The sequence below is a fragment of the Nocardioides campestrisoli genome, from assembly GCF_013624435.2.
Classification (GTDB): domain Bacteria; phylum Actinomycetota; class Actinomycetes; order Propionibacteriales; family Nocardioidaceae; genus Nocardioides; species Nocardioides campestrisoli.
Genome location: NZ_CP061768.1, coordinates 2,912,970 through 2,970,640, shown reverse-complemented (window position 1 = coordinate 2,970,640; position 57,671 = coordinate 2,912,970). Strand labels below are relative to the sequence as shown.

The 57,671-nt window shown below is 72.6% G+C and carries 50 protein-coding genes (2 of these 50 cut by a window edge); 36 read left to right on the top strand and 14 right to left on the bottom strand.

Annotated elements, in window-relative coordinates:
* Positions 1–443, bottom strand: the beginning of a protein-coding gene (locus H8838_RS13900) for a crotonase/enoyl-CoA hydratase family protein (protein WP_224766139.1). Its footprint begins 448 nt before the window's first position; the window shows 443 of its 891 coding nt (coding positions 1–443); it begins with the start codon at positions 441–443; its stop codon lies beyond the left edge, outside the window.
* Positions 440–1,687, bottom strand: coding sequence for an LCP family protein (locus tag H8838_RS13895; RefSeq protein ID WP_185995715.1), 1,248 nt, complete (start codon positions 1,685–1,687; stop codon positions 440–442). Before H8838_RS13895 ends, H8838_RS13900 begins: the two co-directional genes overlap by 4 nt.
* A 165-nt stretch (positions 1,688–1,852) precedes the next feature.
* On the opposite strand from H8838_RS13895, the gene H8838_RS13890 reads away from it, so the two are divergent.
* The 8 genes from H8838_RS13890 (at position 1,853) to H8838_RS13855 (ending at position 13,353) form a co-directional block, all read left to right on the top strand.
* Positions 1,853–3,385, top strand: a complete 1,533-nt coding sequence (locus H8838_RS13890; protein ID WP_185995716.1) for an LCP family protein — start codon at positions 1,853–1,855, stop codon at positions 3,383–3,385.
* Positions 3,386–3,446: 61 nt separating this feature from the next.
* Positions 3,447–4,406: a glycosyltransferase gene (locus H8838_RS13885; RefSeq protein WP_185995717.1), complete on the top strand. Its 960-nt coding sequence runs from the start codon at positions 3,447–3,449 to the stop codon at positions 4,404–4,406.
* Positions 4,403–5,332: a glycosyltransferase family 2 protein gene (locus tag H8838_RS13880; RefSeq protein ID WP_224766138.1), complete on the top strand. Its 930-nt coding sequence runs from the start codon at positions 4,403–4,405 to the stop codon at positions 5,330–5,332. The genes H8838_RS13885 and H8838_RS13880 overlap by 4 nt, the downstream gene beginning before the upstream one ends.
* 38 nt (positions 5,333–5,370) lie before the next feature.
* On the top strand, positions 5,371–6,576 hold the full coding sequence (gene glf / locus H8838_RS13875; RefSeq protein ID WP_181312315.1) for a UDP-galactopyranose mutase: 1,206 nt from the start codon (positions 5,371–5,373) through the stop codon (positions 6,574–6,576).
* Entirely contained in the window at positions 6,573–8,594 is a 2,022-nt protein-coding gene (locus H8838_RS13870) for a glycosyltransferase (RefSeq protein ID WP_185995718.1), read from the top strand. The genes glf and H8838_RS13870 overlap by 4 nt, the downstream gene beginning before the upstream one ends.
* Positions 8,591–9,496 (top strand): ABC transporter permease, encoded by a 906-nt coding sequence (locus H8838_RS13865; protein ID WP_185995719.1) that lies wholly within the window; start codon positions 8,591–8,593, stop codon positions 9,494–9,496. The genes H8838_RS13870 and H8838_RS13865 overlap by 4 nt, the downstream gene beginning before the upstream one ends.
* Positions 9,496–10,272, top strand: coding sequence for an ABC transporter ATP-binding protein (locus H8838_RS13860; RefSeq protein ID WP_181312318.1), 777 nt, complete (start codon positions 9,496–9,498; stop codon positions 10,270–10,272). Before H8838_RS13865 ends, H8838_RS13860 begins: the two co-directional genes overlap by 1 nt.
* Positions 10,273–10,455: 183 nt before the next feature.
* Entirely contained in the window at positions 10,456–13,353 is a 2,898-nt protein-coding gene (locus H8838_RS13855) for an FG-GAP-like repeat-containing protein (RefSeq protein WP_185995720.1), read from the top strand.
* Here H8838_RS13855 and H8838_RS13850 read toward each other — a convergent pair whose 3' ends face one another.
* Positions 13,354–14,103 carry a TIGR03089 family protein gene (locus H8838_RS13850; RefSeq protein ID WP_224766137.1) on the bottom strand — a complete coding sequence of 250 codons (750 nt, stop codon included), beginning with the start codon at positions 14,101–14,103 and terminating at the stop codon, positions 13,354–13,356. It lies immediately after the preceding gene.
* Between the two features lie 39 nt (positions 14,104–14,142).
* Here H8838_RS13850 and H8838_RS13845 point away from each other — a divergent pair, with 39 nt between their 5' ends.
* Positions 14,143–15,270 carry a mannose-1-phosphate guanylyltransferase gene (locus H8838_RS13845; protein ID WP_185995721.1) on the top strand — a complete coding sequence of 376 codons (1,128 nt, stop codon included), beginning with the start codon at positions 14,143–14,145 and terminating at the stop codon, positions 15,268–15,270.
* A 49-nt stretch (positions 15,271–15,319) separates the two neighbouring features.
* On the opposite strand, the gene H8838_RS13840 is transcribed toward H8838_RS13845, so the two are convergent.
* The 3 genes from H8838_RS13840 to cofD are packed head-to-tail and all read right to left on the bottom strand — an operon-like array spanning position 15,320 to position 18,132.
* Positions 15,320–16,054, bottom strand: a complete 735-nt coding sequence (locus H8838_RS13840) for a DUF3105 domain-containing protein (protein WP_224766136.1) — start codon at positions 16,052–16,054, stop codon at positions 15,320–15,322.
* 57 nt (positions 16,055–16,111) lie between these two features.
* The gene (gene cofE, locus H8838_RS13835; RefSeq protein WP_185995722.1) at positions 16,112–17,134 is read right to left on the bottom strand and encodes a coenzyme F420-0:L-glutamate ligase; all 1,023 of its coding nucleotides are present in this window, start codon (positions 17,132–17,134) and stop codon (positions 16,112–16,114) included.
* A complete protein-coding gene (cofD, locus tag H8838_RS13830) occupies positions 17,134–18,132 on the bottom strand; it encodes a 2-phospho-L-lactate transferase (protein ID WP_185995723.1) in 999 nt (332 codons plus the stop codon). The genes cofE and cofD overlap by 1 nt, the downstream gene beginning before the upstream one ends.
* A 267-nt stretch (positions 18,133–18,399) precedes the next feature.
* Between cofD and H8838_RS13825 the strand changes: the two genes are divergently transcribed.
* Genes H8838_RS13825 through H8838_RS13815 form a run of 3 tightly spaced genes read left to right on the top strand, consistent with a single transcriptional unit; the run spans position 18,400 to position 23,042 of the window.
* Entirely contained in the window at positions 18,400–18,654 is a 255-nt protein-coding gene (locus H8838_RS13825) for a WhiB family transcriptional regulator (protein WP_181312323.1), read from the top strand.
* Positions 18,655–18,711: 57 nt separating this feature from the next.
* The gene (locus H8838_RS13820; protein ID WP_185995724.1) at positions 18,712–21,633 is read left to right on the top strand and encodes a glycosyltransferase family 2 protein; all 2,922 of its coding nucleotides are present in this window, start codon (positions 18,712–18,714) and stop codon (positions 21,631–21,633) included.
* Positions 21,630–23,042: a DUF5719 family protein gene (locus H8838_RS13815; RefSeq protein WP_185995725.1), complete on the top strand. Its 1,413-nt coding sequence runs from the start codon at positions 21,630–21,632 to the stop codon at positions 23,040–23,042. Before H8838_RS13820 ends, H8838_RS13815 begins: the two co-directional genes overlap by 4 nt.
* A gap of 35 nt (positions 23,043–23,077) precedes the next feature.
* On the opposite strand, the gene H8838_RS13810 is transcribed toward H8838_RS13815, so the two are convergent.
* Positions 23,078–23,536: a metallopeptidase family protein gene (locus tag H8838_RS13810; protein WP_224766135.1), complete on the bottom strand. Its 459-nt coding sequence runs from the start codon at positions 23,534–23,536 to the stop codon at positions 23,078–23,080.
* Between the two features lie 49 nt (positions 23,537–23,585).
* Here H8838_RS13810 and H8838_RS13805 point away from each other — a divergent pair, with 49 nt between their 5' ends.
* The 14 genes from H8838_RS13805 to secA all read left to right on the top strand — a co-directional run bounded on the left by H8838_RS13805 (position 23,586) and on the right by secA (position 40,281).
* Positions 23,586–23,945 (top strand): DUF3499 domain-containing protein, encoded by a 360-nt coding sequence (locus H8838_RS13805; protein ID WP_185995726.1) that lies wholly within the window; start codon positions 23,586–23,588, stop codon positions 23,943–23,945.
* A gap of 31 nt (positions 23,946–23,976) precedes the next feature.
* Positions 23,977–25,371, top strand: a complete 1,395-nt coding sequence (locus tag H8838_RS13800; RefSeq protein WP_181312327.1) for a phosphomannomutase/phosphoglucomutase — start codon at positions 23,977–23,979, stop codon at positions 25,369–25,371.
* Positions 25,371–25,535 carry a Trm112 family protein gene (locus H8838_RS13795; RefSeq protein WP_181312328.1) on the top strand — a complete coding sequence of 55 codons (165 nt, stop codon included), beginning with the start codon at positions 25,371–25,373 and terminating at the stop codon, positions 25,533–25,535. Before H8838_RS13800 ends, H8838_RS13795 begins: the two co-directional genes overlap by 1 nt.
* 14 nt (positions 25,536–25,549) lie before the next feature.
* Positions 25,550–26,587 carry an SIS domain-containing protein gene (locus H8838_RS13790; protein WP_185995727.1) on the top strand — a complete coding sequence of 346 codons (1,038 nt, stop codon included), beginning with the start codon at positions 25,550–25,552 and terminating at the stop codon, positions 26,585–26,587.
* Positions 26,588–26,803: 216 nt separating this feature from the next.
* The gene (locus tag H8838_RS13785) at positions 26,804–27,748 is read left to right on the top strand and encodes a DUF808 domain-containing protein (RefSeq protein ID WP_185995728.1); all 945 of its coding nucleotides are present in this window, start codon (positions 26,804–26,806) and stop codon (positions 27,746–27,748) included.
* A 124-nt stretch (positions 27,749–27,872) separates the two neighbouring features.
* Positions 27,873–29,318, top strand: a complete 1,446-nt coding sequence (gene ahcY / locus H8838_RS13780; RefSeq protein ID WP_181312331.1) for an adenosylhomocysteinase — start codon at positions 27,873–27,875, stop codon at positions 29,316–29,318.
* 77 nt (positions 29,319–29,395) lie between these two features.
* Complete coding sequence (gene mtrA / locus H8838_RS13775) at positions 29,396–30,100, top strand: MtrAB system response regulator MtrA (protein WP_181312332.1); 705 nt, start codon at positions 29,396–29,398, stop codon at positions 30,098–30,100.
* A gap of 10 nt (positions 30,101–30,110) precedes the next feature.
* On the top strand, positions 30,111–31,724 hold the full coding sequence (gene mtrB, locus H8838_RS13770) for an MtrAB system histidine kinase MtrB (protein WP_181312333.1): 1,614 nt from the start codon (positions 30,111–30,113) through the stop codon (positions 31,722–31,724).
* Positions 31,725–31,735: 11 nt separating this feature from the next.
* Positions 31,736–33,478 carry an LpqB family beta-propeller domain-containing protein gene (locus H8838_RS13765; RefSeq protein WP_181312334.1) on the top strand — a complete coding sequence of 581 codons (1,743 nt, stop codon included), beginning with the start codon at positions 31,736–31,738 and terminating at the stop codon, positions 33,476–33,478.
* Positions 33,479–33,584: 106 nt separating this feature from the next.
* Positions 33,585–34,382: a ComF family protein gene (locus H8838_RS13760; RefSeq protein ID WP_185995729.1), complete on the top strand. Its 798-nt coding sequence runs from the start codon at positions 33,585–33,587 to the stop codon at positions 34,380–34,382.
* Positions 34,383–34,737: 355 nt separating this feature from the next.
* Entirely contained in the window at positions 34,738–35,355 is a 618-nt protein-coding gene (gene hpf, locus H8838_RS13755) for a ribosome hibernation-promoting factor, HPF/YfiA family (RefSeq protein ID WP_185995730.1), read from the top strand.
* A gap of 73 nt (positions 35,356–35,428) precedes the next feature.
* Entirely contained in the window at positions 35,429–36,118 is a 690-nt protein-coding gene (locus tag H8838_RS13750; protein ID WP_258236729.1) for a response regulator, read from the top strand.
* Entirely contained in the window at positions 36,115–37,320 is a 1,206-nt protein-coding gene (locus tag H8838_RS13745) for a winged helix-turn-helix domain-containing protein (RefSeq protein WP_224766133.1), read from the top strand. The genes H8838_RS13750 and H8838_RS13745 overlap by 4 nt, the downstream gene beginning before the upstream one ends.
* Before the next feature lie 129 nt (positions 37,321–37,449).
* Positions 37,450–40,281 carry a preprotein translocase subunit SecA gene (gene secA / locus H8838_RS13740; protein ID WP_181312338.1) on the top strand — a complete coding sequence of 944 codons (2,832 nt, stop codon included), beginning with the start codon at positions 37,450–37,452 and terminating at the stop codon, positions 40,279–40,281.
* A gap of 12 nt (positions 40,282–40,293) precedes the next feature.
* Here the strand turns inward: secA and H8838_RS13735 are convergent, their stop codons facing one another.
* Together H8838_RS13735 and H8838_RS13730 are read right to left on the bottom strand one after the other, a co-directional pair.
* Positions 40,294–40,821 (bottom strand): Rv3235 family protein, encoded by a 528-nt coding sequence (locus H8838_RS13735; protein ID WP_185995731.1) that lies wholly within the window; start codon positions 40,819–40,821, stop codon positions 40,294–40,296.
* A complete protein-coding gene (locus tag H8838_RS13730; protein WP_185995732.1) occupies positions 40,818–41,459 on the bottom strand; it encodes a LysM peptidoglycan-binding domain-containing protein in 642 nt (213 codons plus the stop codon). The genes H8838_RS13735 and H8838_RS13730 overlap by 4 nt, the downstream gene beginning before the upstream one ends.
* 119 nt (positions 41,460–41,578) lie before the next feature.
* On the opposite strand from H8838_RS13730, the gene H8838_RS13725 reads away from it, so the two are divergent.
* Entirely contained in the window at positions 41,579–42,124 is a 546-nt protein-coding gene (locus tag H8838_RS13725; RefSeq protein WP_181312341.1) for a hypothetical protein, read from the top strand.
* An 80-nt stretch (positions 42,125–42,204) separates the two neighbouring features.
* Here the strand turns inward: H8838_RS13725 and H8838_RS13720 are convergent, their stop codons facing one another.
* The 4 genes from H8838_RS13720 to H8838_RS13705 are packed head-to-tail and all read right to left on the bottom strand — an operon-like array spanning position 42,205 to position 45,543.
* Entirely contained in the window at positions 42,205–42,522 is a 318-nt protein-coding gene (locus tag H8838_RS13720; protein WP_181312342.1) for a sec-independent translocase, read from the bottom strand.
* Positions 42,523–42,525: 3 nt separating this feature from the next.
* The gene (locus H8838_RS13715; RefSeq protein ID WP_181312343.1) at positions 42,526–43,689 is read right to left on the bottom strand and encodes an Mrp/NBP35 family ATP-binding protein; all 1,164 of its coding nucleotides are present in this window, start codon (positions 43,687–43,689) and stop codon (positions 42,526–42,528) included.
* 19 nt (positions 43,690–43,708) lie between these two features.
* Positions 43,709–44,302, bottom strand: a complete 594-nt coding sequence (locus H8838_RS13710; RefSeq protein ID WP_181312344.1) for a DUF1003 domain-containing protein — start codon at positions 44,300–44,302, stop codon at positions 43,709–43,711.
* Positions 44,299–45,543: a magnesium transporter MgtE N-terminal domain-containing protein gene (locus tag H8838_RS13705; protein ID WP_181312345.1), complete on the bottom strand. Its 1,245-nt coding sequence runs from the start codon at positions 45,541–45,543 to the stop codon at positions 44,299–44,301. The genes H8838_RS13710 and H8838_RS13705 overlap by 4 nt, the downstream gene beginning before the upstream one ends.
* Positions 45,544–45,669: 126 nt before the next feature.
* Between H8838_RS13705 and H8838_RS13700 the strand changes: the two genes are divergently transcribed.
* The 5 genes from H8838_RS13700 to H8838_RS13680 are packed head-to-tail and all read left to right on the top strand — an operon-like array spanning position 45,670 to position 50,473.
* Positions 45,670–46,047, top strand: a complete 378-nt coding sequence (locus H8838_RS13700) for a hypothetical protein (protein WP_185995733.1) — start codon at positions 45,670–45,672, stop codon at positions 46,045–46,047.
* Between the two features lie 49 nt (positions 46,048–46,096).
* Complete coding sequence (locus H8838_RS13695) at positions 46,097–47,557, top strand: phospholipase D-like domain-containing protein (protein WP_181312347.1); 1,461 nt, start codon at positions 46,097–46,099, stop codon at positions 47,555–47,557.
* An 8-nt stretch (positions 47,558–47,565) separates the two neighbouring features.
* Entirely contained in the window at positions 47,566–49,125 is a 1,560-nt protein-coding gene (locus H8838_RS13690) for a class I SAM-dependent methyltransferase (protein WP_181312348.1), read from the top strand.
* Between the two features lie 5 nt (positions 49,126–49,130).
* On the top strand, positions 49,131–49,331 hold the full coding sequence (locus H8838_RS13685; RefSeq protein WP_219924421.1) for a DUF6752 domain-containing protein: 201 nt from the start codon (positions 49,131–49,133) through the stop codon (positions 49,329–49,331).
* Complete coding sequence (locus tag H8838_RS13680; RefSeq protein ID WP_181312350.1) at positions 49,331–50,473, top strand: hypothetical protein; 1,143 nt, start codon at positions 49,331–49,333, stop codon at positions 50,471–50,473. Before H8838_RS13685 ends, H8838_RS13680 begins: the two co-directional genes overlap by 1 nt.
* Before the next feature lie 3 nt (positions 50,474–50,476).
* Here H8838_RS13680 and H8838_RS13675 read toward each other — a convergent pair whose 3' ends face one another.
* Positions 50,477–51,538, bottom strand: a complete 1,062-nt coding sequence (locus H8838_RS13675) for a glycosyltransferase family 2 protein (protein ID WP_185995734.1) — start codon at positions 51,536–51,538, stop codon at positions 50,477–50,479.
* Between the two features lie 50 nt (positions 51,539–51,588).
* Here H8838_RS13675 and H8838_RS13670 point away from each other — a divergent pair, with 50 nt between their 5' ends.
* From H8838_RS13670 to H8838_RS13655, 4 genes are all read left to right on the top strand, one after another.
* Positions 51,589–52,758, top strand: coding sequence for an endonuclease/exonuclease/phosphatase family protein (locus tag H8838_RS13670; protein ID WP_181312352.1), 1,170 nt, complete (start codon positions 51,589–51,591; stop codon positions 52,756–52,758).
* Positions 52,759–52,795: 37 nt separating this feature from the next.
* On the top strand, positions 52,796–54,913 hold the full coding sequence (locus tag H8838_RS13665) for an acyltransferase family protein (protein ID WP_185995735.1): 2,118 nt from the start codon (positions 52,796–52,798) through the stop codon (positions 54,911–54,913).
* 118 nt (positions 54,914–55,031) lie between these two features.
* Positions 55,032–56,537 carry an endonuclease/exonuclease/phosphatase family protein gene (locus H8838_RS13660; protein ID WP_185995891.1) on the top strand — a complete coding sequence of 502 codons (1,506 nt, stop codon included), beginning with the start codon at positions 55,032–55,034 and terminating at the stop codon, positions 56,535–56,537.
* A gap of 196 nt (positions 56,538–56,733) precedes the next feature.
* Positions 56,734–57,671, top strand: the 5' portion of a protein-coding gene (locus tag H8838_RS13655) for an acyl-CoA dehydrogenase family protein (protein ID WP_181312354.1). 256 nt of this gene lie beyond the right edge of the window; the window shows 938 of its 1,194 coding nt (coding positions 1–938); it begins with the start codon at positions 56,734–56,736; its stop codon lies off the right edge, out of view.

Sequence of the window (57,671 nt, the reverse complement as noted above, 5' to 3'; positions counted from 1 at the left end):
AGCCGCAGGTCCATCGCCAGCGTCATGGTGGCGCCGATGCCGACCGCTGCCCCGTTGATCGCGGCGATGACCGGCTTGGGGCAGGCGTGGATCGCCAGGGTCACCTTGCCGCCGGTGTCGCGGACGCCGTCGGCCCAGGCCGGCTCGTCGAACCGCTCGCGCAGCTCCTCCGGCGTGGGGTCCAGGGACTCGTCGAGCCCGAAGACGTTGCCCTCGGCGCTCAGGTCCATGCCGGCGCAGAACGCGCGCCCGGCCCCGGTGACCACCACGGCGCGCACCTCGTCGTCCAGGGCCGCGGTGGTGAAGAAGAGCTCCAGCTCGGAGGCCATGGTGACGGTGAAGGAGTTGAGCGCGTCGGGGCGGTCCAGGGTCAGCAGGGCCACGCCGTGCTCGTCGACGTCGACGCTCAGCGTCTCCAGCGCCAGCTCGGTGACGGCGCTCATCGCAGCAGCCCCGACGGGGTGCAGAGGTTGTCCGGGATCGAGGCCGTGTCGTCGGCGATGATCAGGTCGAAGAGCTGCTGGGAGCGCTCGGCGTCCCAGTTGACCGCGAGGTCGCGGATCGGGATCCCGCAGGTCAGCCCGTTCTCCCCGTCGACCCGGGTCATCGCCAGGCCGAACCGGCCGATGGACAGCGGGCTGCTGCCGTCGCTGACCGCGAAGGAGCGCGCGGTGGCGGTGGAGAGCTGGTAGTAGCGCAGCGGGTTGACGAAGGTCCACGGCGAGAGCGCCTCGTCACCGACCGCGGAGACCACCTCGCGCTGGTTCTCGGCGCGCTTGATGTCGCCGAGGTCGGCCGAGGTCTTCCGCGAGCGGGCGTAGCCCAGCGCGGTCGGCCCGTCGGCCTCCTGGCAGCCGGCGGGGATGTCGAGCTTGGCCTGCGGGTCCTTCATCGCGTTCTCCGGGCAGATCTCCACCCCGCCGACCGCGTCGACCATGTCGACGAAGCCGCCGAACCCGACCTCGACGTAGTGGTCGACCCGGATGCCGGTGTTCTGCTCGACCGTCTGGACCAGCAGCTCGGGGCCGCCCCACGCGTACGCGGCGTTGATCTTGGTGGTGCTGTGCCCGGGGATCGGCACGATCGAGTCGCGCGGGATCGACATCAGGAGGTTGGGACCGTCGCCGGTGTGCAGCAGCATGATCGTGTCGGTGCGCTGCCCGACGTCACCGCCGGTGCCGAGCCGCTCACGCTCCTCCTCGGTGAGGTCGCCGCGCGAGTCGCTGCCCACCAGCAGGTACGTCGTGCCCGGCTGCTCGGCGGGGCGGTCACCGCCCGGGTCGGCCTCGACCTTCGTCACCTTCGACCAGGCCCAGAACGGGACGGCGACCAGGAAGACGAGCCAGAGCAGCAGCACCCAGCGCACCACCCGGAAGACGCCGATCCGGGGCCGGGGGAGCCGCGGGCCGCGACCGCCCGGCTTGCGGGAGCGACCCGGAGGCGGGCCGGCCGGGGGAGGAGCCCCCGCACCGCGGCGGCCCGGCGCCGGTGTCGGAGCCGGGGAGGCCGGCATCACCCGGGTGTGGTCGGCGGGCGCCTGCGCGGAGCTCGAGGGACGCCCGCTGGCGGGCCGCTGGACGGCACGGGTGGCGTCGTCGGCAGGCCCGGAGCCCTGGGAGCCGTAGAGCCATTGGTACTCGGGGGTGCCCTCCTGCGGGCCCCCCTTTCCCCGGGGTCGGTCAGCCATGTGGCCGAAACTACCCGGTGACGGCCTCCGAGCCCGGCGCCGGGCCGCGGGCGTCGGACACGCCGTGTGAAGGCGTTGGCGCTCTGTGGCCCCTGTGACTGGTGATACTGAGCGTGGATCTGCCCCTCTTCCCCGCAGTCTCTTCCCCGCAGTGAGGTCCGCCGCATGCCCTCCGTTCCGCCGTCTCGACCCGCGCCCCGTTCCGGGACGCCGGGCGTGCCCGACCGCGCCGCCCGGGTCCGCTTCCGTCGCGCCATCTCGCTGATGGTGATGACCCTGCTGGTGCCCGGGTCCGCCCAGATGGTCGCCGGCAACCGCCGGCTGGGCCGGCTGGCGATGCGCACCTGGCTGGCCGTGCTGGTGCTGGCCGTGGGCGCGCTCGTGCTCTCCGTGGTCTGGCACGCGTTCGCGTTCTGGGCGGTCTCCAACCCGCTGCTGCTCGGCCTGCTGCGCCTGGTGCTGATGGCGCTGGCCGTCGGGTGGGCGCTGCTCTTCGTCGACGCCTGGCGTCTGGGCCAGCCGCTGACCCTGCTGCAGAACCACCGCCTGGCCGTGGTCGGGGTCAACGGCCTGCTCAGCTTCTCCGTCGCCGGGACGCTGCTCTTCGGCGCGCACCTGGTCGGCGTCCAGCGCGACTTCATCGTCACGATGTTCGGCGACGGGGAGGCCACCAGCGCCAACGACGGCCGCTACAACGTGCTGCTGCTCGGCGGTGACGCCGGCGCCGGGCGCTGGGGCATGCGGCCCGACTCGCTCAACGTGGCCAGCATCGACGCGAAGACCGGGCGCACGGTGCTGGTCGGGCTGCCCCGCAACATGGCCAACTTCCCGTTCAAGGAGGGGACGCCGATGGCCGAGGCGTTCCCCGAGGGCTTCGACTGCGAGGGGTGCTACCTCAACGGGGTCAGCACCTGGGCCCAGGACAACCCCGAGCTCTTCCCCGACCTGGACAAGGGGGAGGACCCCGGGATCGCGGCCACCGTCTCGGCGGTCGAGGGGATCACCGGCCTGGACGTCAACTACTGGGCGATGGTCAACCTCCAGGGGTTCAAGTCGTTGGTCGACGCCACCGGCGGGGTCACCCTCAACGTCCGCGACCGGATCCCGGTCGGGCTGCCGCACGAGTCCTACTTCCACTACATCGAGCCGGGCGTGAAGAAGCTCGACGGCGAGGACACCCTCTGGTTCGCCCGGGCCCGCCACGGCTCCGACGACTACTCCCGGATGGCCCGGCAGAAGTGCGTGATGGGCGCGATGCTCCAGCAGATCAGCCCCGAGCAGGCGCTGGTCAACTTCGAGAAGATCGCCAAGGCCGGCACGGACATGGTCTCCACCAACGTGCCCACCTCCGAGGTCGACCGGTTCCTGGCGCTGGCCCTCAAGGCGCGCTCGGAGAAGATCTCCTCCGTCTCCCTGGTGCCGCCGCTGATCAACACCGGAGCCCCCGACATCGACCTGGTGCGCCGCACGGTGGCCGACGCGATCGCCAAGGCCGAGGGCCGTGACCCGGAGCCCGCCCCGACGCCCGAGGAGGAGCCGGAGACCGCGCTGGCCGCCGGACCGGAGCAGCCCGAGCAGGAGACCGCGCCCGCCCCGGCCGCCCCTCCCGCGCCGGCCCCGGTCACCGGAGGGTCGGTCGGCTCGCTGAGCACCGGCTACGCCGCCAACCAGGCCGAGGACCTGGGCTCTGCCTGCTGAGCCGACACCCGCTGTCGGCCTGCTGCGGGTCCGGCGTCCGTCCCGGCCTAGGGTGTACGCCGTGACCCCTCAGGAGGCGGCCGTCCCGCGTCGCATCGTCGCCGTGGTGGTGACCTTCAACCGGCTCGCGCTGCTCCGGAACCTGGTGGCGCGGCTGCGCGAGGTCGACGGGCTGGCCGAGGTGCTGGTGCTCGACAACGCCTCCACCGACGGCACCGGGGCCTGGCTGGCCGAGGTCGCCCGTGCGGACGGCGCGCAGACGGCCCGGACCTCCGGGCCGGTCCTGCTGGCCCGCACCGCGAGCACCAACCGCGGGGGAGCCGGCGGCTTCCACGACGGCCTGGCCTGGGCGCTGGAGCGCGACGCAGACCTGGTCTGGCTGATGGACGACGACGGCCTGCCGGACCCCGACTGCCTGGACCGGCTGCTGGCCCACGAGGGCTCCCTGGACTTCTGGGGACCGGCCGTGGTCGCCGACGACGACCCGGGCCGCCTGGTCTTCCCGATCCGCCTGCCCGGTGGCAGCCGGGTGGTGCACACCGTGCGCGACGCCGAGGCGGCCGCGACCGACGGGGTGATCCGCGACGTGGTGATCCCCTTCAACGGGGTGCTGGTCACCGCCGACCTGGTCCGCCGGGTCGGGCTGCCGCGCGAGGAGTTCTTCATCTGGGGCGACGACGTGGAGTACCTCATGCGCGCGCGGGCCGCCGGCGCGCGGTGCGCGACCGTGGTCGACGCCCGCGTGGTCCACCCCGCGGTGGGAGACCTGGGCAGCCCGATGCTCGGCGGCCGGTCGACGTACAACCACTCGCCGAGCGACCTGAAGGCCTACTGCATGGCCCGCAACAACCTGGTCAACCTGCGCGACTACCGCGGCTGGCCGTTCGCGCTGGCGTTCGTGGCCAAGACGCTGTGGTTCTACCTGGTCACCCGCCGCGACCCGGCCCGGCTGCGGCTCAGCCTCGCGGCGATGCGCGACGGCGTACGCGACGACTTCACCGGCCACCGGAGGTTCCTGTGAGCACGTCCGACCCGTCCGCCGCCCGCTCCGGGGCCGCGGTGGTGGTGGTCACCTTCAACCGGGCCGACCTGCTGGCGCGGATGCTCGACGGGCTGGCCGCCCAGACGGTCGCCCCCGACGAGGTCATCGTGGTCGACAACGCCAGCACCGACCACACCGCCGAGGTGCTGGCCGGGCGCACCGACCTCCCGCTGACCGTCCTGTCGATGACCGAGAACCTCGGCGGTGCCGGCGGGTTCCACGCCGGCACCCGGGCCGCGCACCAGGCCGGCCACCAGCGGATCTGGCTGATGGACGACGACGTCGTCCCTGCCCCCGACTGCCTGGAGGTGCTGCTCGCGCGCCCGGAGCCGTGCCTGATGGCCGTGCGCGAGGACCTGGACGGCGCGCTGGTGGAGAAGGCCGCGATCCGGTTCGACCTGGACCGGCCCTGGTCGGTGCGGCCCAAGCGCTCCTCGGTCGACTCCGTCTACGCCTCCCGCGCCGCGATGCCGGCCACCGTCGAGGTGGAGAACGTCGCCTTCGAGGGGTTCATGGTCAGTCGCGAGGTGGTGGACGCGATCGGGCTGCCCGACCCGTCGTTCTTCATCTTCTACGACGACGTCGACTACGCGCTCCGGGCGCGGCGGGCCGGCTTCGGCATCGTCGCGGTCCGCGACGCGGTGCTGGTGCGCCAGCTCGACTTCAACCAGCAGCACGACCTCGCCGGCTGGAAGGGGTACTACATGTACCGCAACCTGTTCGTCGTGCACCTGCGCTACGGCAGCAACCTCGGGGTCCGGCTCAAGCCGCTGCTGGTGGCTCTGGCCGTGACCCTGCTGAGCCCGGTGCGCGGCGGCCGGGCCGAGGCACGCAACGTGATGCGTGCCATGCGAGACGCTTGGGGCATGCGCGCGGTGCCCGTCCGACCCGACGCCCGTGGATAGACTCATGGCCGCTTATCGAGAAGTGTGAGGAGCACCCCTTGACCGACTCCGTCCCGACGACCGGGCCGTCCGACCTGCCCGACCTGGTGGTCGTCGGCTCCGGCCTCTTCGGCCTCACGGTCGCCGAGCGCTGCGCCGAGGAGCTGGGCCTGAAGGTCCTGATCATCGAGCGCCGCCACCACCTGGGTGGCAACGCCTACAGCGAGGCCGAGCCGGAGACGGGGATCGAGGTGCACAAGTACGGCGCGCACCTGTTCCACACCTCCAACGAGCGGGTCTGGGAGTACGTCAACCGGTTCACCACGTTCACCGGCTACCAGCACCGGGTCTTCGCCAAGTTCCAGGGCCAGGTCTACTCCTTCCCGATGAACCTGGGGCTGATCAACCAGTTCTTCGGCAAGTCCCACACGCCCGACGAGGCGCGCGCGCTGATCGCCGAGCAGGCCAGCGAGATCGCCACCGAGGACGCGACCAACCTGGAGGAGAAGGCGATCTCCCTGATCGGCCGCCCCCTCTACGAGGCGTTCGTCAAGGGCTACACCGCCAAGCAGTGGCAGACCGACCCGACCGAGCTGAGCCCGGACATCATCACCCGGCTCCCGGTGCGCTACACCTTCGACAACCGGTACTTCAACGACAAGTACGAGGGTCTGCCCACCGACGGCTACACCGCGTGGCTGACCCGGATGGTCGAGCACCCGAACATCGAGGTCCGCCTCGACACCGACTTCTTCGAGGTCGCCGACGACTACCGCGGCAAGGTCCCGATCGTCTACACCGGGCCGGTCGACGAGTACTTCGGCAACTCCGCGGGCCGGCTCTCCTGGCGCACCGTCGACCTCGAGGCCGAGGTCAAGGACGTCGACGACTTCCAGGGCTGCTCGGTGATGAACTACAACGACGCCGAGGTGCCGTTCACCCGGATCCACGAGTTCAAGCACTTCCACCCCGAGCGCACCTACCTGCCCGGCAAGACCGTGATCGTGCACGAGTACTCGCGGTTCGCCGAGGAGGACGACGAGCCGTACTACCCGATCAACACCGCCGAGGACCGGGAGAAGCTGCTGAAGTACCGCGAGCTGGCCAAGGCCGAGCCGATGGTGCTCTTCGGCGGCCGGCTCGGCACCTACAAGTACCTCGACATGCACATGGCCATCGGGTCGGCGCTGTCGATGTACGACAACAAGCTCAAGCCGCACTTCGCCGACGGCGCCGAGCTCAAGAGCGGAGGAGTGGACGCGTGACCACCACCAGGCTGCTCCAGCGGCAGATCTTCCCGCTGGACAAGGACCCCGACGTCTTCCCCCTGTACGTCGACCTCGAGGAGGCCCGGCTCGACACCGACCGCTACTCGGTCGGCGGCAGCAAGGCGGCCAAGGACCTCAACAACGCCGCGATCCGGCAGTCCATCTCGACCGGCCGGGCGCTGCACCCCGAGCAGATCCTCTCCCGCACCGCGCTGCAGGTGCCCAGCGGTCAGTCGATCTCGTTCGGCACGTACTTCAACGCCTTCCCGGCCTCCTACTGGCGCCGGTGGACCGTGGTCGACCGGGTCACCCTCACCGTGCGGCTGCGCGGGCGCGGGGCGATGCTGACCGTGTACAAGTCGATGGCGCGGGGCCACTCCCAGCGCGTCGACTCGGTGACCGTGGACCAGTCCGAGGGCGTCGCGACGTACTCCTTCGACCTGACGCTCGCGCCGTTCGTGGACGGCGGCTGGTACTGGTACGACGTGATCGCCGGCGACGACGAGGCGGTCGTCGAGTCCGCCGAGTGGAGCGCCGAGGTCCCCGACGACCGCGCGCAGCACGGCACCACCGACATCTGCATCACCACGATGAACCGCCCCGACTTCTGCGCCAAGCTGATCGGCCAGCTGGCCGACGACGAGGTGCTGCGGCCCTACCTGGACAGCGTGCTGGTGATGGAGCAGGGCTCCAAGCCGGTCACCGACTCGGAGTTCTTCCCGGCCGCCGAGAAGGCGCTGGGGGAGAAGCTGCGGGTGATCGTGCAGGGCAACCTCGGCGGGTCCGGCGGCTACGCCCGCGGCCAGCTGGAGTCGGTGCGCAAGGGCACGGCCGACTACGCGCTGATGATGGACGACGACGTCGTCTGCGAGCCCGAGGGCATCATCCGCGCCGTCACCTTCGGCGACCTGGCCAAGCGGCCCACGCTGGTCGGCGGCCACATGTTCAACATCTACAGCCGCTCGCGCATGCACTCCTTCGGCGAGATCGTCCAGCCGTGGCGGTTCTGGTGGCAGACCCGGCTCGACGGCTACAGCGACTGGGACTTCGGGGCTCGCAACCTGAGGTCGTCACGCTGGCTGCACAAGCGCGCGGACGTCGACTTCAACGGCTGGTTCATGTGCCTGATCCCGCGCAAGGTGCTCGAGGAGATCGGGCTGTCGCTGCCGCTCTTCATCAAGTGGGACGACTCCGAGTACGGCCTGCGCGCGAAGCAGGCCGGCTACCCGACGGTGACCTTCCCGGGCGCCGCCGTGTGGCACGTGCCGTGGTCGGACAAGAACGACGGGGTCGACTGGCAGGCCTACTTCCACCAGCGCAACCGGTTCGTGGCGGCACTGCTGCACTCGCCGTACGAGCGGGGTGGCCGGATGGTGCGCGAGAGCTTCAACCACCAGGTCAAGCACCTGGCGTCCCTGCAGTACTCCACGGCCGAGCTGCGCCACCGCGCCCTGGAGGACGTGCTGGCCGGGCCGCACCGGCTGCACGAGGAGCTGGCGACGAAGCTGCCCGAGGTCAACGCCTTCCGCAAGCAGTTCACCGACGCCCAGCTGCACGCCGACCGGGACGAGCTCCCCGAGGTGCGCCGTCGCAAGCCCCCGAAGAAGGGCAAGAGCGACATCGAGATCCCCAGCCGGATCGGCAGCCTGATCGCCGCCGGGCTGGCGCCGCTGCGCCAGCTGCGTCCGCTGCGGGAGATGTCGCGCCAGCACCCGGAGGCCGAGCTGACCGCGCTCGACGCGGCCTGGTTCAACCTGGTCAAGTACGACTCCGCGGTGGTGTCGATGAACGACGGCTCCTCGGTCGCGCTCTACCAGCGTGACCCGGACCGCTACAAGGACCTGCTCAAGCGGACCGTCGACATCCACCTGCGGCTGCACCGCGAGTGGCCGCGACTGGCCGCCGAGTACCGCGCGGCCCTGGCCGAGGTGACCTCGCCCGAGCAGTGGGAGAAGACCTTCGAGCCCTGGACGTCCGGGGAGGGGCACGACGACGTGTCCCCGTCGGCACGATGACCCAGACCCGGGAGGACACCACGAGACCCGAGCGACCGGACCTGCCGCCGCTGGCCCCGCCGGCGGCCGGCTCGGGCCTGTTCGAGGTGTTCCGGCAGCGCTACCTGCTGGGCATGCTGGTGCGCAACACGATGCAGTCCCGCTACCAGGGCACGGTCCTGGGGTGGGCGTGGAGCTACCTGCAGCCGGCCGTGCGGTTCTGCATGTTCTACTTCATCTTCCAGGTCATGATCGGCCGCGGAAGCAACATGGAGAACTTCGCCATCCACCTGTTCGCGGGGATGGTGCTGGTCCACTTCTTCACCGAGACCTTCGCCGGCGGCACGCAGGCGCTGATCGGCAACCGCAGCCTGATCACCAAGCTCGCGATGCCCAAGGAGCTCTTCCCGGTGGCGCGGATGCTGGTCGCGCTGTGGCACACGGGACCGATGGTGGTCATCCTGCTGATCGCCTGCGTGCTCACCGGGTGGCGACCCGATCCGCTCGGCCTGCTGGCGGGGCTGCTGGGCTTCGCGCTGATCCTGGTCCTGGGCCTGGCGCTGGCGCTCTTCTTCAGCGTCTCCAACGTCTTCTTCCGGGACTTCGGCAAGGTCGTGCAGACGCTGACCCAGTTCGTCACCTTCAGCGTGCCGATGCTCTACCCGTTCACCCTGGTCCAGGAGCGGTTCGGCGAGACCGGCGCGCAGATCTACCTCTACAACCCGGTCGCCGAGGCCGTGCTGCTCATCCAGCGCTGCTTCTGGACCGGCACCACCGACGACCCGCGGGCCACCGCGGCCCTGCACATGCCCGACCACCTGTGGACCCGGGGGATCGTGATGCTGCTCGTCTCGGTCGTCCTGCTGGCCCTGGCCCAGATGTGGTTCTCCAAGTTCGAGAAGCGCGTCCCGGAGCGTCTGTGATGGTCAACTTCATCGAGGTGCACCACGCCACCAAGTCCTTCACGATGCAGTACCACCGCTCGCTGAAGCAGATCGTGATCGCCAAGGCGAAGGGGCAGCGCACGCACGACACGTTCAACGCCGTCGACGACGTCAGCTTCACCGTCTCCGAGGGGGAGTCCATCGGCCTGATGGGCCTCAACGGCTCGGGCAAGTCGACGCTGCTGAAGATGATCAGCGGCGTCATGCGGCCCGACGAGGGCACGGTGCTGACCCGGGGCCGGATCGCCGGACTGATCGCCACCGGGGCCGGCTTCGACATGCAGCTGACCGGCCGGGAGAACCTCTGGCTCAACGCCGCCATCCTCGGGATGTCCCGCGCCGAGACCCAGCGCAAGTTCGACGAGATCGTCGAGTTCGCCGAGCTGGGCAAGTTCCTCGACACCGCCGTGGCGTACTACAGCTCCGGCATGAAGGCGCGCCTGGGCTTCGCGGTGGCGATCCACGTCGACTCCGACATCTTCATCGCCGACGAGGCGCTGGCGGTGGGGGACCGGCCGTTCAAGCGCAAGTGCAAGGACAAGATGGACGAGGTCCGGCAGGCGGGGACGACGATCTTCTACGTCAGCCACGCTCCGGGCTCGGTGCGCAAGCTCTGCGACCGGGTGCTGGTGCTGGAGAAGGGCCGGCTGACCTTCGACGGGGACGTCGACGCGGGCATCAAGTTCCTGCACTACGACGACGACGACAGCACCGGCGGGGACTCCGACGACGACGGGCTCGGCGCCGACATCTGAGGCTCTTGTGACCCATGTTTCTGGTGGGTTCTGACCCCCGGAAGTTGACAAATCGCAAAGTGACCGGCGTGTCGACTGGAAATTACAACCGTGTAGTTACTCAGAAACGCTTGCGGTGGCCCCTGGGGCCAATGTGAAACTTGCTACTCGTGTGACCTTCCCCTTGCACTGGAGTAGCCAACGATGCGTTCGTCTCATGCCCGATTCGTCACCGCGTGCCAGCAGACCCTGGCGCTCGGCGTGGTGCTGGCCGTCCTGACCCCTGCGGCCGCCGTGATGAGCTTGGACGTCGTCTCCCAGACGCCGTCCAGCCAGGTCCCGGGCGGCGCCGTGCTCGCCTCGGCCGAGGTGCCCGAGGGCACCGTGGAGCCGGAGGTGACCGAGTACGCGATGGACACCGTCGCGCCCGCCGACTCCGAGGACCCGGCCCGCGACGGGCTGGAGGACCTGGAGAACCTGGGCGGCATGGCCGGCGACGGCCACGCCCACGGTCCCGACGAGGACGGCGAGGGGCACGCCCACGAGGGCCCCGAGGCGCCTGGGGTCGCCGAGAGCCCTGAGGCCGCCGAGGGCACCGTGCCCGAGGAGGTCGCCGTGGCAGCTGCCCCGGTCGACGGCTTCGGCGCGGTCGGGGTCACCTGGGCCGGCGACAGTGCGGAGGCTGGGGAAGGCCTCACCGTCGAGGTGCGCACCCGCGAGGGCGAGGGGTGGAGCGAGTGGACCGCCCTAGAGCACGACGACGCACACGCTCCCGACCCCGGCACGCCCGACGCCCTCACGGCCCGGCCGGGCACCGACCCGCTGATCGTGGGTGACGTCGACGAGGTGCAGGTGCGCGCCGCCGGCTCGGGCGACCTGCCCGAGGACCTCCAGCTCAGCGTGGTCGACCCGGGCCAGGCCGAGGCGAGCCGCGAGGAGGCTCCGGAGATCGTCGCGCAGGCCTCGGCCGACGCCGCCGCCCCGGCCGCTGCGCCCGAGGCGGTGGACGCGGCTCCCGTGGACGCGGCTCCCGTCGACGCGGACGCCTCCGCGGACGCCCCGGACGCGATCGCCCTCCAGGCGGCCCGTCGCGCTGCGGCGATGCCGACGATCTTCTCGCGGGCCCAGTGGGGCGCCGACGAGAAGATCCGGCACAAGTCCTCGCTGCGCTACGGCTCGATCAGCGCCGGCTTCGTGCACCACACGGTCAACGCCAACGACTACACCGCCGACCAGGTGCCGGGGATCATCCGCAGCATCTACGCCTACCACGTGAAGTCTCGCGGCTGGAGCGACATCGGCTACAACTTCCTGGTCGACCGGTTCGGCCGGATCTGGGAGGGCCGGTTCGGCGGCGTCGACAAGGCCGTCGTCGGCGCCCACACGCTCGGCTACAACGACTACGCGTTCGCGATGTCGGCGATCGGCAACTTCGAGACCGTCCAGCCCAGCGCCGAGATGATCGCCGCCTACGGCCAGCTCTTCGCCTGGAAGCTCGGGCTGCACGGGGTCAACCCCGCCTCGAAGTCCCAGCAGGTCGGCAAGAAGGTCTTCCCGGCGATCAACGGGCACCGCGACGCCGGCAGCACCGCCTGCCCGGGCCGCTACCTCTACGCCCAGCTCCCGGCCATCCGCGCGGCCGCCGCGGCGGCCCCGCCGGCCACGACACCGCCGCCCGCCCCGGAGTACAAGGAGGCGGCGCTGAGCTCGAACCTCGTGGGCACCCCGCACCCCGACCTGGTCGTGCGCCGGGCCTCCGACGGCCGCGGGTTCATCCTGCCCACGGGCGGACTGAGCGCCTTCACCCGGACCACCACCCTGTTCAAGAAGGGCTGGAAGGCACCGGACAGCGTGGTGGCCAGCCCCGACGTGACCGGCGACGGCATCGGGGACCTCGTGGTGACCGCGCGCGACGGGCTCGGCAAGGTCCGGCCCGGCAACGGCAAGGGCGGCTTCAAGCGCCCGGTGCGCACCGTCAAGGGCATGCGCGGCACCACGATGATGACCGCCGTCGGTGACATCAACGGGGACGGCCGCAACGACCTGGTGGCGCGGGTGAAGAAGTCGCGGGAGGCCGTCGCCTTCCTCGGTACACCGAAGGGTGGGTTCAAGCGGGCTCGCTTGGGGCGTTCATGGGGGCGCTACACCAAGCTCATCGGTGCCGGGGACATCAACGGCGACGGCCGCCCCGACCTGCTCGGTCGGGACGGCAAGGGCCAGGTGTGGACCCGGCTCGGGAACGGGCCGGCCAGCTTCGGCATCGCTCGCAAGACCCCCGGCGACTGGTCGTCGTACAACCAGCTGGCGGGTGGCACCGACTTCACCGGTGACGGTCGCCCCGACCTGGTCGCCCGGCAGCGCAACGGCAAGGTCTACGTGCTCACCGGGAACGGCGACGGCACGTTCGGCATGCCGCTCGGCCCGCTGGCCAACCTGCCCCGGCTCTCGGGGATCACCGCCATGCAGGTCACCGGCACGCCGGCTCCCGACCTGGTGGCCCGCAAGGGCGGCTCCTTGGTCGTGGTGCCCAACCGTGGCACCTTCGACCTCGGCGCCCCGATCGACACCGGCGCCGACCTCTCCGGCACCAACCTGCTGATCAACGTCGGCGACTGGGACCGCGACGGGCAGGGCGACGTGGCCGCCCGGCACGCCGACGGCCGGATGCTGCTCTTCCGCGGCAACGGTCAGGGACAGCTCGCCGCTCCGGTCGTGATCGGCACCGGCTGGCCCGCGGGCGAGTCGGTGGAGGCGGTCGGCGACGTGAACGGCGACGGCTACCCGGACGTGATGCGCACGCCGGCCAACGGCCCGGCGCTGCTCTACCGGGGCAAGGGGCTCGACGGCTTCCACGGCCCCGTGGCGGCGACCGGCCTGAGCCGGGCCGCGGTCCGGCTGGCCTCGCGCAGCAACCCGGCGTACGACCTGCGGGCCTACGACTGGCAGGTCCCGATCGCCGACGCCCAGCTCGGGCCGCGCACCGACCTGGTGGTCCGCGAGGCCGCCACCGGACGGCTCTACCTGGTCAACGGGAGCGCCAAGGGGCTCAAGGGCCGCCGGCTCCTGGGTGAGGGGCTGGGCGGCTACGACCTGGCCGGCTGATCAGTCCGCCGGGCCGGCGAGCAGTCCCGCGGGACAGGTCGCGGTGACCCGCTCGTCGCGGGCGGTCGCGGCCAGCCGGTCCTGGTCCGGCTGGGCCACGAGCACCATCGAGCCGTGGCGGACCAGCGGCTCGGTGAAGGTGGCGACACCCGAAGGGGAAGTCGGGTTCGACACCGTGAGGAGGCGGCCGCCGTCGGAGAGGAGACTCCCGGCGGCGGCCGTCGCCATGAGGTCGCCCTGCGAGGTGCCGGGCAGCGCGTCGTCCTGCGCGGTGGGCGGGTCGTAGGGGGAGAAGGCGTCCGGCTGGCTCCACACCTCCACTCCCACGTCGAGCACACCCGCCGGCAGCGGGTCGCGGAAGCGCACCCCGAGGGGGAGCAGGCTGCACGCCAGCACCGGGCGGGTGGCGGCCGAGTCGGCCCAGCGCTCCACCGAGTCGGGCCCGCAGACCACCGCGTCCGCCGGCTCGTCGTGCACCACGCTCAGCCCGACCCGCCAGGCGGCGCCCAGGAAGACCGGTCCCAGCCAGTGCGGCGGGAGGTCGACCAGCAGTCGTTGCCCGCGCTCGAGGTCGCACTCCTCGACCAGCAGTCCGGCGACCTTGGCCACCCAGTTGGCGTACGTCGTCACCGAGAGCTCGACACGCTCCCCGGTCGCGTGGTCGTAGAAGGTGACCAGCGGGCGGCCGGGGTCGCGCCGCAGGAGGTCGTCGAGGACGGAGCCGAAGGTGGCAGCAGAGGAGTTGGGCACCGGACCAGCCTAGGTGGAGGGTCGTCTACCCTCGCCGCCATGACGCAGACCTCCGCGGGAGCCCCCGCAGACCAGCCGCTCGAGAGCTTCTGGGCCGTGGTGCCCGCCGGTGGTGCCGGAACCCGGCTCTGGCCGCTCTCGCGGCAGGGCGCGCCGAAGTTCCTGCTGGACCTCACCGGGGCCGGGCGGACGCTGCTGCAGGCGACCCTGGACCGGCTGGACCCTCTGACGGGCGGGCGCGCCCTGGTGGTCACCGGCGCCGCGCACCGCGACGCCGTCGTCGCCCAGCTGCCCGCCCTGGGCGCCGAGGACGTGGTGGCAGAGCCGTCCGCGCGCGACTCGATGGCCGCGATCGGCCTGGCCGCCGCCCTGCTGGAGCGCCGGGACCCCGAGGCGGTGATGGGCTCCTTCGCCGCGGACCACGTGATCACCGACCAGGAAGCGTTCCGGGCCGCGGTGAGCGCGGCGCACGCCGCGGCCCGGGAGGGCTGGCTGGTGACCATCGGGATCGAGCCGACCGGTCCCGCGACGGGCTTCGGCTACGTACGGCCCGGCGAGCCGCTCCCCGGGCTGGAGGCGCGGCAGGTGGCCGAGTTCGTGGAGAAGCCGTCCGCGGAGGTGGCGACGGCGTACGTCGAGGCCGGCTACCGCTGGAACGCCGGGATGTTCGTGGTGCGGCCGTCGGTGCTGCTCGACCTCCTGGCCGACTCCGACCCCGAGTTCGCCGCCGCCCTGCGCGGCATCGCCGCCGACCCCACCACCCTGGAGGACGTGTGGGGCACGCTGCCCAAGATCGCCATCGACCACGCCGTCGCCGAGCCGGCGGCCGCCCGCGGCAAGGTGGCCGTCGTGCCCGGCGGGTTCGGCTGGGACGACGTGGGCGACTTCGCCTCGCTGGGCGAACTGCTGGGCGCGGGCCGCGCTGGTGGTGGGGCCGGCGGTGCCGGCGGGCCGGTGGTGCTCGGGGATCGCGCCCTGGTCCGCTCGGTCGACAGCACCGGCCTGGTGGTACCGGCCGGTGGCCGCACCGTGGCGGTGGTGGGGCTGGACGACGTGGTCGTCGTCGACACCGGCGACGCGCTGCTGGTGACCACCCGGGCGCGGGCACAGGAGGTGAAAAGCATCGTGGCCGCCCTCAAGGAGGACGGCCACGACGAGCTCGTCTAGTGCTCTCCCGCTCCGGGCCCGCGGGCCCGGAGCCGGTGGCTCGCGCCGATCAGATGGCGTCGGGCTCCGGGGAGTCCATGTACGGGTAGTCGAGCATGAACTTCTCCAGGGCCTCGCCGCTGGGCTCGGAGCAGTACTGCCAGACGCCGACCTGCTTGGAGGCGTCCTGGGTGCCGGCGCCGCCGATCGACCAGTGCGTCATGGCCACGGAAGCGCCGTCGGGGAACTCGCCGCCGTCCTCGGCGCGCCACGGGACGACCTTGAACTTGTTGCGGAAGTTGCTGTCGTTGTCGAACTTGCTGGCCAGGCCGCGCAGCGTCTCCATCTGCTTCTCGTCCTCGGCGACCGACTCGTCGTACCAGAGCAGCGTGTAGCCGTGCTCGAGGTTGTGCACCAGCTCGCCGAGGTCGGGACGGTCGTCGGTGTAGAACTTCCGGTCGATGCTGTCCCAGATGTCGTAGTGCTGCCCGAACGCGGGCGGGGCGTCCTCGTACTCCAGCGGGGTCCCCTCGGGCACGTGGTCCTGGGAGCCGGAGGCCTCCTTGGTCTCCACGTCCTGGCAGACCGTGGCCGGCGCGCCGATCGAGGCGAGGTCCTTGTCCTTGAACTCCGACAGCTCGCGGGAGTCGCTGATCGGCTTCCAGGCGGCGGCGCCGATGATCAGCAGGCCGGCGATCACGGCGACGCCGATGATCATGTTGCCCTTGCGGCGCTCGGTCGCCTTCTGCTGCTTGCGGATGTCGTCGATGACGGCCTGCCGGCTCGTCCTGTCCTTGTTGGCCACGTGGCGCGTCCTCGTCTCGTCTCCAGCACCCCGCCGAGGGGCGGAGCCTCGGGAAGTCTACGGAATGACGGGTAGCAGGCGCACGACCGCTCCCGCCCCGGACCGGGACTCCGGGAGCCGCGAGTCCGCCAGCCGCCACCCGTGGCTGAAGCAGAGGGCGGCGACCACCTCGCGCGGGGTGTCCGCGGGCAGGGTGACCTCGTGCCCGGGCGTCCCGTCCGCGGTCCCGTCCCCGAGCCGGACCGGGACACCGAGCACCCGGGTCAGGGCCGACCCCAGCTCCTCGGGGGTCGCCGGAGGCCCGAAGAGGGACTGGTCGGCCCCGTCCTGGGCCAGCGCGGTGACCACGGCCTCGCGGACGCCGAGGCTGAACATGTCCAGCTCGGCGACGCGCTGGAGCGGCCCGGCACCGGGGCCGTCCTCCCCGACGGGGAGCACCAGGTCGGCGCGCCCACGGACCAGCGCGAGGGGCCGTCCGCCGAGCTTGCCCTGGGCGAGCTCGACGGCACCGGCGATCTCGTCGGCCACCGCGGGGGCGGTCACCGCCAGCTCGTGCCCGTGCGCATCCAGCATTCCGAGGTGGCTCTCCAGCGGCAGCAGGCCGGCGACGCCGATCGCCACGTCGGTCTGCCCCTCGCGCCAGGCCCGGCCGAAGGTGTCGGTCACCACGACCGCCACGTTGACCCCGAGCCGCTCCCGCAGACCCGCCCGCAGGCGGGCGGCGGACCCGTCGGGATCGCGGGGGAGCAGCACGATCCGTCCGGGCTCGACGTTGGAGCGGTCGATGCCGGCCGCGGCCAGCACCAAGCCCAGCCGGTGGCGCACGATGCGGGTCCGACCGCGGCTGGCCAGCACCCGCGTGCTCTCCTCCGCCAGCGCCCGGTCGTAGTCGGCCGCGTCGCAGACCCGCCCCTCGGCCTTGCTGACGACCTTGCTGGTCACCACCACCACGTCGCCGTCGGCGGGACCGGGCTCGACCCGGGAGAGGGCGGTGGCGACCAGGTCGACCAGGTCGGTGCCCGCAGAGATCTCCGGGACCCCGTCGGGGGCCACCACCTCCAGCCGGCCGGTGGCCGCCATCAGCCGGCCAGCTCGACGGCGGCGGTCAGGGCCCGGGCCACCTGCTCGGGGGAGCCCGGGAGGAGCGGCACGGCGCGGGCGGCCAGCCCGGCCTCGGCCAGCCGCGGCAGCTGGTCGGCGTCCTGCTCGTCGACCAGCCAGGCGTCCAGCACGCCGCCCCGGCCGCGCGCGCCGAGGTGCAGCCCGACGCCCGCAGCGCTCGCCTCCACCTCGACGCAGTCCAGGAGTCGACGGGTGAGGTCGGGCACGGCTGCGTCGGTCCCCGGGAGCGGGGAGAGTCCGACCACCCGGGCCGCGGTCGCGGCCAGTGCCTCGCGCACCCCGGGGAGACCGAGGACGGGGCCGATCGAGACCACCGGGTCCGACGCGGCCAGGAGCACCAGGTCGGCCTCGGCGATCGCCTCGAGGACGCCGGGCCCGGGCTGGGCCTGGTCCAGGCCGACGAAGAGCACGGCCTCGGCCGGCACCTGCGCCGCCATCCGCACCCGGTACTCCTGCAGGTGCACCGCGCGGCGGCCGCTGGGGGAGTCGGGGTCGGCGACCACGACGTGGGTCTCCACCCGGTCGTCGGTCATCGGCAGCAGCCGGACGCCGGGCTGCCAGCGCCGGCACAGCGCCTCGGTGACCGCGGAGAGCGGGTAGCCGGCCTCCAGCATCTCGGTCCGGACCAGGTGGGTGGCCAGGTCACGGTCGCCGAGCGCGAACCACGAGGGTTCCACCCCGTACGCCGCCAGCTCGTCCCGGGCGCTCCAGGTCTCCGCGTCCCGCCCCCAGCCGCGGTCGGCGTCGACGCCGTGGCCGAGGGTGTACATCATCGTGTCGAGGTCGGGGCACACCTTCAGCCCGTGCACCCACAGGTCGTCGGCGGTGTTGCCGACCACGGTGACGGTGGTCTCGGGGGAGAGGCCGGGGACGGAGCCGGAGGCGAGGGCGTGCCGCAGGGCGGGCAGGAGGCGGGCACCGCCGCTACCCCCGGAGAGCACAGTGATGTGGCGCATGGGCATATCTTCGCCCTCCCGGCAAGGGTCTCCCGCACTGGTCTGGATCAGGCCCGGCGCAGCAGGCGATATAACACGCCCGGGCTTGACTTCGGTGGTACGACAGGCATGTAATTCCCAAAGTGTTGTTTGCAGGATTTGGCTGCGAACGGGCATGCATACACGGAACGATGCAGCGGTACCACGAGGTGGTGCCGAACAGCGGTGACAAGCAGTGGTCGAGGGACATCGGGTCCACGGGGGCCAGGGTCGAGAGGGCGAGGGCATATGCGAGAACTGTTTCTCCTTGATTCCGACGCCGAGGAGATGGGTTGGCAGGACCGCGCGCTGTGCGCGCAGACCGACCCTGAGGCGTTCTTCCCTGAGAAGGGGGGATCCACGCGGGAGGCCAAGAAGGTCTGCCTGACCTGCGACGTCCGCAACGACTGCCTGGAGTACGCCCTGATGAACGACGAGCGCTTCGGCATCTGGGGCGGGCTCTCCGAGCGCGAGCGTCGCAAGCTCAAGAAGCGCGCTGTCTGAACGCGCGCCGTCCGAACCCTGGCGAACCGTCCTGAGGACGGTCGTTAGGCTGCTCCGGTGATCGTCTCCGCCGTCCTCGTCAGCCATGACGGGGCCCGGTGGCTCCCGGGCGTCCTGAACGGGGTCCGACGCCAGCGTCGGCCGATCGACCGGGGCATCGCGGTCGACACCGGCAGCAAGGACGACTCGGTCCGGCTGATCCGCGACTCGTTCTCCGAGACCGCGGTCGTCGAGACCTCCGGAGCCACCTCCTTCCCCGCCGCCGTCTCCCTCGCGCTCGAGCACCTGCCCCCGTTGGCCGGGGACGACCAGGACGAGTGGATCTGGCTGCTGCACGACGACTCCGCCCCGGACCCGGACGCGCTCGCCGCGCTGGTCGCCGCCGCCGCCGAGCACCCGGAGGCCGACATCCTCGGCCCCAAGCTCCGCGAGTGGCCCTCGCTGCGCCGGCTGCTCGAGCTCGGGGTCACCCTCTCCGGCACGGGACGGCGCGAGACCGGGCTCGAGCGCGGGGAGTACGACCAGGGCCAGCACGACCAGGTGCGCGAGGTGCTGGCGGTCAACACCGCCGGCATGCTGGTGCGCCGCCGGGTGCTGGAGCAGCTGGGCGGGCTGGACGAGGCGCTGCCGATGTTCGGCAACGACCTCGACCTCGGGTGGCGGGCCGCCCGGGCGGGCCTGAGCACGCTGGTCGTCCCGCAGGCGGTGGTCTTCCACGCCGAGGCCGCGCACCGCGGCGTACGACGCACTCCGCTGACCGGGCGCCACACGCACTACCAGGAGCGCCGGGCGGCCCTGTTCACCCTGCTCGCCAACGTGGAGTCCCGTCGGCTGCTCTGGCAGACGGTGCGGCTCTTCTTCGGCACCCTGCTGCGGGTCGTCGGGTTCCTGCTGGTCCGCTCCGTCGGGGAGGCCCTCGACGAGCTGGCGGCCCTGGTCGACGTCTACCGTCGCCCCGGGCTGGTCCGGCAGGCCCGGCGACGGCGCGCCCGGGAGGCCGGCGGCAGCCCGCGCGACGTCAGCCACCTGCTCGCGCCCTGGTGGGTGCCGTACCGGCACGGCCTGGACTTCGTCTCCGACCTCTCCCAAGCGGTGCTCGGCCAGGCCCAGGACGTGGCCGAGCGACGGCGGGCGGCCAAGGCCGAGAGCGAGCCGTCGGCCGGAGACCGGTCCCGCAGCGGTGCGGCCGCACGCGCCCGGTCCGGCGGCGCGGTCGACGAGGAGGACGAGGAGCTGCTGGCCGACACCGGCATCGTCGTCCGGTTCCTCACCGACCCCCGTGCGGTCGGGATCAGCCTCTTCGTGCTCCTCTCCCTGGTGGCCGCCCGGGCCGCGTTCGGCCAGATCCAGGGCGGTGCGCTCTCCCCGGTCCCCGAGGCCGTGAGCGACTGGTGGCGGCTGTACGCCGAGACCCGGCACCCGCTGGGCACCGGCACCGACGTGCCCGCCCCGGCGTACGTGCTCCCGCTGGCGCTGCTCGGCACCCTGTTGCTGGGCAGCCCGTCGGCGGCGATCAGCGCGGTGATGCTGCTCGCCGTGCCGTTCGCCCTGTGGGGCGCCTGGCGCTTCCTGCGGGTGGTGGGCCGGCTGGTCGACCCCCGCGGCCTGCCGGTCTGGGTGCTGGCCTGGGGAGCCGCCACCTACGCCCTGGTGCCCGCCACCTCCGGGGCCTGGGGCGAGGGCCGGTTCGGCACCGTCGTGCTGGCCGGGCTGCTGCCCTGGATCGCCCACGCGGCGCTGGGCTTCGCCGACCCGGAGCCGGACCGTCGCTGGCGCGCTGCCTGGCGTACCGGGCTGCTGCTCGCGCTCGCCGCCGCGTTCGTGCCCGGCGTCTGGCTCTTCGGGCTGCTGGCCGCGGGGATCGTGGTCGCGGCGGGCTTCGCCATCGCACCGCGCCTGCTCAAGGACCGCTCGGCCTGGGGACCGCCGGCCCTGGCCCTGGCCGTGGTGCCGCTGCTCCTGCTGCCCTGGTTCCTGCCGCTGATCCTCACCGGCTCGGGCACCGGGCTGCTGCTCGAGGCCGGGCGGCTCCCGCTGGCCGAGGCCACCTTCACCGACCTGCTCACCGGCCGCCTCGGCGAGCTCGGCGCACCCTGGTGGCTGGGCGCGCCGGTCGGGCTCTTCGCGGTCCTGGCGATCGCTCCCCGGGTGACCCGGGTGCCGGTGACCATCTGCTGGGTGATCGCGCTGGCCGCTGCCGTGGTCGTGGCCGCGCTGGGCTTCGTCACGCTCCGGCTGCCGGCGACGTCGACCCCCCCGAGCCTCGGCTTCTTCGTGGTCGTGCTGCAAGGCGTCGCCGTGGTCGCGGCCGTGCTCGGTGCCGAGGCGTGGACCCGCAGGCTCACCGGGGACCACGCGCTCTGGCAGCGGGTGGTCGCGGGCGCCGTCGCCCTGGTCGCCGCCGCGGTTCCGCTGGGCGGCCTGGCCTGGTGGGTGGTCGACGCGGACGACTCCTTCGACCAGGACGTGGTCGAGGCGGTGCCGGCGTACATGGCGCAGAGCTCGCTCACCGGCGCCGAGCACGGCGTGCTGGTGCTGCGCGGCTCCCTGGACACCGGGCTCAGCTATCGCGTGCGTCGTGACGACGGGGTGACCGTGGGGGAGGACGAGGTGCTCAGCCTGGCCGACGAGGACGAGGACCTGACCCGCACCGTCTCCTCCCTGGCCTCGAGCCCCACCCCGGCCGACGTGGCCGAGCTCGGCAGGCTCGGCATCGAGTACGTCGTGCTCGCCGCGCCCGCCGACGGCCGGGTGGCGGCCGAGCTGGACGCCGTCGCCGGACTGGTGCAGGCCAGCGCGGGTGACCGCGCCACCCGGGCCTGGCGGGTGGAGAGGCCCCTGGACCCGACGTCGGTGGACAGCACCGTGACCACGGGCCGGGTGGTGCTGCTGGTCGTGCAGGGCGTGGTCGTGGTGGTCGCGCTGGTGCTGGCGGCGCCCACGGTGGCCGGCCGCCGTCGACGGGAGGTGGAGGCATGAGCAGGGAGCCCTCGGACCGCGCCGGCGGCAGCCGGCGCCGGGTCGCCCAGCCCGCGGAGCGCTCGATCAGCTCGACGACCCTGCTGGCCATGGTCGTCCCCGTGCTCACCGTGGGTGCTCTGGCGCTGGTCGACCCGCGTCCCACCGAGGACCCGGGGGAGCCGCCGCGCAGCGCCCCGCTGGTGCGCACCACGGTGGTCTGCCCGCCGGCCCTGGCCGGTGGGGACGACGTGTTCGTGCTGCTGGCCGGCGCGGGCGCCGGGGACGACGCGGCGTCCTCGGGCGGCCCGGTGCAGGTGCGCGGCCGTGACCGGGCGCTGGACGTGGAGCCGGACGCGACCGTGGAGCTCTCCGACCGCGACCGGGTGGTGCTCCAGGGAGTGGACGACACCGCCCCCGGCCTGGTCGCCGCCCGACGCTCGGGCAGCGCCTCGACCGCCTGCACCACCCCGTGGGCCGAGGCGTGGTTCACCGGCGCCGGCGCCGGGGCCGAGCGCAGCTCCGAGCTCACCCTGGTCAACCCGGACGGCGGCCCGGCGGTCGCCGACGTCACCGTGCTGGGCGAGGACGGTCCGGTGGAGGTGCCGGCTCTGCGCGGGCTCACGGTGGCCGGCAACCGCTCGGTCACCCTCGACCTGGCCGCCCTGGTGCCGCGGCGCGACGAGCTCACCCTGCACGTGCGGGTCACCCGGGGACGGCTCGGCTCCTCGGTGGTCGACCGGTTCGAGGAGCTCGGCGACGGTGCCAGGACAGCGGACTGGCTGCCGCCGCAGCCCGCCCCGGCCGCCGACGACCACCTGCTCGGGCTGGGCGCCTCGGCCGACTCCCGCACCCTCGTGGTGGCCAACCCGGGTGCCGACGAGGCGCGGGTCGCCATCCGGCTCGTCACCCCGCGCACCGAGTTCACCCCGACCGGGCTGGAGGAGGTCGTGGTGCCACCCGGCTCGACGACCTCGGTCGACCTGGGGCGCGCCCTCTCCGGACGATCCGGACGCGGGGTGGTCGGCCTGCGCCTGGTGGGGGACCACCCGGTGACCGCCTCACTGCGCTCGCTGGTCGGCGACGACCTCACCTACGCGGTCGGCGCCCCGCCGGTGAGCTCGCGCGCCGTCACCCCGCTGGCGCCGGGTCCCAAGCGGCTGGTCCTGTCCGGTGCGGAGCAGGTCACCAGCGTCAGCGTCGTCCTCCGGGACGGACGAGGGCGGCAGGTGGGGACCGAGGAGATCATCCTGCAGCCGGGCCAGGGCAGCCGGACCTCCCTGGACGCCGCCGCCCGCTCCGTCGAGCTGCGGGTCGAGCAGCCGGTGCGGGCCGCGGTCGAGAGCGGGCCTCCCGGGCTGGCGGTGCGTCCCCTGCAGGAGCTCGCGGTCGACCGCGAGGTGCCGGCCGTCCGTCCCGGCCTGTACTGACCGGCGTCAGCCGCGCGGGTCGACACTGACCGGCGTCAGCCGCGCGGGTCGACCTCGTCGGGGGAGCGGCCGAGCAGCTCGGCCACCTGCTCGACCAGCACGGTGAGCACCAGCGACCGGAGCTGCTCGCGGTCCTCGGCCCGGTGCTCCACGGGACGACGGAAGATCACCACCCGGGTGGGGGAGCCGCCCGAGCCGCGGATCAGCGAGGAGAGCGGAACCGGCTCGTCCCAGTCGTCGGGGACCAGCGGCATCTCCTCGACGGCGTACTCGACCAGGCCGAGCTCGTCGTGCCAACGGGCCTCGAGCAGCGCCACCACGTCGAGCACGACGTCGTCGAAGCGGGTGCGGGCCGTGCGGGCGGCCGGCGAGCCGGGACGACGCAGCACCCCCGGGCCCCGCATCCCGCGGCCCCGGCGGTCCCGGCTGCGCCGGCGCAGCGGACCGGTGTCGTCGGCGGCGCCCGGTGACGGTGACGGCACGACCGGGTCCATGCCGCGAGCCTAGTCCGTCCGTGCGGACCGGGCGGGTAACGTGCCCTCCGTGAGTCCTGCCCGCCGTTGTTCGCGCACCGCCTGCGGCCGTGCTGCCACGGCGACGCTGACCTACGTCTACTCCGACCAGACCGCGGTCCTCGGGCCGCTGGCCCTGTACGCCGAGCCGCACGCCTACGACCTGTGCGACCAGCACAGCGAGCGGCTCTCGGCACCCCGGGGGTGGGAGGTGCTCCGGCTGGCTCCGGACCCCTCGGCCCAGGGGCCCTCGAGCGACGACCTGCTGGCGCTTGCCGACGCCGTGCGCGAGGCGGCGAGGCCGGTCGCCCCGCCGCCGACGATCCATCCGGCCGACGATCCGGCCAAGGGCGTGCGGCGCGGTCACCTGCGTGTCCTGACCACGGAGTGAGCTCCGGGGCCGGGCCGCTAGGCTTCCGCCCATGTCCTCCGACACCCTCGACCCGGCCAACCTCGAAGCCATCTTCAAGGCCTACGACGTGCGGGGCACCGTGCCCGACCAGCTCGACGACGAGCTCGCCCGGCTGACCGGCACCGCCTTCGTGCTGGTGACCGGCGCCCCGACCGTGGTCGTGGGCCACGACATGCGGCCCAGCTCGCCCGGGATGGCCCAGGCCTTCGCCGAGGGGGCGACCCGCGCGGGCGCCGACGTGGTGATGATCGGCCTGGCCTCCACCGACCAGCTCTACTTCGCCTCCGGGCACCTGGGCCACGCCGGCGTCATGTTCACCGCGAGCCACAACCCGGCGCAGTACAACGGGATGAAGATGTGCCGGGCGGGCGCGCAGCCGGTGGGCAAGGAGACCGGCCTGCTGGAGATCCGGGACATGGTCGCCCTGCACGCGACCACCGGCGCCACGATGGTCTCCGACGACGTGACCCCGGGGACGATCAGCGAGCAGGACGTGCTGGGCGCCTACGCCGACCACCTGCTCACCCTGGCCCCGGTCCGCGGGCGCCGGCTCAAGGTGGTCGTCGACGCCGGCAACGGGATGGCGGGGCTGACCGCGCCGGTGGTCTTCGACCGGATCGGGGCGGACCAGGTCGAGCTCGTCCCGATGTACTTCGAGCTCGACGGGAGCTTCCCGAACCACGAGGCGAACCCGATCGAGCCGGAGAACGTCGCCGACCTGCAGAAGCGGGTGCTGGAGGTGGGCGCCGACGTCGGGCTGGCCTTCGACGGCGACGCGGACCGGTGCTTCCTGGTCGACGAGCGGGGCCGGGCGGTCTCGCCGTCCACCCTGACCGCCCTGATCGCCGCGCGCGAGCTGGCCAAGGAGCCGGGCGCGACCGTGATCCACAACCTGATCACCTCCCGCGGGGTGCCCGAGCTGGTCGCCGAGCTGGGCGGCACGGCCGTCCGCAGCCGGGTGGGCCACTCCTTCATCAAGGCGACCATGGCCGAGACCGACGCCATCTTCGGCGGCGAGCACAGCGGGCACTTCTACTTCCGCGACTTCTGGCGCGCCGACTCCGGCATGCTGGCCGCCCTGCACGCCCTCGCGGCGCTGGCCGAGTCCGACGGCACCCTCTCGGAGCTGCTCGCCCGCTACGAGCGCTATCCCGCCAGCGGCGAGATCAACTCCACCGTGGCCGACCAGGCCGCGGTGCTCAGGCTCCTGGAGGAGCAGTACGCCGGAGCCGAGGGAGTCGAGCTGGACCACCTCGACGGCCTCACGGTGACCCACGCCGACTGGTGGTTCAACGTGCGCGCCTCCAACACCGAACCCCTGCTGCGACTCAACGCCGAGGGCAAGGACGAGGCCACCATGACCGAGATCCGCGACGCCGTCCTCTCCACGATCAGGAGCAACTGATGAACCTGGACCCCGCCCTCCTCGAGATCATCGTCTGCCCGGCCTGCCACGGCTCGCTGAGCCCGCAGGACGAGGAGCTCGTCTGCTCCGGCTGCGGCAACGCCTACCCGGTGCGGGACGACATCCCGGTGCTCCTGGTCGACGAGGCACGCAAGCCGGCCTGAGCGGGGGGGGGACGATGGGCGCCTGGTTCGACGAGTCGCGGCTCGACGACCCCGCGGTCCTGACCACCTGGGACACCGTGCTCCGCCCGTTGGCGGAGTCCGGCGCACGGGTCCGGCGCGAGATGGCCGGCGCCGCCGAGGTGCTGCCGGCCGCCGTGGCGGCTGCGTTGGTGGGCAGCCGCCCGCGCGCGGTCGTCGCCGCGGGTCCGGACTCCCGGCTGCTTCGAGCAGTGCTGGAGCCGTGGTGCCCGGTGCCGTTCGTCGCCTGGCCCGGAGCCGGGCTGCCCGGCTGGGTGGGCAGCCTCGACCTGGTCGTCGTGCTCGCCCCCGAGGGGTCGGACCACGGGTCGGCCTCGGCGGTCAGCGAGGCCGTGCGGCGCGGGGCCCAGGCCGTCGTCGCCTGCCCGCCGCGCTCCCTGGTCGCCGAGCACGCCGCCGGCCGCTGGACCACCCTGTTCCCGATGGCCACCGGCGACCAGCTCGCCTCGGCGGTGGTGATGCTGGAGTACCTGGACCAGGTCCAGCTGGGTCCCCGGACCGATGCCGAGGAGGTCGCGGGCGCGCTGGACGCGGTGGCGACCTCCTGCTCCCCGCACCGGGACCTGGCGGTCAACGACGCCAAGATGCTGGCGATCGCGCTGGCCGACACGATGCCCGTGGTCTGGGGCGGCTCGGTGCTGGCCGCCCGCGCGGCCCGGCGGGTGGCGGAGTCGCTGCGCCGGGCGACCGGCACGTCGGCGATCGCGGGCGTGGCCGAGAACCTGCTGCCGGTGCTGGAGGCGACCCGGCCGCGCGACGTCTTCGACGACCCGTTCGCCGACGAGGGCGGGGAGCGGCGGCCGCTGCTGCTGGTCCTCGACGACGGCACCGAGCAGGAGCTGGCGCGCGCGGAGCGGGACCAGCTGCTGCAGGCGGCGTCCCTGCGGGGGATCCGCACCGAGACCGTGCGCTGCCGCGACGGCCTGGCCACCGAGGTCGCCCGCTACGCCTCGCTGGTGCTGCACGGCCGGTACGCCGCGGCGTACCTGCAGTGCGGGCTCGTCCAGGACTGAGCGCCGACCGCGTCGGGGCACGCCCGGACCACACCGACCCCACCTGGACACCGACCACCCCTGGACACCGGCCACACCCGGACACGGGGGGCGTCCGGGCCCCGATCGGCGGTGGCAGAGGCCCGACCTGGGTACTCTGCGGCTCGTGGTCGAACTCCTGCGCGCAGCCGTGCTGCCCCTCCCCGTCGTGCCCGTCAGCCTCGCGGGAGGTCACCGGTGAGCGGCGGGCTCTTCGCCCTGCTCGACGACGTCGCCGTGCTGGCCCGGCTGGCCGCGGCCTCGGTCGACGACGTGGCGGCCGCCGCCGGACGCGCCAGCGCCAAGGCGGCGGGTGTGGTGATCGACGACACCGCGGTCACCCCGCAGTACGTCCACGGGCTGGCGGCCGAGCGGGAGCTGCCGATCATCCGCAAGATCGCCGTCGGCTCGGTGCGCAACAAGCTGCTGCTCATCCTGCCGGTGATCCTGCTGCTCAGCCAGTTCCTGCCGTGGGTGCTGACCCCGATCCTGATGCTCGGCGGCACCTACCTGTGCTTCGAGGGCGCGGAGAAGATCTGGGGGAAGCTCTCCGGACACGAGGAGCACACCGAGGCGCTGGCCACCGAGATCGGTCCGGAGCAGGAGAAGCAGATGGTCGCGGGCGCCGTCCGCACCGACCTGATCCTCTCCGCCGAGATCATGGTGATCGCGCTCAACGAGGTGGCCGAGGAGCCCTTCCTGGCCCGCGCGCTGATCCTGGTGGTGGTCGCCCTGGGGATCACCGTGCTGGTCTACGGCGTGGTGGCGCTGATCGTGAAGATGGACGACGTGGGGCTGTCGCTGGCGGGCCGGGCCAACCGAGTGGCGCAGTCGGTCGGGCACGGACTGGTCCGCGGCATGCCCTGGCTGCTGACCGCGATCGGCCTGGTCGGCACCGTGGCCATGCTCTGGGTCGGCGGGCACATCCTGCTGGTGGGCACCGACGACCTGGGCTGGCATGCGCCGTACGACCTGGTGCACCACCTCGAGGAGGACGTGGCGCACGCGGTCGGGGTGCTGGAGGGCGCGGTGGCCTGGGTGGTCAACACCGCCTTCTCGGCGGTGGTCGGGCTGGTGGTCGGGGCCGTGGTGGTCGCCGTGCTGCACCTGGTGCCCCGCCCCGGGCGCAAGGCGGCGCACTGAGCCGAGCACGGAGTCAGCGGGAGACGTCCGGCAGCGGTCGCCAATTGCGGGTTTCTCCGGCGCCGGTCCTACCCTCGACGACACGCGCAGAACCGTGCGCGCCCGCACTACGGAGGGTAGCTAGATGGACTTCAAGGTCGCCGACCTGAGCCTGGCCGACTACGGCCGGACCGAGATCCAGCTTGCCGAGCACGAGATGCCCGGCCTGATGGCGATGCGGGAGCGCTACGGGGACGCCAAGCCGCTGGCCGGTGCCCGGATCGCCGGCTCGCTGCACATGACGATCCAGACCGCGGTCCTGATCGAGACGCTCGTCGCGCTCGGTGCCGAGGTGCGCTGGGCGTCCTGCAACATCTTCTCCACCCAGGACCACGCCGCCGCTGCCATCGTCGTGGGCCCCGAGGGCACCGTCGACCAGCCGGCCGGCGTCCCGGTCTTCGCCTGGAAGGGCGAGTCCCTGGAGGAGTACTGGTGGTGCACCCAGCAGATCCTCAACTGGCCCGGCGAGGCCGGCGCCAACATGATCCTCGACGACGGTGGTGACGCCACCATGCTGGTCCACCTCGGCGTGGAGATGGAGAAGACCGGCACCGCGCCCGACCCGGCGTCCGCGACGTCGACCGAGCAGCGGGTCATCTTCGAGGTGCTGCGCGAGTCGCTCTCCACCAGCAGCGACCGCTGGACCCGGATCGCCGGCGACATCAAGGGCGTCACCGAGGAGACCACCACGGGCGTCCTGCGGCTCTACGACATGATGAAGGACGGGTCGCTGCTCTTCCCGGCGATCAACGTCAACGACTCGGTCACCAAGTCGAAGTTCGACAACAAGTACGGCTGCCGGCACTCCCTGATCGACGGGATCAACCGCGCCACCGACGTGCTGATCGGCGGCAAGGTCGCGGTCGTGTGCGGCTACGGCGACGTGGGCAAGGGCTGCGCGGAGTCGCTGCGCGGTCAGGGCGCCCGGGTCATCGTCACCGAGATCGACCCGATCTGCGCACTGCAGGCGGCGATGGACGGCTACCAGGTCGACACCCTGGACAACGTGCTGGACGTGGCCGACATCATCATCACCGCGACCGGCAACAAGGACGTCGTCACCGTCGACCAGATGCGCCGGATGAAGCACAACGCGATCCTGGGCAACATCGGTCACTTCGACAACGAGATCGACATGGCCGGCCTGGAGGCCGACGGCGTCGCGGTCCGCAAGAACGTCAAGCCGCAGGTCGACCTGTGGACGTTCCCGGGCCAGGACGGCCGGGACAGCCACTCGATCATCGTGCTCTCCGAGGGTCGCCTGCTCAACCTCGGCAACGCGACGGGCCACCCGTCGTTCGTGATGTCGAACTCCTTCACCAACCAGGTGCTGGGCCAGATCGAGATCTTCACCAAGCCCGAGGAGTACCCCGTCGGGGTCTACGTGCTCCCCAAGCACCTCGACGAGGAGGTCGCCCGCCTGCACCTGGCCTCGCTGGGCGTCAAGCTCACCGAGCTGACCCCCTCGCAGGCCGACTACCTGGGCATCCCCGTGGAGGGCCCGTACAAGTCCGACCAGTACCGCTACTGAGCGCGTCTGCTCGTCGTGACGAAGGCCGGTGTCCCCGCGGGGACACCGGCCTTCGCCGTCGCTGGCACAATGGCCCCATGAGCCAGCCCCTCGCCGACGCGCCCACCCGCGGCCGTGTCCTCGTGGTGGACGACGACGCCTCGCTGGCGGAGATGCTCACCATCGTGCTCCGCCAGGAGGGCTTCGACAGCCAGATGGTCACCCGGGGTGACGAGGCGCTCGCCGCGTTCCGCGAGTACCGCCCCGACCTGGTGCTGCTCGACCTGATGCTGCCCGGCCGCGACGGGATCGACGTGTGCAAGGAGATCCGGACCGAGTCCGGCGTCCCGATCGTGATGCTCACGGCCAAGGGCGACACCATCGACGTGGTGCTCGGGCTCGAGTCGGGTGCCGACGACTACGTGGTGAAGCCGTTCAAGCCCAAGGAGCTGGTGGCCCGCATCCGCGCCCGGGTACGCCGGTTCGAGGCACCGGTCTCGGAGACCCTGACGGTGGGCGACCTGGAGATCGACGTCGCCGGCCACAGCGTGACCCGCGCCGGGACGGCGGTCAACCTGACCCCGCTCGAGTTCGACCTGCTGGTCTGCCTGGCCCGCAAGCCCTGGCAGGTCTTCACCCGCGAGGTGCTCCTGGAGCAGGTGTGGGGCTACCGGCACGCCGCGGACACCCGACTGGTCAACGTGCACGTGCAGCGGCTGCGCTCGAAGGTCGAGCACGACCCGGAGAACCCCGAGATCGTGCTCACGGTGCGCGGTGTCGGCTACAAGGCCGGCAAGTCCTGACGGGGCGGGCATGGCACCGCACCTGTCCCTGAGAAGGGTCCCGACCGCGCTGGCGCGTGGCCTGACCAGCTGGCGCCGGTCGATCCAGGCACGCGTGGTGGCCAGCACCCTGGTGCTGACCACGCTGGTCGTGGGCGTCGTGGGGTGGTTCCTGCTCCAGCAGACCCGCGACGGACTGCTGGAGCAGCGGGTCGAGCGCGCGGTCAGCGAGGCGAGCAACGAGACCGCCGAGGCGCGGAGCAGGCTGACCTTCGCCACCGGCACCGACGTCGACGCGCCCGGTCAGCGTCAGGACCTGATCGAGCCGATCATCGCCCGGGGTGCCAGCCGGGGGTTCGCGGTGATCCTCTCGGCGCCGCTCGGCTCGGGCGGCACGCTGGCCGGCGGCGGCGCCCAGTTCACCCAGAACCTCGACAAGTCGAGCGTCCCCCGGGCGCTGGAGAGCCGCTTCTCCACCCCGCAGGAGACGGCCTGGACCTACACCACCATCAAGACCACCGGACCGGTGGCCGGCGGGGTCGAGCCCGGCCCGGGGATCGCGGTCGGCTCGCAGGTCACCCTGCCCGCGGACGGGGAGACCTACACCGTCTACTACCTGTTCCCGCTCTCCGAGCAGGCGGACACCCTCGGCCTGGTGACCCGGGCCCTGCTCACCGCCGCGGTGCTCCTGGTGCTGCTGGTGGCGGGGGTGACCTGGCTGGTCACCCGGCAGGTGGTGGCCCCGGTGCGGATGGCGCGCGAGGTGGCCGAGCGGCTGGCCGCCGGACAGCTGCAGGAGCGGCTCCGGGTCACCGGGGACGACGACCTGGCGCGCCTGGCGACGTCGTTCAACCAGATGGCCTCCAACCTGCAGCGGCAGATCCGTCAGCTCGAGGAGCTCAGCCGGCTCCAGCGCAGGTTCGTCAGCGACGTCTCGCACGAGCTGCGTACCCCGCTGACCACCGTGCGGATGGCGGGAGACGTGCTGCACGACAGCCGGGACCAGTTCGACCCGGCGACCGCGCGGGCCGCGGAGCTGCTGCAGACCGAGCTGGACCGGTTCGAGGTGCTGCTGGCCGACCTGCTCGAGATCAGCCGGTTCGACGCCGGCGCCGCGGTGCTGGAGGTCGAGGACGTCAACCTGGTCGACGTGGCCCACCGGGTCGCCGAGGCGACCCAGGTGCTCGCGATCCAGCGGGGCACCCGGGTGGTGGTGGTCGATCCCGGGCACCCGTGCCTGGCCGAGGCCGACGTACGCCGGGTGGAGCGGATCGTGCGCAACCTGGTCACCAACGCGATCGACCACGCCGAGCGGCGCGACATCGTCGTGCACGTGGGCGCCGACGAGGAGGCCGCGGCGATCACCGTCCGTGACTACGGGGTCGGGCTGGGGCCGGGGGAGTCGGCCATGGTCTTCAACCGGTTCTGGCGCGCCGACCCGGCCCGGGCCCGCACCAGCGGAGGAACCGGCCTCGGCCTCTCCATCTCCCTGGAGGACACCCACCTGCACGGGGGCTGGCTGCAGGCCTGGGGACGCCGCGGCGAGGGCGCCCAGTTCCGGCTGACGCTGCCGCGCCGCCTGGGACAGTCCCTGCGGCGCAGCCCGCTGCCGCTGGTGCCGGCCGACGACGAGGTACGCGCGTGAGGAGGCTGCGAGTGACCCCACGATGGCGGGCGGTGGCGGCGACCGCCGCGGCGCTGCTGCTGGCCGGCTGCGTCCAGATGCCGACCGCGGGTCCGATCCTCGAGGTGGAGGACACCCAGTCCGGGAACACCTCGGGCGGCACCTTCATCGACCCCGCGCCGCCGGAGCCCGGCGCCTCGGCCCGCGAGGTGGTCTCGGGGTTCCTGGAGGCGATGAAGGCCGCGCCGATCAAGACCACGGTGGCCGCGCAGTACCTCTCCAGCGAGGCCCAGGTGCGGTGGAAGCCCGAGGGTGGCACCATCACCTACTCCGACCTCGACCCGGTCCGCGGTGACCGCGTGCTGACCGTGCCGATGGTCGACGCCGAGGTCTACGACTCCCGAGGCGCCTGGTCGCGGTCGCTGCGCGCCGGGGACGCCGAGCTCAGCTTCCCGATGACGCTGGAGGGCGCCGAGTGGCGGATCGCCGAGGCCCCCGACGCCCTGGTGGTGCCCGAGTCCTGGTTCGAGGACCGGTTCTCGCGCGCCGCGCTCTACTTCCTCGACCCGACCGGGCGCATCCTGGTCCCCGAGCCGGTCTTCGTCCCCGAGGGCGACCAGTTCGCCACCTCGCTGGTCCGCGGCCTGCTCGCCGGCCCGCCCCGCCACCTGGGCACCGTGGTGCGCAGCACCGTGCCCGCGGGGCTGAGCCTGGCGCTCTCGGTGCCGATCGACGACGACGGACTGGCCGAGGTCTCGCTGCAGGGCCCGCCGGGCGTGAGTGCGGAGGACCTCGTCTCCGACGAGATGATCGCCCAGGTGGCCTGGACCCTGCGCCAGGACCCGCGGATCACCGCGGTGCGGCTCACCCTCAACGGGCGTGCGGTGCCGCTGCCGGGCCACGGCCAGGAGCTGAGCCCCGCCGCCGGCGCTCGGCTGGACCCCGTGGGCTCGGGCTCGGTGCGCGACCTCTTCGCGCTCCGGGACGGGCTCCTGGTCCGGGGGGACCTCGAGGAGTTCGACGAGACCTCCGGGCCGCTGGGCAGCCAGCAGCTCGGGGTGCGCACCGCCGCGGTCAACCTCACCGCGACCCAGGCGGCCGCGGTGACCACGGACGGCACCTCCCTGCTGGTGGCTCCGGTCGAGGACGAGGAGGGGGTCGCCACCGAGCTGTTCGCCGGCGGCACCGACCTGCTCCCGCCCGTCTGGGACTTCACCGACCGGCTCTGGTGGGTCGACCGCACGGCGGGCGGCGCCGTGGTGTGGACGTCGACGAACGAGCGGGCCAGGCAGGTGCGGGTGCCCGGGCTGACCGGTCGCAACGTGACCTCGTTCCTGGTCTCCCGCGACGGCTCCCGGCTCGCGGCCGTCGTCCGTGAGCCCGGTGGCGACCGGGTGGTCACCGGCCGGATCCAGCGCGACGAGCGCGGCCGCGTCCTGGGCGCCACCCGGGTCCGCCCGCTCGACCTCGAGCTCGAGCCGGGGCGGCGGATCAACGACATGGGCTGGCGCTCGCCGTCCTCCCTCACCCTGCTCAGCGACATCACCGGAGACCTGTCCCAGGTCCGCACGGTCGCGGTGGAGGGCGCGCCCGCGGACCTGGACACCGGCGCCACCTCCAGGATCCGGGGCGGGGCCGGGACGCTGGTGAGCTCCCCGGCCCGGAACGAGAGCGTCTACGTGGTGCAGGCCGACGGGGTCGCCGACCTGGTCGACCCGGCGCGGGAGATCCCGCCGCTGGACGAGGGGATCACCTGGCTGGGCTTCGTCGGCTGACCCGGCGCGGCCCGCTCGCCGTGCACAGCCCGGCGGCGGGGCGCCATCTCCCCAGTCCGGGACGAGGGTGCGGCCAGGGGACGGAGCGGAACGCTGTCATGGGCCGGTGACCCGTGCTCCGCTTGCCGCCGACCTGGTCGACCACGCCGTGGACCTGCTGGTCGGCAGCGCCTGCCTGGGCTGCGGGAGCCGCGGCCGGCTGGTCTGTCGCCGCTGTCTCGGCACGCTCCCGGCCCAGCCGGTGCCCGCCAGACCCTCACCTGCTCCGCCTGGTCTCGTCCCGGCCTGGGCGGCGGGGGAGTACGACGGGCTGCTCCGCCGGCTGGTGATCGACCACAAGGAGGAGTCGCGGTTCGGCCTGGGCCGCCCCCTGGGCAGGCTGCTGGCCCGGGCGGTCGGAGCGGCCGCAGGAGGGGAGGGACGGGTGCTGCTGGTGCCGGTGCCGTCGCGGCCCGGTGTGGTCCGCTCCCGGGGCGACGACCCCACCAGGCGCCTGGTCCGGGTGGCGGCCCGGGAGGCGACCCGGCACGGCCTGTCGGCGCGCGTGCTGCCGCTGCTGCGCTCGCACCGCGGGGTGCTCGACCAGTCGGGGCTCGACGCCGCAGCCCGGGCCCGCAACCTGGAGGGGTCGCTCTGGGTGCCGAGCCGTGCCCTGGTCGGCGCCGCCCGGGCCGCCCGGGCCGCCCGCAGCGGCCTGGGGACCGGGGCGGGAGCCGTGCGCGTGGTGCTGTGCGACGACGTGCTGACCACCGGCGCCACGGCGCGGGAGGCCCAACGGGCGCTGGCCGCGGTCGGCGTCGAGCTCTCCGGGATCGCCGTGGTGGGTGCGGTCCGGCGACGGCACGACCCGGCCGCGCCCGCCGCGTCGAGGGGGGTGTTCGCGGCATGCCCAGGCACGGGATAGCGTCTGGTCATGGAGTCCGTCCGGGTCCGTGGTTGCGTCATCGGGGCGCCGTGCGCGTGCCGGGGACAAGCCGATGCCAGTCGCAGGCGAAACGGTCCACGTAAGGCGCTCCCGGCTCGTCCGGGAGGCCGATCACGGTGCGGCTTAGAAGTAAGTCCTGCCCTGGTGCCGCCGTCAGATGCGGCGACCACCGGGAGAAGGCCAGTAGTGGCGGAGAAGCTGCGACCGTCTCAGCAGGCGATTGTGGGGACGAAGACCAGGTCGGCCGGGCGGACTCCATGCCAGACGCCGTGCAGCACGCCGGACGGTTGGCTGCTGCCCGGGGTGCCAGTGGAGTAGCGAATCGGAGGTTCACATGGACGTAGTGGTGACGGGACGGCACGTGGAGGTCTCGGACAGGTTTCGAGCCCACGTGGAGGAGAAGCTCTCCCGGCTCGAGAAGCACGACCAGAGGATCATCCGGGTACAGGCGGAGGTGTCCGCCGAGCGCAACCCGCGGCAGCAGGACCGGGCCGTCCGGGTGCAGCTGACCGCCCTGACCAAGGGGCCGGTCATCCGCGCGGAGGCCGCGGCCGAGGACAAGATGGCCGCGCTCGACCTGGCGCTGGACAAGATGACCGCCCAGATGCGCAAGGCGGCCGACCGGCGGCGTATCCATCGCGGACGCCGTACCCCCGTCTCGGTGGGCGAGGCGCTGGCCGAGACCGGGGCCGAGGAGACTCCGGACGCAGGCTCCGACGAGGTCCAGGAGCGGCAGGTCGGGCCGATCACGGTCACCGGCGACGGCCCGCTCGTGGTCCGGGAGAAGTCCCACGAGGCGGAGCCGATGACGCTGGACCAGGCGCTCTACGAGATGGAGCTGGTGGGTCACGACTTCTACCTCTTCGTCGACAAGGAGAGCGAGAAGCCGTCGGTGGTCTACCGGCGCCACGGCTACGACTACGGAGTCATCACGCTCACCGTCGCCAGCTGAGCTGACCGACGTCGGTGCCCCGCGCCCGGCGGACGCGCGTTCCGCGTCCGTTCGGGCCGGGGCATCTGACATGATGCCGCCTGTGACGCAGCCGACAGAGACAACAGAGCCGGTCCGGGTGATCGTTGCCGACGACCAGGAGCTCTTCCGACGTGGGCTGACGATGCTCCTGACCCAGGAGCCCGACATCGAGGTCGTGGCCGAGGCGGGCGACGGCGTGGCCGCCACGGACCTGGCCAGCTCGATGGCCCCCGACGTGGTCCTGCTCGACGTGCGGATGCCGCGACGCAGCGGGATCGAGGCCTGCCGGGCGATCAAGGAGTCGAACCCGTCGGCGAAGGTCATCATGCTGACGGTCTCCGACGAGGAGGGCGACCTCTACGAAGCCGTCAAGAGCGGCGCCGCGGGCTACCTGCTCAAGGACTCCTCGATCGAGGAGGTGGCCCAGGGCATCCGGGTGGTGGCCGACGGCCAGTCGCTCATCTCCCCGTCGATGGCGGTCAAGCTGATCGACGAGTTCAAGCAGATGTCCAAGCCCGAGCGGCACCAGGTCAACGGCGGGCTCCGGCTCACCGAGCGCGAGCTCGAGGTACTGCGGCTGGTCGCCAAGGGCATGAACAACCGCGAGATCGCCAAGCAGCTCTTCATCTCCGAGAACACCGTGAAGAACCACGTCCGCAACATGCTGGAGAAGCTCCAGCTGCACTCCCGCATGGAGGCGGTCATGTACGCGGTCAAGGAGAAGCTGCTCGAGCTGCCGTGACCGCTCGAGCGCCCGGGGTGCGCACCCTGTCCGCCGCGGAGGCGCGCCGGGTGGCGCTCGCGGCGCAGGGGTTCGCCGACCGGCGGCACGCCGAGCCGACGATGCGCACGCTGCAGCGCACCGTACGGCGGACCGGGGTGCTCCAGGTCGACTCGGTCAACGTGCTCCAGCGCGCCCACTACATGCCGCTGTACTCGCGGATGGGGGCCTACGACGTCGACCTGCTCCGCCGCGCCTCGGCCGCCCGGCCCCGCCGCCTGGTCGAGTACTGGGCGCACGTGCAGGCGCTGATGCCGGTCGAGCTGTGGCCGCACATGCGGCACCGGATGGACGACTACCGCGAACGGCGCGGCAAGTGGGGGTTCACCGCCGACCCGACCCTGGAGCCCCGGGTGCTGGCCGCGGTCGCCGAGCGGGGCCCGGTGACGGCCCGCGAGCTCGAGGCCGAGGTCGGGGGCACCCGGTCCCGCGAGCACTGGGGCTGGAACTGGTCAGAGGCGCGCAAGGTCCTCGACTACCTCTTCCTGGTCGGCGACGTCGCGGTGGCCGGGCGTACGCCGTCCTTCGAGATCGTCTTCGACCTGCCCGAGCGCGTGCTCCCCGCCGCGGTGCTGGCTGCGCCCACCCCGACCCGCGCGGAGGCCGAGCTCGAGCTGGTCCGCCGGGCTTCCCGCTCGCACGGCGTGGCGACGCTCGCCTGCCTGGCCGACTACTACCGGATGCCCGTGGCCCGGACCCGGGCGGCGGTGGCGACCCTGGCCGACGCCGGCGAGCTGGAGCCGGTGCGGGTGCAGGGCTGGTCCCGGCCCGCCTGGCTCGCCGCCGGGACCCCGGTGCCGCGCCGGGTGGAGGCCGGGACGCTGCTGAGCCCGTTCGACCCGCTCGTGTGGCAGCGCGCCCGCACCGAGGCCCTCTTCGGGTTCCGCTACCGGCTGGAGATCTACACCCCGGCGCACCGACGTGTGCACGGCTACTACGTCCTGCCTTTCCTGCTGGGCGAGCGGCTGGTGGGCCGCGTCGACCTCAAGGCCGACCGGGCGACGGGGAGGTTGCTGGTGCAGTCCGCGCACCGGGAGCCGGACGCGCCCCCGGAGACGGCCGAGGCCCTGGGCGCCGAGCTGGCAAGGCTGGGGGAGTGGCTGGGCCTGGACGAGGTGGTCCTGGGGGGCCGGGGGGACCTGCGCCCCGTGCTGCCCTGCTAGTCACGGCCCGCGGGACGCCACAGTCCGGCGACGCGCGCGCCGGATGAGCACTCGCCCGTTACGATGGCGGACGGTGGCCGTGCCGCCACCCCACACCACGTGTGTCCCTCAACTCAGGAGTCCGTGTACGTGCCTGCCATCATCGACAAGCTCCTCCGCATCGGCGAAGGCAAGATCGTCCGCCAGCTGGAGGGCATCGCCAAGGCCGTGAACGCCATCGAGGACGACTTCGTCGCGATGACCGACGACGAGCTGCGCGGCATGACCGTCGAGTTCAAGGAGCGTCTGGCCAACGGCGAGACCCTCGACGACCTGATGCCGGAGGCGTTCGCCACGGTCCGCGAGGCCTCGCGCCGGGTCATCGGGCAGCGCCACTACGACGTGCAGATCATGGGTGGCGCCGCGCTGCACCTGGGCAACATCGCCGAGATGAAGACCGGTGAGGGCAAGACGCTGGTGGCGACCCTGCCGGCGTACCTCAACGCGCTCAGCGGCAAGGGCGTGCACGTGGTCACGGTCAACGACTACCTCGCCCGCTACCACGCGGAGTGGATGGGCCGCATCCACCACTTTCTGGGGCTGACCACCGGGGTGATCCTGCCCTCGATGCGCCCGGCCGAGCGTCGCGAGGCCTACCTGTGCGACATCACGTACGGCACCAACAACGAGCTCGGCTTCGACTACCTGCGCGACAACATGGCCGACTCCCTCGAGGACTGCGTGCAGCGCGGGCACAACTTCGCGATCGTCGACGAGGTCGACTCGATCCTCATCGACGAGGCGCGGACCCCGTTGATCATCAGCGGCCCCACCCAGGACGAGGTGCACTGGTACGGCGAGTTCGCCAAGATCGCGGCGACGATGGTGCGCGACGTCGACTACGAGGTCGACGAGAAGAAGCGGACGATCTCGGTGCTCGAGCCGGGCATCACCAAGGTGGAGGACCACCTCGGGATCGACAACCTCTACGACTCGGTCAACACCCCGCTGATCTCGTTCATGAACAACTCCATCAAGGCCAAGGAGCTGTTCCGCAACGACAAGGAGTACGTCGTCATCGACGGCGAGGTGCTGATCGTCGACGAGCACACCGGCCGGATGCTCGCCGGCCGGCGCTACAACGACGGCCTGCACCAGGCGATCGAGGCCAAGGAGGGCGTGACCGTCCGCGAGGAGTACCAGACCCTCGCCACGGTGACCCTGCAGAACTACTTCCGGCTCTACGACACGCTGTCCGGCATGACCGGCACGGCGATGACCGAGGCCAGCGAGTTCGACAAGATCTACAAGCTCGGCGTGGTCCCGATCCGGACCAACAAGCCGATGTCCCGCGTCGACCAGCCCGACCTCGTCTACCGGACCGAGGAGGCCAAGTTCGACGCGGTGGTCAAGGACATCGAGGAGCGCCACCAGAAGGGCCAGCCGGTCCTGGTCGGCACCGTCTCGGTGGAGAAGTCCGAGCTGCTCTCCCGGGCGCTGCGCGCCCGCGGCGTCCCGCACAGCGTGCTGAACGCGAAGGTCCACGACGACGAGGCCAAGATCGTCGCCATGGCGGGTCACCGCGGCGCCGTCACCGTGGCCACCAACATGGCCGGTCGAGGCACCGACATCATGCTCGGCGGCTCGGTGGAGTTCCTGGCCGACCAGGAGCTGCGCAACAAGGGCCTGGAGCCGACCGGTGAGACCGCCGCGGAGTACGAGGCCGCCTGGCCCGAGACCCTGGAGCGGGTCAAGGCCCAGGTCGCGGCCGAGCACGAGGAGGTCAAGAAGCTCGGCGGGCTCTACGTGATCGGCACCGAGCGGCACGAGTCGCGCCGGATCGACAACCAGCTGCGCGGTCGCTCCGGCCGTCAGGGCGACCCCGGTGAGAGCCGCTTCTACCTCTCCCTGCAGGACGAGCTGATGCGGCTGTTCAAGTCCGACTGGGTCGACCGGGTGCTCCAGGTGCTCAAGGTCCCCGACGACGTCCCGATCGAGAACAAGCGGGTCACCGGCGCGATCGCCAGCGCCCAGGGCCAGGTCGAGGCGCAGAACTTCGAGTCCCGCAAGAACGTCCTCAAGTACGACGACGTGATGAACCGCCAGCGCGAGGTCATCTACGGCGAGCGCCGGCGCGTGCTGGAAGGCGCCGACCTCGAGGAGCAGATCCGCACCTTCCTCGACGACGTCATCAGCGGCTACGTGGTCGGCGCGACCGCGGAGTACGCCGAGGACTGGGACCTCGAGGCGCTCGGCACCGCGCTGCGCCAGCTCTACCCGATGGGTGTGACGCTGGAGCAGCTGGAGAAGGAGGCTGGCGGCCGGGCCAACCTCACCCGCGAGCTGCTGATCGAGTCCCTGCGCAAGGACGCCCAGGCGGCGTACGACCGGCGCGAGGACGAGGTCGGGCCCGAGGTGATGCGCGAGCTCGAGCGGCGCGTCGTGCTCTCGGTGATCGACCGCAAGTGGCGCGAGCACCTCTACGAGATGGACTACCTGCGCGAGGGCATCTACCTGCGCGCCTACTCCCAGCGCGACCCCCTGGTGGAGTACCAGCGCGAGGGGTTCGACATGTTCTCCTCGATGATGGACGCCATCAAGGAGGAGTCGGTCGGCTTCCTGTTCAACCTCGAGGTCGAGGTCGAGGAGCAGGGCGACGACGGCGAGGTCGACCCGTCGGAGATCCTCACCGTGGAGGAGGAGGAGAAGCCGGCGATCGACATGGCGGCCGCAGCAGCGCACGCACCCAGCGTGCGGGCCAAGGGCCTGGCCAAGCCGGCCGGTCCCAAGCGGCTGACCTACTCGGCCCCGGCCGAGGACGGCGAGGTGGAGGTGCGCGCCCAGGAGGCGAGCGCCGAGAAGGACGCCTTCGCCGGCGTGGGCCGCAACGCGGACTGCCCGTGCGGGTCGGGCAAGAAGTTCAAGAAGTGCCACGGTGCGCCGGGCGGCCCCACGGGACTGACCACCCGCGTCAACGGCTGAGGCGGCGCAGCCTCAGCAGAACTCCAGGGCCGTGCACACCCAGCGGCCACGGAACGTCTCGAACCGGGCGGCCACGGCGCGCGAGCGCGCGCCGTGGCGCACGTGTGCCGCGACCTCCACGGTCCTGGCGCTCAGGAAGCTGAGGCGGACCGCGACGACCTGCGACCTCGCCAGTCCCGGCCGGCGACCCTGCCCGGCGACGTGGCCTCCGGCCCGTGCGACCAGCTCGGCGCGCCGGGTCAGGTCCTGGTGGACGTCGCGGCGGGTCCAGTGCTGGAGCTGGGAGGCGGGACGGTCGCCCGCGACGATCTCCACGACCGCCTGCAGGTAGCCGTTGGTCCACTCCCGGAGCGCCTCGCGCTGGCGGGGGGCGACGTCGACCAGGTCGGACCCCGGCAACCCCGGTCTGGCGCCCGGGACGGGCGGGTCCAGCAGCGGTGCCAGGTCGAGCGCCAGCGTCCCTTGGACCGCGGCCAGCGGGGCCCGGGCGTGCAGCCGGGTGACGGTGGCCCCCGACGGGGCGGCAGGGCGAGTGCTCATGAGCGGTCTCCTTCGTCCGGTGAGGGCAGGAGCAGCTCCTGCCCGGGGTGGATCAGGTGCGGGTCGTCCCCGACGAGCGCGAGGTTGAGCCCGTGGATCTGCCGCCAGCGCGCGTCGATCGCCGCGTCCGGGGCGTCGGGCCGGAGGGTGGCGGCGGCGATGCTCCACAACGTGTCGCCGGGGGCGACCGGGTGGACCGGCGCGTGCGGGGTGCCGGGGGTGGCCGGCGCCGTGGTGGCCCGGTCGGGATAGGGCAGACCGGCCAGCCGGCCGGCGTTCGTGTCCGGGGCGGCGTGACCGGGAGCGGCCAGGGTGCCGGTGAGGGCGACGCCGCAGAGCACAAGCACCAGGCGGCGGACGGGGCTGCGCCCGCTCGCGCCGCTCACCCGGCCGCGCGCCGCCGCCAGCACGGTCCAGGTCGCCACCAGCCACAGGCGGGCCAGGCAGAGCGCTCCGAGCGCGCCACCGCCCAACACCAGCACGTCCTCGAAGGCGCCGGGTCCACCGGCCGCGTCGGCGACCCGGGCGCCGGCGTCCAGCGCGGTGCCCAGACAGGTGCCCAGGAGCAGCAGGCAGAGCGCGGTGAGGACAGCCCACACGCCGAGGCAGCGGCCCTTCGTCGTGGATCCCCGTGTCATGACGAACCTTTCGTTTGCGTCCGTTTGCTTAACTTAGCGACGACTGACCTTCGTTGGCAGAGGATGTCCACAGGGCGGAGTGCGGGAGATCGGCGCGGGAGATCGAGCACAATCGGGCCATGCCCGGTGACGAGGAGCTCTTCGAGATGTTCGAGGACCTGGAGGCCCAGGCCGAGGCGCTCCAGCACCTCGAGCGCGCGGCCGAGGTCGCCGACCGGACCCGCGCCGAGTACGGCGGCGTCTCGCTCGACGCGCGGTTGATGGCCTCGCGTGGCCGCGACCTCGAGGTCGACGTGCTGGCCGCCGGGCGACTGCAGGGCCGGCTGGAGCGGGTCGGGCCGGGCTGGTTCCAGCTGGACGGGGCCTTCGGAGTCGCGTGGGTGCGCACCGAGGCCGTCACGGGGGTCCTGGGCGCCTCACCGCGGGCCCTGCCCGAGCTCGCCTGGTCCCCGGTCGACACCCTGGGCCTGGGCTCGGTGCTGCGCCGTCTGGCCGAGGAGCAGGAGGGCGTGGTCCTCCAGCTGCTCGACGGCACGCGTCACGAGGGCCGGGTCGGGCGCGTGGGACGTGACTTCGTGGAGCTGGTCGCCCCGGCCGGGACGGGCCCGGAGGCGACCCGGCTGGTGCCCACCGCGCACGTGGCGGTGGTGCGGGCGCCCGGCTGAGCCGCCCGACCTGCGGGCAGGCGCGGCTCAGCGGGCCAAGCGGCTCAGGAGGTCAGGCGGCTCAGCGGGTCGCCGGGCGCTCAGGTGGCCTCGTCGTCGTACGGCGGGCGCTCGCCGGCCGCGAGCGTGGCCGGCGGCGGCGGTCGCTCGTCGTCCTGCATGGCCTCGGCGATGTGCTTGCGCACGATCGTTCGGGGGTCGAGGTCGCTCAGCTCGAGGTCGGCGAACTCGGGCCCCAGCTCGGTACGCAGCTCGTCGCGCGCGGCGTTGGCCATCGACCGGCCCTTGCGCAGCATCACGCCCGCCTGCCGGGCCAGCTCCGGGAGTCGCTCCGGCCCGAGGACGAGGACCGCGACGAACGCGATCACCGCCATCTCAGGCAGGCCGACTCCGAACATGGGTCAGAACTTACTGGTAGGCGTGAGCCCCAGCTGCATACCGGCCAGTCCGCGGCCGCGTCCGCTCAGCTTCTCCGCCACCTGGGCGAGCACCCGGGCGGCCGGCGCGGCGGGGTCGGACTCGACGATCGGCTTGCCGACGTCGCCTCCCTCGCGCAGCGACAGGTCCAGCGGAATCGAGCCCAGGACGGGGACGTCGTACCCGAAGCGCTCCGAGAGCGTGCGAGCGACCCGCTCGCCACCGCCGGTGCCGAAGACCTCCAGCCGGTGGTCCTTGCCCTCCTCGGTGCAGTGCGGGCAGGGCAGGTAGGACATGTTCTCCACGACGCCGATGACCCGCTGGTGCATCATCGAGGCCATGGTCCCCGCGCGCTCGGCGACCTCGGCCGCCGCCTCCTGCGGGGTGGTGACCACGACGACCTCGGCGTTGGGCAGGTGCTGGCCCAGCGAGATCGCCACGTCGCCGGTGCCCGGCGGCAGGTCGAGGAGGAGCACGTCGAGGTCGCCCCAGTAGACGTCGGAGAGCATCTGGACCAGAGCCCGGTCCAGCATCGGGCCGCGCCAGGCCACGACCTGGTCGCGCCGGGGCTTGAGCATCCCGATCGAGATGACCGAGACGCCCGACGCGGTCGGGACCGGCATGATCAGGTCGTCCACCTGGGTGGGACGGGAGTCGGCCACGCCCAGCATGGCGGGCACCGAGTGGCCGTAGATGTCGGCGTCGACCACGCCCACCTTGAGGCCCTGCTTGGCCAGCGAGAGGGCCAGGTTGACCGTGACGGACGACTTGCCGACACCGCCCTTGCCGCTGGCGATCGCGTAGACCTTGGTCAGCGACCCCGGCTGCGCGAACGGGATCTCCCGCTGCGCCTGGCCGCCGCGCAGGGTCTCGCCGAGCTCGCCGCGCTGCTCGGGGCTCATCACGCCCAGGGTGAGGTCGACGCCGGTGACGCCCGGCACCGCGGTGACGGCCGCGGTGACGTCGCGGTTGATCGTGTCCTTGAGCGGGCAGCCGGCCACGGTGAGGAGCACCGTCACCGAGACGGCGCCGTCGGCTCCGACGTCCACGCGCTCGACCATGCCGAGCTCGGTGATGGGCCGCTTGATCTCGGGATCCTGGACTCCGGCCAGGGCGGCGGTGACCTGCTCGATGGTGGGGGTGCTCATGTCGGTCAAGACTAGTTCGTCACCGGTCGCGACCCGGCGTCCGCCCACCAGGGTGTGACGCACCGCCCCCGCGCTCGTCCTCGGCGGCCTCCTCCGTCGCCCCGGCCGGGGGGTCCTCCGAGGGGCGGGTGCGCTCCTCCAGCTCGCTCACGAGCTGGCGGAGCTCGGAGCGCATGAAGTCGCGGGTGGCGACCTCGCCCACCGACATCCGCAGCCACGCGATCTCACGGGCCAGGAACTCCATGTCCGCCTGCGACTGCGCGTTGACCCGCCGGTCCTGCTCGGCGAGCACCTTGTCCCGGGTCTCCTGGCGGTTCTGCGCGAGCAGGATCAGGGGAGCGGCGTACGACGCCTGCAGGCTGAGCATCAGCGTGAGGAAGATGAAGGGGTAGTCGTCCCAGCGCATCTGGGGAGGAGCCAGCCAGTTCCAGCCGATCCAGATGATCACGAACGCGGTCATGTAGATCAGGAACCGCGCGGTGCCCATGAACCGGGCGAACTGCTCGGCGAAGACCCCGAAGGCGTCGGAGTCGTAGGTGCGGCGCGGGCGCAGGCTGCGCCGCGTCTCCACCGGGGTGTCGAGGCGCGAGGAGGGGGTGCGGGGGTCGCTCATCGCCGCACCGTCCGGTCGCGCCAGTTCTCCGGGAGCATGTGGTCGAGCAGGTCGTCGACGGTGACCGAGCCCAGCAGGCGGCCCTCCTCGTCGACCACCGGGGCGGCGACCAGGTTGTAGGTGGCCAGGTGCGCGGCCACGTCCTCGAGCCGGGTGCCGGGGGCCAGCGGGTCCATGGACTCGTCCAGGGCGGCGGCCACCAGCGTCGAGGGGGGCTCGCGCAGCAGTCGCTGGATGTGCGCGGCGCCGAGCAGCCGGCCGGTCGGCGTCTCCAGCGGCGGCCGGCAGACGTAGACCAGCGCGGCCAGCGCCGGCGTCAGGTCGGGGTTGCGCACCTGGGCCAGGGCGTCGGCCACCGTGGCGTTGGGGGAGAGGATCACCGGCTCGGGGGTCATCATGCCGCCGGCGGTCTGCTCGGCGTAGGAGAGCAGGCGCCGGACGTCGTCGGCCTCGCCGGGCTCCATCAGGGCCAGCAGGTTGGCCGCCGTCTCCGGGGGGAGGTCGGCGAGCAGGTCGGCGGCGTCGTCGGCCGACATCTCCTCCAGCACGTCGGCCGCGCGCTCGGAGCTCAGGCGCTCCATGATCCGCACCTGGTCCTCGTCGGGCATCTCCTCCAGCACGTCGGCCAGCCGCTCGTCGTCCATCGCCGCGACCACGGCGCTGCGCCGCTCCTCGGGCAGGTCGTGGATGGCGTGGGCGGCGTCCGCGGGGCGCATCTCGCTGATCGCGGCGATCAGCTGGGTGGCGGGCTGGGTGTCCTGGCGCCTGGTCAGGCCCTCGACGTCGCGCAGGTCCACGATGTAGGTCTGTCCGCGGCGGCGGAAGCTGCGCGACGGCTCGCGGACCGCCACCCGGCTGATCACCCAGTCGCGGTTGCGTGCCTGCTCCATCGCCACGTCGTAGACGACGCCCTCGACACCGGTGGGCACGATCCGCACCGTCTTGTCGAGCATCTCGGCCATCACCAGGGTCTCGGTGGGGCGCTGCTCGAAGCGGCGCATGTTGAGCAGCCCGGTCGTGTACACCCGGCCGGCGTCCACGTGGGTCACCCGGGTCATCGGCACGAAGATGCGCCGGCGGCCGAAGACCTCCGCGACCAGTCCCAGGACGCGCGGCGGGCCGGCCTCGCCCCTGACGGCCGCGACGACGTCGCGCACCTTGCCGACCTGGTCGCCCTGGGGGTCGAAGATCGGCAGCCCGACGAGGCGGGCCACGTAGACGCGGGTGGGGACGGTGCTCACGCGGTCACGGTACCGGCGACCCGCCGTCGTAGACGTGAACCGGCTGGTCGTGGCGCACACGTTAGGGTTCTGGTCATGCGAGCCGGCCGATCGAGGAGACCTGTCCTCCTGCGACAGACAGGAGCGGTGGTCCTGACCACGCTCCTGCTGGGCCTCGCGGCCTGCGGGGACGACGCGGGCGACGGAGACGGCGGCAACGCCGCCGAGGGGTCGCCCAGCGTGTCCGTCAGTCCCACGCCCAGCGAGTCGGTCGTCGCCGACCCGGACGCGCCCGCCTGCGACGAGGTCTGGGTCGCGGGGAAGCGGATCCCCGGGGGCTACGACGGCTGCCAGGGCGAGGACGGGTTCGTCCCGGCCGACACGCTCTCCTGCTCCTCGGGCCAGGTCCTGGTCCGCTACGACGACCGCTTCTACGGCGTCCGGGGCGGCAAGGCCAAGGTCACCGAATCGACCCTGGCCGACGACGACCGGTACCGTGATTCGGTCGCTCGCTGTCGCGGCTGAGCCCCTCGGGCACCCCGCGCGCGACACCTGAACCTCCGAGAGGAACCTCATGCACCACCGGCGGCTGACCGCGGCCCTCATCCTGGCCGTGGCCCTGAGCCTCTCCTTCGCCACCCCGGGCGCGGCCACCCCCGCGCAGGGCGTGGCGCAGTCCTCGACCCTCCCGGCCTCGGCGGTGGGAGTGGGGAACGCGCAGGTCCTGTCCGGCTTCCCCGTGGCCCTGGCCAGCAAGAAGCTGAAGAAGCGCGACAAGAAGAACTGGCGTCGCACCTTCAAGCCCAGTAGCGGCGTGACCTTCAACAGCGCGCTGGGCAAGGGACCGGACAAGCAGCGGATCAACCGCAAGGTGATCAACCTGATCGAGGCATCGCGCAGCGGCACCCAGATCCGGATCATGAGCTGGAACCTGATGTCCCGGCCCGTCGTCGCCGCCCTGCTCAAGGCGCAGCGTCGCGGGGCGGTGCTGAGGATCCTGATGGCCGAGGAGAACGCCGAGGCGATCGACAACGAGGTCTGGCGCGAGCTCCTGGCGGGGATGGCCGCGACGAACCTCAAGAAGCCGGCCTCCAAGCAGAGCTGGGGCAAGACCTGCGTCGCCTCCTGCCGCGGCACCAGCGGTCAGGCGCACAGCAAGTTCTTCCTCTTCAGCAAGGTCGGCCGGGCCAAGCACGTCTTCGTCCAGGGGTCGGCCAACCTGACCACTGCGGCGGCGGTCAACCAGTGGAACGACATCTACACCTCGGTCAACCGGAAGAAGCCCTACCAGTTCGCCCGTCGCATCTTCGACGAGATGGCCAACGACGTCCCGGTGGCCAACCCCTACCGGGAGTGGAAGGGGAAGAACAGCCACATCATCTTCTCCCCGCTCATCGGCGAGGGGGCCAAGGACCCGGTGCTCCGGGTGCTTCGGATGGTCAAGTGCCGGGGCGCCAAGAACACGGCATCGGGACGCACCCAGATCCGCATCGCACCTGACGTGATCCGCAACGCGCGCGGCCTGCGGATCGCCAACAAGCTGCGCTCGCTGTGGGAGAAGGGCTGCGACATCCGGATCGGCTACACCGTGATGGGCGTCGACGTCGGCAAGGCGCTGCGCGCCAAGGGCGGCCGCGGCCCGATCCCGCTGCGCCACCTGGTGGTCGACAAGAACGGCGACGGCGAGTTCGACAAGTACTTCCACCTCAAGGCGATGTCGGTGGTCGGCCACGTGAAGAAGGACAAGCGCAACCACGTCGTCCTCAACGGCTCGGCCAACTGGTCGGGCATGGGCGCTGCCTCGGACGAGAACACCGGCATCTACTGGGACAAGAAGCTCACCAAGCAGTACGCCGAGCACATCGACTACTGGTTCGACAACTTCCCCAAGAGCGCGAGTCGGCGCAGCATGGCCGGCGACGGCATCTGGGGCCGGGTCGACCCGCGTCCGATCCACACCCCCGACACCCTGATGTTCGAGGGTGAGGAGCTGATCCCGGGCGTCGACCCCTACGCCCGCATGGACCTGGACTGACCGCCACCATGGGCAGGACCCGTCGGGAGGCGGACCTCCCGCGCGTGCTCGAGGTCGACGCGACCGGGGTGACGCTGAGCACTGCGGACGACCGCGCGGTCGACGTGCTCTTCGGCGACCAGCGGGTGTGGTCCTTCTGGGTGCGGCGCGACACCGAGCCCGACGGGTCCCGGGGACGTCGCCGGGTGGCCGCGTGGCCCGAGCCGCTGCGCAAGTTCCTCGACGGCCGCACCACCCTCACCGTGCGCGACTCGGCGTCGGGGACCGAGCTGTGGCGCGACGAGGTCTCCTTCGGCGACTCACGGGAGGAGATCCGGGTGGTCAACCGCCGCGGGGTCGCGGTGGGGATGGACAAGTCCGGACGCCTGGTCCCGACCTTCGACAGCCGCGACGGCTCCGACATCGAGTCGCTCGTGGACGCGACCGAGGAGGTGCTCGGCGTGCTGGCGGCGGCCGGCGCCGAGCCGTTCCTGGCCTACGGCACCCTGCTGGGCGCGGTCCGTGAGGGCCGGGTGCTGGGCCACGACTCGGATGCCGACGTGGCCTACGTGAGCCGGTACGCCGACCCCGTCGACGTGTGCCGGGAGTCCTTCCGCCTGCAGCGCGAGGTCGTGGCCCGGGGCTACGCCACCCAGCGCTACAGCGGGGCGGCGTTCAAGATCGAGGTGCCCGAGGGCGAGGGGGTGCGCGGGCTCGACGTCTTCGGCGGCTTCCTCAGCGGTGGGCGCCTCTACCTGATGGGCGAGGTGGGGGTCGAGTTCGAGCGCGAGTGGCTCTACCCGCTCGGCACCGCCATGCTGGAGGGCCGGTCCCTGCCGGTCCCGGCCCGCCCCGAGAAGCTGCTCGAGGCGATGTACGGCCCGTCCTGGGAGGTGCCCGACCCGGCGTTCCAGTTCACCACCCCGGAGCGGACCTCGCGCGCCCTCAACGACTGGTTCCGCGGTCTGCGGGTCAACGAGAAGCAGTGGCAGCGCCGCTACCTGCGCCGCTTCGACGAGGTGCTGACCCCGCGCGCCTCCAAGCTGGCCCGCCTGACCGCCGAGCACGCCGCCGCCACCGGCGCGCAGGTGGTCGACGTGGGCGCCGGCTCCGGCCGCGACGGGCTCTGGCTGGCCCGCGAGGGCCTCGACGTGCTCGCCTACGACTACGTCCCCGAGATGCTGGAGCGGGCCGAGCAGACGGCCACCTCGTTCCCGGGCACCTTCCGGGCCGGCTACCTCAACCTCGCCGAGCTGCGCTCGGTGCTCTCCGAGGGCGCGCGCCTGGCGCGGGACCCGCGACCCCGCGTGGTGATGGCCAGGAACCTGCTCGACGCGGTCGACGGCTTCGGCCGGCAGTCCTTCGCCCGCTTCTGCTCGATGATCCTGCGTGAGGGGGGCCTGGTGCTCGCCGAGTTCCACGTCTCCGGCTCCGGGGCGGACCGCGAGTGGCGCATCGGCACGGTCGACGCCGCCGAGGTCGAGGCCGCCTGGCGTGCGGCGGGGGCCACCCGGGTCACCTGGGAGCGGGACGTGCGTGGAGGGGACGACGGTCAGGTCGACCGGCTCGTGGCAGAGTGGGGGCCGTGAACGTGATGGACGCGGTGCGAGGCACCAGGATCGCCGAGCTGGAGCGCAGGGTCGCCGACCTCGAGGCCGACGTGGCGGAGATGCGCCAGCACAACGTGCGGCTGGCCGAGCTCACCGACCTGGTGCAGGAGCTCCTGGTGCCGATGGCCAGCCGCGACGAGCAGCGGATCTCCGAGGCGCTCGCCCGGTTCACCGAGAGCCTGTAGTGGCCGAGCGGGTCTTCCTGCACGTCGGGCTGCCCAAGACCGCCACGACGTACCTGCAGACCATCGTCTGGAGCAACCGCGACCGGTTGCGCGCCGACGGCCTGGTCGTGCCGGGCCGGGAGCGACGCGACCACCTGTGGGCCTCCCGGGTCGTGCGCGAGGACCCGCACCTGGACCGGCACCCCGCCCACCACCGCAGCGCGTGGCAGCGGTTGCGCGAGGAGCTCGCCACGGCCCCGGGCACCGGACTGGTCAGCCACGAGTTCTTCGCTGCCGCCTCCCGGGCCCAGGCCAGGGCCGCCGTCGAGGCGCTGGCGCCCGCCGAGGTGCACGTGGTGGTCACGGCCCGTGAGCCGCTCGGGCTCTTCACCGCCAGCTGGCAGGAGAGCCTCAAGAACGGCGGGACCCGCCCGATGGCCGACTACGGGCGTGCGGAGTCGCGCAGCCCGCACGCGATCTGGGACTGGCGGACCCTGGACCTGGCGCTGGTGCTCCAGCGCTGGTCCGCGGCCGTGCCCCCCGAGCGGATCCACGTGCTCCCGCTGGACCCGTCGGCGCCGCGGGAGGAGATCTGGGGGCGCTTCGCCGGGCTGCTGGGGCTGGACCCGGACGGCTACGACCTGTCCCGGTCCTTCCCGAACAGCTCGATGGGCGTGGCCGAGGCGGAGACCCTGCGCCGGGTGAACCTGTCGTTGCGCGACTCCGACCACCCGTTCGAGCGGGCCTTCGACAAGGGCGTCTACCTGCGCACCTTCCTGGCCGACGAGCGTCTGGTGCCGCGCGGTGGGGAGAAGTTCTGGCCGGAGCCCGACCAGATCGAGGACTGCCGCCGCCGTGGGGAGCGGGCGGCCGCGCTGGTGCGCGAGGGTGGCTACGCGCTGCACGGACGGCTGGAGCACCTGCTGGTGCCCGAGGAGGTCGAGCCCCGCCGGGTGCCCGGCTCGGTGACGGACGCCGAGGTGGCCCAGGTGGCGGTCGACCTGGTGGGCCGCCTGCTGGACGACGTACGGCGGCTGAGCACCCCGGAGCGGACCGAGCGGGACGAGGACGGACCCCAGGTCCGGGACGGGGCGGCGAAGCCCCGCGCGCTCGCCCGGCGGCTCCGCTCAGGCCTGTCCCGGCTGCCCGGGCGTCGCGGCTAGCCCTCAGCCGCGGTCGCGGTCACGGCGCCGGCCGGCGCGCTCCCACCAGCGCGGGGCCGGCTCGGGCGGCCGAGGCGCGTGCGCCGCGATGCTGAAGTGGCGCTTGGGCTCGCGCGCCATCCGTGCCAGCCCGTCGGCGAGGACGCCCTGCTGCTCCGCGCTGAGCGGCTCGGGCCGGTGGGTGCCCTGCGTGGGATCGCGGTGCACCAGGAGGCCGAGCTCGTCGAGCGTGGCGACGTCGTCCTGGGTGGTGGTCTCGTAGATGCGCAGCAGGTAGCGCCGGGCGGCCTCGGGGGAGAGGTCCTTGCCGACCAGGGCGCGCAGGGCGTCCGCGACCGTGGCCCGGTTCTGCCGGTACTGGGCGGGGCCGGCGCCGAGCATCGCCGTCCACTTGCGGATGAACTCCTCGCCCGAGATGGCGTCGTAGTGCAGCACCGCGAGCGCCGGGTCCTCGGCGCGCGGGGCGACCTGGCCGTCGGGGTGCACGGCCTCGTGCAGGGTCAGGCGCAGGCCCGAGGAGGGGCGCACCCCCGACTTGCCCTTCACGTGCCCGTGGAAGTAGTCGCGGTTGGCCGGCTCGCTCAGCATCCCGAGCACCTCGAGCAGGTGCAGGTCGTCCGGCTCGAGCAGGCGCTTGAACCTCGTCGGCCACCCCTGCGGCTCCAGCTGGCTGACCGCCTCCAGCGGGGTCAGCCAGACCGCGCCGGTCTCCTGGGGAACGGTCTCCAGCACGGCCCGGTCGCCGGCGAAGACCTCGTCCCCGTCGAGGTGGAAGACCCAGGTGGCCCACGGCTGGTCGGCGAGGATCGAGGCGACGATGTTGGCGTTGGCCCGCTGCCGCACGTTGAGGCTGCGGGGGCGCTCGCCGTTCCACCAGGACCGGTCGCACGGCACCGCGGTGACCTGCGGCACGGTCTCCAGCCAGTCGCGCACCTCGCGCTGACCGGGAGCCCCCGGGCCGTCGAGGAACACCACCATGTGGTCGATCCCCATCGCCAGGTTGGAGCGGACGAAGTGCTCGACGTTCGCGCGGCTGTCGAGGACGGTGGAGACCGTGAGGAGCATGGACCGAGCGTAGCCGTCGCCCGTCCCGGGCCTGTGTTAACTTCTCCGCCATGCCCGATCCCAGCCACAAGGCCGGTGGGGGCGGGTCCCAGCGGGACGTTTCCCGGGTGGCGGTGGCTGGTGTCGTGGCGGCGTGCCTCCTGCTCGTCGTCGTGGTGGCCTCCCTCCTCGTTCCCGACGAGACCCCGGACCCCGAGACCGCGCCGACGAGCGCGTCGGCGGCTCTCGACGGTTCCGTGCCCGGCTCGCTGGCCGGGGAGTACCGCTCGGTGCGCGCCGACGGGACGCTGCGCGGCAAGGCGGCCCGTGAGCTGGCGGCCGCGGCGAAGCGCGACCGCGAGGCGGGCGAGGTGATGCGCTTCGACCTGGCGCCGCGGCCGTGGCGCAAGGTCTGGACGCCGGCGCAGCTCGCCGAGCGCGAGGCCGCCCGCGAGGCCAGGCAGGAGCGCATCCGCGCGCGCCGGGAGCGCAAGAAGATGCAGGGCGCGCCGTTCGAGATGGTCATCGGCTCGTTCAACGTGCTCGGCAGCCAGCACACCGCCCCCGGTGGCGACCGCCGCCGGTTCCCGCCCGCGTCGGTGCGCAACGGCCAGGCGGTGGGCTACATCCGGGGGCACGGCGTGGACGTGCTGGGCACCCAGGAGCTCCAGGACGACCAGCTGCGCGCGCTCCAGTCGATGACCGGGATGGAGGCCTACCCGGGCTTCGCCTGGGGGTCCAAGGAGACCGACAACTCCATCCTGTGGGACCCCGGCATGTTCGAGTTCCTCTCCGGTGAGCAGTTCACCATCAACTTCGTGGGCCGGCCGCGGCCTCAGCCGATCGTCAAGCTCAAGCACCGGCTGACCGGGCAGCAGTTCTACGTGGTCAACACCCACCCGTCCCCGGGCCAGGGGCGGGCGCTGACCGAGCGCCGCAACGCCCAGGCGACGACCGTGGGCGTGATCAACCGGTTGAAGGCCGACGGCATCCCGGTGCTGATCACCGGGGACATGAACGACCGGGCCGAGTTCTACTGCCAGGTGGTGGGGCCTGCCGGCATGACCACCCCGCAGGGCGGTTCGTACGGCGGCGGCTGCCGGCCGCCGACCGGGCACCTGGCGGTCGACTGGGTGGCGGGCACCGGGGTCACCTGGAGCAACTACCGGATGGACACCTCCCCGGTCGCGCGCCGGGTGAGCGACCACTTCTTCATCAGCGCCACGGCCCGTGTCGACTGAGCGCGCGACCGGCGCGTCCTCGGTGGGAGACCCTCCGGTGGGCCGGCAGAGCCCGCCGGGGCTGTCGTTCCGTCCCGACATCCAAGGGCTGCGCGCGCTGGCCGTGGCGATCGTGGTGGTCGCCCACCTGGGTGGGCTCGGGCTCCCGGGCGGCTACGTCGGGGTCGACGTCTTCTTCGTCGTCTCCGGCTTCCTGATCACCGCCCTGCTGCTCCGTGACGTGGAGCGGTTCGGACGGGTCTCGCTGCGCGACTTCTACGCCCGTCGCGCCCGGCGGATCCTGCCCGCGGCCACCGTCGTCGTGCTGGCGACGCTGGTCGGGTCGGTGCTGCTGCTGCCGCTGACCCGCGCGCAGACGGTGATGGTGGACTCGGTGTGGACCGCGATCTTCGCCGGCAACGTGCGGTTCGCGATGGTCGGCACGGACTACTTCGCGCAGGGGGACCCCCCGTCGCCGCTCCAGCACTACTGGTCGCTGGCGGTCGAGGAGCAGTTCTACCTGGTCTGGCCGCTGCTGGTCGCCGGGTGGGCGTGGTGGTGGGTGCGTCGGGGCAGGCCGGGCGGCACGCGGGCGCTGGCCGGCGTGCTGGGCGTCCTCGCGCTGGCCTCGCTGGCCTGGTCCTGGCACGCCACCGGGACCTCGCCCACCACCGCCTACTTCTCCACCTTCGCTCGCGGATGGGAGCTGGCGGTGGGGGCAGGCTGTGCCCTGCTGCTCCGTTCCGGCCGGTTCGCCCTGCCCCGGGTGGCGCGCGAGGCGCTGGCTCTCGGCGGACTCGCCGCCGTGGCGTGGGCGGCGTGGTCGTTGAGCCCGAGCACTCCGTTCCCGGGGCTGGTCGCCCTGGTGCCGGTGCTCGGCACCGCCGCGTTGCTCGTCGCCGGGGGAGCGGGGGCCGCCCCGACGGTCGTGGGCCGGATCCTCTCGGTGGGACCCGCGGTGCGCGTGGGGGACTGGTCGTACTCCCTCTACCTGTGGCACTGGCCGGTGATCGTCCTGTTCCGGGGCCACTTCGGACCGGCTGCGCTGGACCTGCCGGCCAAGGTCGGTCTCCTGGGCCTGGTGGTGCTGCTCAGCTGGCTCACCTACCGGTACGTCGAGACGCCGTTCCGGTCCGGGCGGACCTGGCGGCCACGACTGCGCGCCCTGGCGATCTACCCGGCCAGCCTGGCGCTGGTGGCGGTGGCGGCCGGCGCGGGCCAGGCGACCATCGCCCAGCGCCTGGGGTCGTGGAGCGACGCCCCGGCGATCCAGGCCGACGACTACCGCGGCGAGACGCGCGCCGACGACCCGTTCGTGGCACTGGTCGAGGCCTCGGTGCTCGCGGCGGAGGAGGGACGCGCGGTCCCTGGGGGTCTGCGCCCGGGGCTGGTCGGACTGCGCCAGGCGGTCGCCCCGCTCGGAGACTGCGACTACCGCACGGGCACCCGGGAGCTGTGCCAGGAGGGCGACCCGGAGGGGGAGCGGGCGATCGTGGTGCTCGGGGACTCCCACGCCCGGGCCTGGTCCCCGGCGATCCACGAGATCGGGCGGACCCAGGGGTTCCGCACCTACACCCTCGTCTACAGCGGGTGCATCGCCTCGGGGCTGGTGCAGGTCGACCGGGAGACCGGCCGTCCGTGGACCGAGTGCGAGGAGTTCAAGTCCTGGGCGCTGGAGGCGATCGACGAGCTGGACCCGGCCCTCGTCGTGGTCTCGACGTCCACGGGCCGGCTCGTCGATCCCGTCGGTGGTGAGGTGCTGGGGCCGAACGCGCCGCTGCCCCGGTACCGGCCGCTGCTCCAGGAGGCGTACCGGTCGCAGCTGGAGGCGCTGGTCCCGTTGGCCGACCGGGTGGTGGTGCTGGGCAACACCCCGCGGCTGCCGCGCGAGACCGGGGTCTGCCTGAGCCAGGGGAGCCCGGACCTCGGGGACTGCCTGTTCCCGGCCGGTCCGCGCGCGGAGAAGTTCGCCACGACCGCGTTCCGGGCGGCCCGGGACGCGGGTGCGAGTAGCGTGGACGCCAAGGACTGGTTCTGCACCGACCAGGGCTGCCCGGCCGTGGTGGGTGACTTCATCACCATGCGCGACAAGGAGCACATCACCCCCGACTACGCCACGTGGCTGGCAGAGCCGCTGGCCGGTGCGCTGGGACTGACCGGCGGATCGACCGGCTGAATTACACCGGCGGAATTCGCGGGAAGGGGTTCCCTGAGGTAGTTGTGGCTGGTGTGATGGTTGTGAATAGGGGCGTGCGCCGTCCTCGACCTACCGGCTCGACCCGCAAGGAGCTCTCGTGATCCCCGCACCGCCTCCCTCTTCGTCGCCGCCCCCACGGACCCGTTCGCGCGGCCTCGCCGCGGTGGTCGGGGTGCTGGCCGTGACGGCCGGCAGCCTGGGGCTGACCGGCCTCGGAGCCGGGGCGGCGGTCGGCGCGCCGGTCGCGGCTGCCCCGCTGCCCACGGTCACCCCGACCCCGACCGTGAGCCCGACCGTCACGGCGACTCCGACGCCGACGCCGACCCCGACGCCCACGCCGACGCCGCCCCCGCCGGTCCCGACGCCGGAGCCGACCCCGCCGCCCTCGGTCACCGGGAGCGACCTGACGGTGGTCCAGGCCAACATGGAGTCGCCCCAGTCGGTGCTCGGCTTCCAGGCCGATGTGGTCACGGTCCGCGCCCAGGCCCCGGACCTGATCACCTACAACGAGGTGGCGTTCCGCCAGGACGTGAACCTCGCGCCGCCGCCGGGCTACGCCATGTTCCGTACCCCCGGCCAGTACACCGGCGCGACCCCGGTCGCCTGGCGCACCGACCGCTGGTCCCCGCTCCAGATGGGCACCGAGATCCTCACCGACCACCGGGGCATCCCCAAGGGCAAGAAGACCGAGCTGGGTCGCCGCTCCGCCAACTGGGTCACCCTCCAGTCGCCCGAGGGACGGGTGGTCTCCCTGGTCTCCGCGCACCTCGCTCCGCTGACCAAGAACATGCCCGACCTGCGTCGTCCGGGCGTGCAGCGGCTCGCCGCGCTGGTCGACCGTCTCGACGACCACGGCCCGGTGATCGTCGGCGGCGACTTCAACATGCACCACCTCGGCTCCGACTACGCCGGCGACCTGTTCACCCAGGCCGGGATGGTGCCGACGTACGACCTGCTCGGCACGCGCTTCCCGACGTACGACGGCAGGAACGCGACCATCGACTACATCTTCCTCAAGGGCACCGACCAGCTCCGGGCCGACGTGCACTACCCGGTCGAGCTCAACTCCGACCATGACGCCGTGGTGGCCGGGTTCTCCTGGACCGTGGACGCCGCTGCCCTGGTCACCACCGTGCAGAACGACCTCTCCGGCACCGCCCTGCAGAAGCGGGCCGTGCTCCGTGCGCTCCAGAAGCCGGTGCAGGAGGCCAAGAAGGGCGACAAGATCCACCTCGCGTCGACCCGGCTGGCGCTGCCCGCGCTCTACCGCGACCTGCTCAAGGCCGGGGAGCGGGGCGTCCGGGTCCAGCTCACCACCCGCTCGGGCAAGCTCACTCCCCAGGAGCGCAAGCTCAAGCAGGCGCTGACGAAGAAGCAGGGCTCGTGGGTGCGCCGGTGCGGCAAGCCCTGCAGCAAGAAGTGGGCGGCGAAGGGCCTGCCGACCACGATGATGCTGGTCCGCAGCGGGCCCAAGCCGGTGCTGCGGCTCGACGTCAACCGCCAGCTGCGCAAGTCGGTGATCCGCCGTGAGACCAGGCTCTCCGAGAGCCAGGGGCCGCTCAACCTGAAGGCGGCCGCCGAGGCGTTCCGCGACCTGCGCTGAGGTCACGATCCGCTCGCCCCCCGGGTCGCCCCTCGGAACACCAGACACGCCTCCGGCCTCGGTCGGGGGCGTGTCTGCCGTTCGGTGGCCTGGTCGGGCGGCTGCGTCCGGTCGGTTAGCATCTGCCGCGACCCCCGGCCGTCGGACCACGCGAGCCCGCGTGTCCCGCCGGACCCCGACGAAGGAGAACCCAGGCATGCCGCGTCTCTGCCAGACCGAGGACCTCACCGAGGACCAGTCCGAGATCCTGAAGGCAGTGCGGACCTTCGTGGAGGAGAAGATCCTCCCGGTCGCCACCGAGCTCGAGCACGCCGACGAGTACCCGACCGAGATCGTCGAGGGGCTCAAGGAGCTCGGCATCTTCGGCCTGATGATCCCCGAGGAGTACGACGGCCTCGGCGAGTCGCTGCTCACCTACGCGCTCTGCGTGGAGGAGATCGCCCGCGGCTGGATGAGCGTCTCCGGCGTCATCAACACCCACTTCATCGTGGCCTACATGCTGATGAAGCACGGCACCGAGGAGCAGAAGCGCAAGTACCTGCCGCGGATGGCCACCGGCGAGGTGCGGGGCGCGTTCTCGATGTCCGAGCCGTCCCTGGGCTCCGACGTCTCGGCGATCAGCACCAAGGCGGTCAAGACCGACGAGGGCTACGAGATCACCGGCCAGAAGATGTGGCTGACCAACGGTGGCTCCTCCACCCTGGTCGCCGTCCTGGTCAAGACCGACGAGGGCGCCGACTCGGTCTACAAGAACATGACCACCTTCCTGGTCGAGAAGGAGCCGGGCTTCGGCGAGACCGCCCAGGGCGTCACCGTCCCCGGCAAGATCGACAAGATGGGCTACAAGGGGATCGACACCACGGAGATGATCTTCGAGGGCCACAAGATCTCCGCCGACCAGATCCTGGGCGGCGAGCCGGGCAAGGGCTTCTACCAGATGATGGACGGCGTCGAGGTCGGCCGCGTCAACGTCGCGGCCCGCGCCTGCGGCATCGCCAACCGGGCCTTCGAGCTCGGTGTGGCGTACGCCCAGCAGCGTGAGACCTTCGGCAAGCCGATCGCCGAGCACCAGGCGATCCTGTTCCGCCTGGCCGAGATGGCCACCAAGGTGGAGACGGCGCACACGATGATGGT

What these genes read in the sequence shown, in the direction of transcription:
- H8838_RS13895 (WP_185995715.1), bottom strand. Translation starts at nt 1,687, where the DNA reads ATGGCTGACCGACCCCGGGGAAAGGGGGGCCCGCAGGAGGGCACCCCC.
- H8838_RS13890 (WP_185995716.1), top strand. Translation starts at nt 1,853, where the DNA reads ATGCCCTCCGTTCCGCCGTCTCGACCCGCGCCCCGTTCCGGGACGCCG.
- H8838_RS13865 (WP_185995719.1), top strand. Translation starts at nt 8,591, where the DNA reads ATGACCCAGACCCGGGAGGACACCACGAGACCCGAGCGACCGGACCTG.
- H8838_RS13860 (WP_181312318.1), top strand. Translation starts at nt 9,496, where the DNA reads ATGGTCAACTTCATCGAGGTGCACCACGCCACCAAGTCCTTCACGATG.
- H8838_RS13855 (WP_185995720.1), top strand. Translation starts at nt 10,456, where the DNA reads ATGCGTTCGTCTCATGCCCGATTCGTCACCGCGTGCCAGCAGACCCTG.
- H8838_RS13845 (WP_185995721.1), top strand. Translation starts at nt 14,143, where the DNA reads ATGACGCAGACCTCCGCGGGAGCCCCCGCAGACCAGCCGCTCGAGAGC.
- cofE (WP_185995722.1), bottom strand. Translation starts at nt 17,134, where the DNA reads ATGGCGGCCACCGGCCGGCTGGAGGTGGTGGCCCCCGACGGGGTCCCG.
- cofD (WP_185995723.1), bottom strand. Translation starts at nt 18,132, where the DNA reads ATGCGCCACATCACTGTGCTCTCCGGGGGTAGCGGCGGTGCCCGCCTC.
- H8838_RS13825 (WP_181312323.1), top strand. Translation starts at nt 18,400, where the DNA reads ATGCGAGAACTGTTTCTCCTTGATTCCGACGCCGAGGAGATGGGTTGG.
- H8838_RS13815 (WP_185995725.1), top strand. Translation starts at nt 21,630, where the DNA reads ATGAGCAGGGAGCCCTCGGACCGCGCCGGCGGCAGCCGGCGCCGGGTC.
- H8838_RS13810 (WP_224766135.1), bottom strand. Translation starts at nt 23,536, where the DNA reads ATGGACCCGGTCGTGCCGTCACCGTCACCGGGCGCCGCCGACGACACC.
- H8838_RS13800 (WP_181312327.1), top strand. Translation starts at nt 23,977, where the DNA reads ATGTCCTCCGACACCCTCGACCCGGCCAACCTCGAAGCCATCTTCAAG.
- H8838_RS13795 (WP_181312328.1), top strand. Translation starts at nt 25,371, where the DNA reads ATGAACCTGGACCCCGCCCTCCTCGAGATCATCGTCTGCCCGGCCTGC.
- H8838_RS13790 (WP_185995727.1), top strand. Translation starts at nt 25,550, where the DNA reads ATGGGCGCCTGGTTCGACGAGTCGCGGCTCGACGACCCCGCGGTCCTG.
- ahcY (WP_181312331.1), top strand. Translation starts at nt 27,873, where the DNA reads ATGGACTTCAAGGTCGCCGACCTGAGCCTGGCCGACTACGGCCGGACC.
- mtrA (WP_181312332.1), top strand. Translation starts at nt 29,396, where the DNA reads ATGAGCCAGCCCCTCGCCGACGCGCCCACCCGCGGCCGTGTCCTCGTG.
- mtrB (WP_181312333.1), top strand. Translation starts at nt 30,111, where the DNA reads ATGGCACCGCACCTGTCCCTGAGAAGGGTCCCGACCGCGCTGGCGCGT.
- hpf (WP_185995730.1), top strand. Translation starts at nt 34,738, where the DNA reads ATGGACGTAGTGGTGACGGGACGGCACGTGGAGGTCTCGGACAGGTTT.
- H8838_RS13750 (WP_258236729.1), top strand. Translation starts at nt 35,429, where the DNA reads ATGCCGCCTGTGACGCAGCCGACAGAGACAACAGAGCCGGTCCGGGTG.
- H8838_RS13735 (WP_185995731.1), bottom strand. Translation starts at nt 40,821, where the DNA reads ATGAGCACTCGCCCTGCCGCCCCGTCGGGGGCCACCGTCACCCGGCTG.
- H8838_RS13730 (WP_185995732.1), bottom strand. Translation starts at nt 41,459, where the DNA reads ATGACACGGGGATCCACGACGAAGGGCCGCTGCCTCGGCGTGTGGGCT.
- H8838_RS13725 (WP_181312341.1), top strand. Translation starts at nt 41,579, where the DNA reads ATGCCCGGTGACGAGGAGCTCTTCGAGATGTTCGAGGACCTGGAGGCC.
- H8838_RS13720 (WP_181312342.1), bottom strand. Translation starts at nt 42,522, where the DNA reads ATGTTCGGAGTCGGCCTGCCTGAGATGGCGGTGATCGCGTTCGTCGCG.
- H8838_RS13715 (WP_181312343.1), bottom strand. Translation starts at nt 43,689, where the DNA reads ATGAGCACCCCCACCATCGAGCAGGTCACCGCCGCCCTGGCCGGAGTC.
- H8838_RS13710 (WP_181312344.1), bottom strand. Translation starts at nt 44,302, where the DNA reads ATGAGCGACCCCCGCACCCCCTCCTCGCGCCTCGACACCCCGGTGGAG.
- H8838_RS13695 (WP_181312347.1), top strand. Translation starts at nt 46,097, where the DNA reads ATGCACCACCGGCGGCTGACCGCGGCCCTCATCCTGGCCGTGGCCCTG.
- H8838_RS13690 (WP_181312348.1), top strand. Translation starts at nt 47,566, where the DNA reads ATGGGCAGGACCCGTCGGGAGGCGGACCTCCCGCGCGTGCTCGAGGTC.
- H8838_RS13685 (WP_219924421.1), top strand. Translation starts at nt 49,131, where the DNA reads ATGGACGCGGTGCGAGGCACCAGGATCGCCGAGCTGGAGCGCAGGGTC.
- H8838_RS13675 (WP_185995734.1), bottom strand. Translation starts at nt 51,538, where the DNA reads ATGCTCCTCACGGTCTCCACCGTCCTCGACAGCCGCGCGAACGTCGAG.
- H8838_RS13670 (WP_181312352.1), top strand. Translation starts at nt 51,589, where the DNA reads ATGCCCGATCCCAGCCACAAGGCCGGTGGGGGCGGGTCCCAGCGGGAC.